Origin of the sequence: Nocardia brevicatena NBRC 12119, from assembly GCF_000308495.1 — a bacterium.
GTDB classification, from domain to species: Bacteria; Actinomycetota; Actinomycetes; order Mycobacteriales; family Mycobacteriaceae; genus Nocardia; species Nocardia brevicatena.
In genome coordinates this window covers 57,462-115,132 of the sequence record NZ_BAFU01000052.1, presented here as the reverse complement: position 1 = coordinate 115,132, position 57,671 = coordinate 57,462, and the positions used below count along the sequence as shown (strand labels likewise).

Annotated in this window: 45 protein-coding genes and 3 pseudogenes (2 of these 48 cut by a window edge); 26 read left to right on the top strand and 22 right to left on the bottom strand. The window is 67.2% G+C overall.

Annotated features, from left to right (window positions below; genetic code table 11):
- Positions 1 to 774, bottom strand: the 5' portion of a protein-coding gene (locus tag ON20_RS12010) for an acyl-CoA dehydrogenase family protein (RefSeq protein WP_040835280.1). Its footprint begins 372 nt before the window's first position; only the first 774 of its 1,146 coding nucleotides appear in the window; it begins with the start codon at positions 772 to 774; the stop codon falls past the left edge of the window.
- 218 nt (positions 775 to 992) lie between these two features.
- Between ON20_RS12010 and ON20_RS12005 the strand changes: the two genes are divergently transcribed.
- The 3 genes and pseudogenes from ON20_RS12005 to ON20_RS39870 form a co-directional block, all read left to right on the top strand.
- On the top strand, positions 993 to 2,423 hold the full coding sequence (locus tag ON20_RS12005) for an SDR family NAD(P)-dependent oxidoreductase (protein ID WP_040835278.1): 1,431 nt from the start codon (positions 993 to 995) through the stop codon (positions 2,421 to 2,423).
- 54 nt (positions 2,424 to 2,477) lie between these two features.
- Positions 2,478 to 2,858, top strand: coding sequence for a DUF2784 domain-containing protein (locus ON20_RS12000; RefSeq protein WP_040835277.1), 381 nt, complete (start codon positions 2,478 to 2,480; stop codon positions 2,856 to 2,858).
- A 238-nt stretch (positions 2,859 to 3,096) separates the two neighbouring features.
- Positions 3,097 to 3,712, top strand: a pseudogene (locus ON20_RS39870) (CoA transferase); the annotation flags it as partial.
- On the opposite strand, the gene ON20_RS39865 reads toward ON20_RS39870, so the two are convergent.
- From ON20_RS39865 to ON20_RS39855, 3 genes are all read right to left on the bottom strand, one after another.
- Entirely contained in the window at positions 3,697 to 4,368 is a 672-nt protein-coding gene (locus tag ON20_RS39865) for an EthD domain-containing protein (protein ID WP_281032864.1), read from the bottom strand. The pseudogene ON20_RS39870 and the gene ON20_RS39865 sit on opposite strands and share 16 nt — an antisense overlap.
- A gap of 108 nt (positions 4,369 to 4,476) precedes the next feature.
- Positions 4,477 to 4,809 carry a hypothetical protein gene (locus ON20_RS39860; RefSeq protein WP_040835275.1) on the bottom strand — a complete coding sequence of 111 codons (333 nt, stop codon included), beginning with the start codon at positions 4,807 to 4,809 and terminating at the stop codon, positions 4,477 to 4,479.
- A gap of 92 nt (positions 4,810 to 4,901) precedes the next feature.
- Positions 4,902 to 6,383, bottom strand: coding sequence for a flavin-containing monooxygenase (locus ON20_RS39855; protein ID WP_051162252.1), 1,482 nt, complete (start codon positions 6,381 to 6,383; stop codon positions 4,902 to 4,904).
- A 583-nt stretch (positions 6,384 to 6,966) separates the two neighbouring features.
- On the opposite strand from ON20_RS39855, the gene ON20_RS11975 reads away from it, so the two are divergent.
- The 3 genes and pseudogenes from ON20_RS11975 (at position 6,967) to ON20_RS40540 (ending at position 19,147) form a co-directional block, all read left to right on the top strand.
- Complete coding sequence (locus tag ON20_RS11975; RefSeq protein WP_051162249.1) at positions 6,967 to 16,137, top strand: non-ribosomal peptide synthetase; 9,171 nt, start codon at positions 6,967 to 6,969, stop codon at positions 16,135 to 16,137.
- A gap of 255 nt (positions 16,138 to 16,392) precedes the next feature.
- On the top strand, positions 16,393 to 17,949 hold the full coding sequence (locus ON20_RS11970; RefSeq protein WP_051162247.1) for an amino acid adenylation domain-containing protein: 1,557 nt from the start codon (positions 16,393 to 16,395) through the stop codon (positions 17,947 to 17,949).
- Positions 17,946 to 19,147: pseudogene (locus ON20_RS40540) on the top strand (thioesterase domain-containing protein). The gene ON20_RS11970 and the pseudogene ON20_RS40540 overlap by 4 nt, the downstream one beginning before the upstream one ends.
- 420 nt (positions 19,148 to 19,567) lie before the next feature.
- Here the strand turns inward: ON20_RS40540 and ON20_RS11960 are convergent.
- Positions 19,568 to 19,753: a hypothetical protein gene (locus ON20_RS11960; RefSeq protein WP_040835273.1), complete on the bottom strand. Its 186-nt coding sequence runs from the start codon at positions 19,751 to 19,753 to the stop codon at positions 19,568 to 19,570.
- A gap of 21 nt (positions 19,754 to 19,774) precedes the next feature.
- Positions 19,775 to 20,170 (bottom strand): Tn3 family transposase, encoded by a 396-nt coding sequence (locus ON20_RS11955; protein WP_157228809.1) that lies wholly within the window; start codon positions 20,168 to 20,170, stop codon positions 19,775 to 19,777.
- A 636-nt stretch (positions 20,171 to 20,806) separates the two neighbouring features.
- Here ON20_RS11955 and ON20_RS11950 point away from each other — a divergent pair.
- The 3 genes from ON20_RS11950 (at position 20,807) to ON20_RS11935 (ending at position 24,576) form a co-directional block, all read left to right on the top strand.
- Positions 20,807 to 21,334: an Rv0361 family membrane protein gene (locus ON20_RS11950; protein WP_218002502.1), complete on the top strand. Its 528-nt coding sequence runs from the start codon at positions 20,807 to 20,809 to the stop codon at positions 21,332 to 21,334.
- 498 nt (positions 21,335 to 21,832) lie between these two features.
- On the top strand, positions 21,833 to 22,498 hold the full coding sequence (locus ON20_RS11945) for a hypothetical protein (RefSeq protein WP_040835269.1): 666 nt from the start codon (positions 21,833 to 21,835) through the stop codon (positions 22,496 to 22,498).
- Positions 22,499 to 23,079: 581 nt separating this feature from the next.
- A complete protein-coding gene (locus ON20_RS11935; protein ID WP_040835265.1) occupies positions 23,080 to 24,576 on the top strand; it encodes an amidase in 1,497 nt (498 codons plus the stop codon).
- Between the two features lie 266 nt (positions 24,577 to 24,842).
- Here the strand turns inward: ON20_RS11935 and ON20_RS11930 are convergent, their stop codons facing one another.
- The 4 genes from ON20_RS11930 to ON20_RS11915 all read right to left on the bottom strand — a co-directional run bounded on the left by ON20_RS11930 (position 24,843) and on the right by ON20_RS11915 (position 29,255).
- The gene (locus tag ON20_RS11930; protein WP_040835264.1) at positions 24,843 to 25,355 is read right to left on the bottom strand and encodes a flavin reductase family protein; all 513 of its coding nucleotides are present in this window, start codon (positions 25,353 to 25,355) and stop codon (positions 24,843 to 24,845) included.
- Between the two features lie 38 nt (positions 25,356 to 25,393).
- Positions 25,394 to 26,608 carry an SfnB family sulfur acquisition oxidoreductase gene (locus ON20_RS11925; protein ID WP_040835263.1) on the bottom strand — a complete coding sequence of 405 codons (1,215 nt, stop codon included), beginning with the start codon at positions 26,606 to 26,608 and terminating at the stop codon, positions 25,394 to 25,396.
- Positions 26,605 to 27,723, bottom strand: a complete 1,119-nt coding sequence (gene sfnG / locus ON20_RS11920; RefSeq protein WP_040835262.1) for a dimethylsulfone monooxygenase SfnG — start codon at positions 27,721 to 27,723, stop codon at positions 26,605 to 26,607. Before sfnG ends, ON20_RS11925 begins: the two co-directional genes overlap by 4 nt.
- A 152-nt stretch (positions 27,724 to 27,875) precedes the next feature.
- Positions 27,876 to 29,255 (bottom strand): styrene monooxygenase/indole monooxygenase family protein, encoded by a 1,380-nt coding sequence (locus tag ON20_RS11915; protein ID WP_040835260.1) that lies wholly within the window; start codon positions 29,253 to 29,255, stop codon positions 27,876 to 27,878.
- A 149-nt stretch (positions 29,256 to 29,404) separates the two neighbouring features.
- Here ON20_RS11915 and ON20_RS11910 point away from each other — a divergent pair, with 149 nt between their 5' ends.
- Complete coding sequence (locus tag ON20_RS11910; RefSeq protein ID WP_040835258.1) at positions 29,405 to 29,896, top strand: free L-methionine (R)-S-oxide reductase MsrC; 492 nt, start codon at positions 29,405 to 29,407, stop codon at positions 29,894 to 29,896.
- A 162-nt stretch (positions 29,897 to 30,058) separates the two neighbouring features.
- On the opposite strand, the gene ON20_RS11905 is transcribed toward ON20_RS11910, so the two are convergent.
- Positions 30,059 to 31,312, bottom strand: a complete 1,254-nt coding sequence (locus ON20_RS11905; protein ID WP_051162243.1) for an acyl-CoA dehydrogenase family protein — start codon at positions 31,310 to 31,312, stop codon at positions 30,059 to 30,061.
- A 215-nt stretch (positions 31,313 to 31,527) separates the two neighbouring features.
- On the opposite strand from ON20_RS11905, the gene ON20_RS11900 reads away from it, so the two are divergent.
- The 6 genes from ON20_RS11900 (at position 31,528) to ON20_RS11875 (ending at position 37,349) form a co-directional block, all read left to right on the top strand.
- Complete coding sequence (locus ON20_RS11900; RefSeq protein WP_040835257.1) at positions 31,528 to 32,673, top strand: LLM class flavin-dependent oxidoreductase; 1,146 nt, start codon at positions 31,528 to 31,530, stop codon at positions 32,671 to 32,673.
- A 69-nt stretch (positions 32,674 to 32,742) separates the two neighbouring features.
- On the top strand, positions 32,743 to 33,600 hold the full coding sequence (locus tag ON20_RS11895) for an ABC transporter permease (protein WP_083864862.1): 858 nt from the start codon (positions 32,743 to 32,745) through the stop codon (positions 33,598 to 33,600).
- A gap of 145 nt (positions 33,601 to 33,745) precedes the next feature.
- The gene (locus ON20_RS11890; protein WP_040835254.1) at positions 33,746 to 34,570 is read left to right on the top strand and encodes an ABC transporter ATP-binding protein; all 825 of its coding nucleotides are present in this window, start codon (positions 33,746 to 33,748) and stop codon (positions 34,568 to 34,570) included.
- Entirely contained in the window at positions 34,567 to 35,406 is an 840-nt protein-coding gene (locus ON20_RS11885; RefSeq protein WP_051162241.1) for an ABC transporter permease, read from the top strand. The genes ON20_RS11890 and ON20_RS11885 overlap by 4 nt, the downstream gene beginning before the upstream one ends.
- A complete protein-coding gene (locus ON20_RS11880; RefSeq protein ID WP_051162239.1) occupies positions 35,385 to 36,206 on the top strand; it encodes an ABC transporter ATP-binding protein in 822 nt (273 codons plus the stop codon). The genes ON20_RS11885 and ON20_RS11880 overlap by 22 nt, the downstream gene beginning before the upstream one ends.
- 21 nt (positions 36,207 to 36,227) lie before the next feature.
- A complete protein-coding gene (locus ON20_RS11875) occupies positions 36,228 to 37,349 on the top strand; it encodes an ABC transporter substrate-binding protein (protein WP_245547185.1) in 1,122 nt (373 codons plus the stop codon).
- A 13-nt stretch (positions 37,350 to 37,362) separates the two neighbouring features.
- On the opposite strand, the gene ON20_RS11870 is transcribed toward ON20_RS11875, so the two are convergent.
- The 6 genes and pseudogenes from ON20_RS11870 to ON20_RS11845 all read right to left on the bottom strand — a co-directional run bounded on the left by ON20_RS11870 (position 37,363) and on the right by ON20_RS11845 (position 43,132).
- Entirely contained in the window at positions 37,363 to 37,698 is a 336-nt protein-coding gene (locus tag ON20_RS11870; protein WP_083864861.1) for a sterol carrier protein domain-containing protein, read from the bottom strand.
- Positions 37,699 to 37,755: 57 nt separating this feature from the next.
- Positions 37,756 to 38,982 (bottom strand): MFS transporter, encoded by a 1,227-nt coding sequence (locus tag ON20_RS11865; RefSeq protein WP_051162236.1) that lies wholly within the window; start codon positions 38,980 to 38,982, stop codon positions 37,756 to 37,758.
- Positions 38,979 to 40,298, bottom strand: a complete 1,320-nt coding sequence (locus ON20_RS11860; protein WP_040835252.1) for an LLM class flavin-dependent oxidoreductase — start codon at positions 40,296 to 40,298, stop codon at positions 38,979 to 38,981. The genes ON20_RS11865 and ON20_RS11860 overlap by 4 nt, the downstream gene beginning before the upstream one ends.
- Positions 40,299 to 40,326: 28 nt before the next feature.
- A complete protein-coding gene (locus ON20_RS11855; protein WP_040835251.1) occupies positions 40,327 to 41,211 on the bottom strand; it encodes an ABC transporter permease in 885 nt (294 codons plus the stop codon).
- Positions 41,204 to 42,040, bottom strand: coding sequence for an ABC transporter ATP-binding protein (locus ON20_RS11850; protein WP_040835250.1), 837 nt, complete (start codon positions 42,038 to 42,040; stop codon positions 41,204 to 41,206). The genes ON20_RS11855 and ON20_RS11850 overlap by 8 nt, the downstream gene beginning before the upstream one ends.
- Positions 42,037 to 43,132, bottom strand: a pseudogene (locus ON20_RS11845) (ABC transporter substrate-binding protein). The gene ON20_RS11850 and the pseudogene ON20_RS11845 overlap by 4 nt, the downstream one beginning before the upstream one ends.
- A 276-nt stretch (positions 43,133 to 43,408) precedes the next feature.
- Here ON20_RS11845 and ON20_RS34355 point away from each other — a divergent pair.
- Together ON20_RS34355 and ON20_RS11835 are read left to right on the top strand one after the other, a co-directional pair.
- A complete protein-coding gene (locus ON20_RS34355; protein ID WP_218002505.1) occupies positions 43,409 to 44,266 on the top strand; it encodes an alpha/beta fold hydrolase in 858 nt (285 codons plus the stop codon).
- 358 nt (positions 44,267 to 44,624) lie between these two features.
- The gene (locus ON20_RS11835) at positions 44,625 to 45,536 is read left to right on the top strand and encodes an AMP-binding protein (RefSeq protein ID WP_051162230.1); all 912 of its coding nucleotides are present in this window, start codon (positions 44,625 to 44,627) and stop codon (positions 45,534 to 45,536) included.
- 50 nt (positions 45,537 to 45,586) lie between these two features.
- Here ON20_RS11835 and ON20_RS38780 read toward each other — a convergent pair whose 3' ends face one another.
- The 3 genes from ON20_RS38780 to ON20_RS36315 all read right to left on the bottom strand — a co-directional run bounded on the left by ON20_RS38780 (position 45,587) and on the right by ON20_RS36315 (position 47,477).
- Positions 45,587 to 45,904 carry a PucR family transcriptional regulator gene (locus tag ON20_RS38780; protein WP_245547184.1) on the bottom strand — a complete coding sequence of 106 codons (318 nt, stop codon included), beginning with the start codon at positions 45,902 to 45,904 and terminating at the stop codon, positions 45,587 to 45,589.
- 216 nt (positions 45,905 to 46,120) lie between these two features.
- On the bottom strand, positions 46,121 to 46,870 hold the full coding sequence (locus tag ON20_RS38775) for an RsbRD N-terminal domain-containing protein (RefSeq protein WP_245547183.1): 750 nt from the start codon (positions 46,868 to 46,870) through the stop codon (positions 46,121 to 46,123).
- A complete protein-coding gene (locus ON20_RS36315) occupies positions 46,848 to 47,477 on the bottom strand; it encodes an NUDIX hydrolase (RefSeq protein WP_157228808.1) in 630 nt (209 codons plus the stop codon). The genes ON20_RS38775 and ON20_RS36315 overlap by 23 nt, the downstream gene beginning before the upstream one ends.
- Here ON20_RS36315 and ON20_RS11825 point away from each other — a divergent pair.
- From ON20_RS11825 to ON20_RS11800, 6 genes are read left to right on the top strand one after another with little or no spacing between them, the layout of a single operon-like run.
- On the top strand, positions 47,476 to 48,258 hold the full coding sequence (locus ON20_RS11825; RefSeq protein WP_051162288.1) for a GntR family transcriptional regulator: 783 nt from the start codon (positions 47,476 to 47,478) through the stop codon (positions 48,256 to 48,258). The genes ON20_RS36315 and ON20_RS11825 overlap by 2 nt on opposite strands.
- Positions 48,259 to 48,486 (top strand): 4Fe-4S dicluster domain-containing protein, encoded by a 228-nt coding sequence (locus tag ON20_RS11820; protein ID WP_040835249.1) that lies wholly within the window; start codon positions 48,259 to 48,261, stop codon positions 48,484 to 48,486.
- Positions 48,487 to 48,493: 7 nt separating this feature from the next.
- On the top strand, positions 48,494 to 49,870 hold the full coding sequence (locus ON20_RS11815; protein ID WP_040835248.1) for an ABC transporter substrate-binding protein: 1,377 nt from the start codon (positions 48,494 to 48,496) through the stop codon (positions 49,868 to 49,870).
- Positions 49,871 to 49,872: 2 nt separating this feature from the next.
- Positions 49,873 to 50,727 carry an ABC transporter permease gene (locus ON20_RS11810; protein ID WP_083864860.1) on the top strand — a complete coding sequence of 285 codons (855 nt, stop codon included), beginning with the start codon at positions 49,873 to 49,875 and terminating at the stop codon, positions 50,725 to 50,727.
- On the top strand, positions 50,724 to 51,473 hold the full coding sequence (locus ON20_RS11805; protein WP_040835247.1) for an ABC transporter ATP-binding protein: 750 nt from the start codon (positions 50,724 to 50,726) through the stop codon (positions 51,471 to 51,473). Before ON20_RS11810 ends, ON20_RS11805 begins: the two co-directional genes overlap by 4 nt.
- A gap of 11 nt (positions 51,474 to 51,484) precedes the next feature.
- A complete protein-coding gene (locus tag ON20_RS11800) occupies positions 51,485 to 54,166 on the top strand; it encodes a fumarate reductase/succinate dehydrogenase flavoprotein subunit (protein WP_040835337.1) in 2,682 nt (893 codons plus the stop codon).
- A gap of 69 nt (positions 54,167 to 54,235) precedes the next feature.
- On the opposite strand, the gene ON20_RS11795 is transcribed toward ON20_RS11800, so the two are convergent.
- Positions 54,236 to 54,574, bottom strand: a complete 339-nt coding sequence (locus ON20_RS11795; RefSeq protein ID WP_157228807.1) for a hypothetical protein — start codon at positions 54,572 to 54,574, stop codon at positions 54,236 to 54,238.
- A gap of 76 nt (positions 54,575 to 54,650) precedes the next feature.
- Between ON20_RS11795 and ON20_RS11790 the strand changes: the two genes are divergently transcribed.
- Both ON20_RS11790 and ON20_RS11785 read left to right on the top strand, forming a co-directional pair.
- The gene (locus ON20_RS11790) at positions 54,651 to 55,679 is read left to right on the top strand and encodes a sulfite exporter TauE/SafE family protein (protein ID WP_083864859.1); all 1,029 of its coding nucleotides are present in this window, start codon (positions 54,651 to 54,653) and stop codon (positions 55,677 to 55,679) included.
- A 555-nt stretch (positions 55,680 to 56,234) separates the two neighbouring features.
- Positions 56,235 to 57,191 (top strand): alpha/beta hydrolase, encoded by a 957-nt coding sequence (locus tag ON20_RS11785; RefSeq protein ID WP_157228806.1) that lies wholly within the window; start codon positions 56,235 to 56,237, stop codon positions 57,189 to 57,191.
- Positions 57,192 to 57,386: 195 nt separating this feature from the next.
- Here ON20_RS11785 and ON20_RS11780 read toward each other — a convergent pair whose 3' ends face one another.
- Positions 57,387 to 57,671, bottom strand: partial view of a methionine ABC transporter permease gene (locus ON20_RS11780; protein ID WP_438803406.1) — the final stretch only. The gene runs 420 nt beyond the window's last position; 285 of the gene's 705 nt are visible here — the last part of the coding sequence; its start codon lies beyond the right edge, outside the window; its stop codon occupies positions 57,387 to 57,389.

The window sequence follows — 57,671 nt, the reverse complement described above, 5'->3', positions numbered from 1 at the left end:
GGCCATCGCCACCGCCATGATCGCGGTGACCAGGCGTTCTTGGGCCAGCATCTGCATCATCTGGTAGAAGCCCTGCCCTTCGACGCCCCCGAGCAGGTTCGCCGCGGGAACCCGCAGACCGTCGAAGAACAACTCCGCTGTGTCCTGCCCCTTACCCCCGATCTTGGACAGGATTCGGCCGCGGGTGAAACCCGGCGTGTCGTCGCTCACCTCGGCGAACAGCAGCGAGACACCGGCCGCACCCTTCTCCGGGTCGGTTTTGGCGGCGATGACGATACCGTCGCAGAGCCGGCCGTTGGAGATGAAGATCTTCGAACCGGTGATCACGTACTCGTCGCCCTCGCGGACGGCGCGGGTCGTGATGTTCTGTAGATCCGAGCCGGTGCCGGGTTCGGTCATACCGATGGACAGCACCATCTCACCGCTCGCGGCCTTGGGCAGAACTCGCTGTTTGAGGTTTTCGGAGCCGAATTCGGCGAGGTAGGGGGCGATGATCGAATTGTGTACCGGGATGCCCAGGGCGCCGTCGCCCGCGCGAACCTGTTCCTCGATGATCGCGGCCTCATGGGCGAAGGTGCCGCCTCCTCCGCCGAACTGTTCCGGGACCGCAGGGCACAGCAGGCCGAGCTCGCCGGCCCGTCGGTACAGGTCACGGTCGGGATGGCCCTGCTCGACGAACTTCTCCTCGTGCGGGACGACTTCCTTGTCGAAGAATCCGCGGGCCATTGCTCGTACCGCTTCGACCTCGTCGTCACTCCATGCGGGGCGTGCCATATCCGTCCTCTTGCTCTGCCCGGCATACCTCTCGCCGGGTCGTTCGGCTTCGACTTTCCCCCACTATTGGCGTGAAGTCAACAAGCCGGATGGACCACTGCGGCAACGCGGCACCGGCAGGACCGCCCGGCCGCCGGACCGACCGGACGCCCGCGAGATCCGGTTTGACAGAATGGGCTCTTCGCCCGCCCAGCCCGAGAAGGACCTTTACACCCCCGATGACCGATAGCAGGATCGATCCGGATGCCCTCGCCGCCTGTCTCCGGGTACTCGAACAGGCCGGCCGGCTGGACAAAGACCATCCTGACTCGGTGGCGGTGCAGCGCGCGGTCGGCCGGATGTTCAAACACCTGAAAAACGCCCGCCGCACGGCTGCCCGGCAAGCCGTGGCCGCCGCCGATCGTGCCGTGGTCGCCGCCACCGCCACCGGATCTCCCAACCGGATCGACGACGAGACCGCGGGTATCCTCCTCAGGTCGACCGCGACCGGCGCCGGCGCGGGCACACTGCTGCGGGCACGCCCCTGCTACATCTGCAAGGAGAAGTACACCCGGGTCGACGCCTTCTACCACCAGCTGTGCCCGGACTGCGCCACCATGAGTCACGCCCGCCGGGACGCGCGCACCGATCTCACCGGACGCCGTGCCCTGCTCACCGGCGGGCGCGCGAAAATCGGCATGTACATAGCGCTGCGCCTGTTGCGCGACGGCGCACACACCACCATCACCACCCGCTTCCCCAACGACGCCATCCGCCGTTTCACCGCCCGGTCCGACAGCGCCGACTGGCTGCACCGCCTGCGGATCGTCGGTATCGACCTGCGGGATCCGTCGCAGGTCGTGGCCCTCGCCGATGACACCGCCGCCCAGGGACCGCTCGACATCCTGATCAACAATGCCGCGCAGACGGTGCGCCGCTCCCCCGGCGCCTACCACGCGCTGGTGGAGGCCGAATCGGCGCCGCTACCCGCGGGAACGCTGCCGGAGACGGTCGCCTTCGGCCAGACCACGCAGGCGCACCCCAGCGCGCTCGCCGCCTCGCTGGAACCTGTCCCGACCGGGGCCGAGGTGGCCGAATTGGCGCTGATCGCGGGCTCGGCGACCCCGGAGCGGATCACCCGCGGTGTGGCCATCGACGCGGGTGGTCTGGTCCCGGACCTGGCGCACACCAACAGCTGGGTACAGACGGTCGGCGAGGTCGACCCCACCGAGTTGCTGGAAGTGCAACTGTGCAATTCGGTCGCGCCGTTCATCCTGGTGTCGCGGCTGCGTCCGGCGCTGGCGGCGTCCTCGGCGCGACGCAAGTACGTGGTGAACGTATCCGCGATGGAAGGCCAGTTCGGCCGCGGATACAAGGGACCCGGCCATCCGCACACCAATATGGCCAAGGCGGCGCTGAACATGCTCACTCGCACCAGCGCCCGGGAAATGTTCGAAACCGACGGCATCCTCATGACCGCCGTGGACACCGGCTGGATCACCGATGAACGACCGCATTACACGAAGATGCGGCTGGCCGAGGAAGGTTTCCACGCCCCGCTGGACCTGGTCGACGGGGCGGCGCGGGTCTACGATCCGATCGTCCGCGGCGAACAGGGGGTGGACCTGTTCGGATGTTTCCTGAAGGATTACCGCCCCTCCCCCTGGTGACAGGGCGGCGGAAAACGCTGTTCCGCCGGAACCCGGGCGGCTTACCCTGAACATGTGTTGTACCGGTTCCTGGCCGATCTCATCGCCGTCGTCCACCTGATGTTCATCGGGTATGTGGTGGTCGGCGGTTTCCTCGCGTGGCGTCTGCCGCGCACCCTCTGGCTGCATATCGCGGCGGCCGCGTGGGGTTTCGGGACGATCGTGATCGGCTACGACTGCCCGCTCACCCATGCCGAGAACTGGGCGCGGGAGCGGGCCGGAGAGAAGGGCCTGCCGCCCGAGGGCTTCATCGACCACTATCTGACCGGCGTCATCTATCCGGAGAGCGCACTCGGTCTCGTCCGGTTCCTGGTCGCCGCCTGTGTCGTGGTGTCGTGGGCGGGGTATGTGTGGCGGACACGGCGCGGAACCGGCGCCGCGCACGCGACCGGCTGACCGGCGTCGACCGGCCGGCAAGCTGTAACCCGTTCACTCCCTCGGCATTGGCGTGACGGACACCTACCCCGTATGGGCCCGTCACGTCGCGATGTGTGCGCTGCGGACAGTAGCCTCGATACCGTGGACGCGGGCGCACGACTGGTACGTGAGTACGAGAACGGGATCGGCGTCGACGAATCGCCTGCGGTGTACTGGCCCGATCCGGGTTCACATCTCGCGGCCACACTGCCGGTCTATCGATCCGCCGGGACTACCGGAGATCACCTGGCAATTCGCCGATACCGGACAGGGCAAGCGATCGGCACTGCTGGACCTGCGCACCGACCGAGCCCGCTTCGACACCCTGTGGGATACCGCGGACGTGCTGGTCACCGGATACCGGCCGGGCGCACTCGAACATCTCGGCCTCGTCGACCGTCCCGGCCTGGTGCACGGGCGGGTGAGCGCATGGGGCGATACCGGACCGTGGGGCGGGCGTCGCGGTTTCGACAGTATCGTCCCGGCGGCGTCCGGGATCTCCGTGGTGGAGGGTCACCCCTCCCGCGCAGGCACTCGACCACGCCTCGGGGGTATCTATTGGCCGCCGGTGTCATCGATGCGCTCGCCGCCCGTATGGTCGACGGGATCGGCCGGGATGTGCGCGTATCACTGGCCCGCACGGCATCCTGGTTGCCGGCCGCGCCCGAGCGCACCCCGGCGCACCCCCTGCCGGCGCCGCCGGATTCGGATGTCACGGTCGCCCACGGTCGGATCCGCACCGCCGCGCCCGCACTGGCCGAATATCCCGACTACCTTTTCCCGCTCCCGACTACGGCCGCGACGAGCCCGCCTGGGTTCACAGCAGCCGATAGCGGCTGGTCGGGACGACATCGATATCGCGGTCCGCGCCGAACGCCGCCACGCTCCGCATCATTTTCCCGATCCGGCGACCGAGTTCCGCTTCGTCCCCGCCGCTGCCGTAGAAGGCGTGCGGGTCGGTGAGCGCTTCGATCGGGAACAGCTCCTCGACCACGGCGGCCACTTCCGGCGCGGTGGCGGTTACCGGGCCGATGACCCGGTTCTGTACATAGCCGAACGTGGCCTGAGTGGCGATCGCGATCTCGGTGTGCCGGTTCCGCCAGTAATCCAACCACTCCTCGTACGGCTGGCCGGCGGGGCGGCGCAGGAACGCGATATTGGCCAGACCCGGTGTCCGCTCGCGTACGCCCATGGTCGGCGGCGGCAGCGGTGCGAACGTCTCCACACGCCAGCCCTCGACCCGTTCCGTGACCGGCTCCAGGGCCGATGTCACCGCCGGTATATCCACTCCGGTCGGCGCGGTGAGCACCAGGACAGCCTGGATCGGGGTGTCGAGGGTGGTGAGACGCAGCATGGCGTCGGCCACATCGGCATCGGCGATATTGAGCTGGATGGAGGCGGCTCCGGCCGCGATCAGATGCTCGGTCGGACCGGGGGCGAACAGGTCCCCGATCCCCCAGAGCGCGAAGATCAATGTCTCCGATTCCACCGCACACCACCTTTTGAAACAGGTTCTACTTTCTGGGCGAGTGTACGGCGTGGCCGAGGACAGAGAACGATTTCCCGGTCACCCCACCCTCGGCGGCACGGTGGTTGCTCAGAGACCGGTGGCGATCTTGACCACGACCTGTTCAGGGGTGACCTCCTGCACGGTGAGGTTCATACCCTCCGCCTGCCGACTTTCCCCCGCCGGCACGGTGACCTCCCGCCCCGCCACGGTCAATGTCACCATATTCCCCTCCACGGCAGTGAGCTCGGCATCGACGCCGAGCACGCTGATCTTGGCGTTCACACCGCGATCGAAGGTGATCGTGCAGCCGCCGATATTGCATTCGCTCTTCGTACCGGGCCCGGTGGTACTACAGGCGACCGTGCCGAGCGATACGGAGCAGACGAGAACGGATACAGCGATCAGCTGCCGAACGAGCATGCGGCCAGTGTATGGAACCCGGGTGGCTCCGCCACCGGACTCGTCACGCTCTCCCCGGCGCGGAGTTCGGCGAGAGCAGCTCAGGAAGGTCCTCACGTCCGAACGCTCGCGTCCCGGACGTCCTCCGGGACGGGCCCGAACGATTCCCCCGGCGAATGCCGGAGCATCCGGGCGTATTCCCGGGCCGAGGCCGGCCAGGGGTTGGTGATCCGGCCACTGGAGTGCTTGTACCAACTGCTGCCGGTGGCGGCCCATACAGTGCGCCGCAGCGCACGATCCAACCACGATTGATGCGCGAGCATCGCGTCGGTATCGACTTCTATCGCGGCGGCACCGATTTCCTCACGCCATCGCAGACAGCGGATGATGTAGTCGATCTGGTACTCCTTCATGGTGGGATTGCTGCCCGCGGGGTTGAAGGTGTTCGGGCCGGCGATGAGGAACGCGTTGGGGTAGCCCCGGACGGCCACACCGAGAAACGCGCGGGCACCACGGCTCCACTGTTGATGCAGCGACACCCCGCCGCGGCTGTATACGGCGATCGGTACCAGGAACTCCGGTGCCCGGAAGCCGGTCGCGTAGACGAGCACGTCCGCCGGATGCCGGCGGACGTCGACGGTTTCGATTCCGTCGGCGTGCGGTCGCCGGATCCGCGCGGTGATCAAGTCGACATCGGGACGACGCAGGGTCCGGTAGTAATGGCTGTCGATCACGATGCGCTTACCGCCTATGGGATAGTCGGGGGTGAGGTGTGCGCGCAGTTCCGGATCCGGCACCTGCCACCGCAGATAGCCACGGGCGAACCATTCGACGGGACGCGCCGACCAGCCACGGTGCATCACCGGGGCCAGAACCGTGTCGGCACCGCGGTGGAGTAGTGCCCGATACAGGCGGTGCGCTCCCGGAGCCCCCAGCGCGACACGGCAGACCGGACCGAATTCCGAGCCGGGTTTGGGCAGCACCCAGTGCGGGGTGCGTTGGAATACCCGTACCCGGCGAGCGGCGCGGACGAGGGCGGGTAGAGCCTGGGCGGCACTGGACCCGGTGCCGATCACCGCGATATCCCGGCCGCGCAGATCGTGGTCGTGCTCCCAGCGAGCCGTGTGAAAGGCCGGGCCCGCGAAAGCGGATACCCACGGCAGTTGCGGAATGTAAGGGCGGTGCAGCTGCCCCACCGCGAATACCACCATCTCGGCCACGAGCCGCTGACCGGTAGCAGTGGTCAGTTCCCAGCGGCCACGGCCGTCGAGGTAGGCGGCCTCTGTGACGGCGGTGGCCGGTCGGATATATGGCCGCAGACCGTGCTCGTCGGCGACCCGCCACAGGTAGTCGAGAATCTCGGCCTGTCCCGGGTATCGGATGCGGCGGCTGCGATAGGGGGCGAAGGAGAACGAGTACAGGTGGGAGGGAACGTCGCAGTCACATCCGGGGTAGGTGTTGTCCCGCCAGACACCGCCGATATCGACCCCCTTCTCGAGGATCACGAAGTCATCGATACCCGCGCGCCTCAGGGCGACGCCCATCCCGATCCCACCGAACCCGGCTCCGACCACTGCCACCCGGTAATCCGACATCCCACTCACCACCTTTCATCCCGAACCGCCTATAGTCAACGATCAGCAATCGAAGAAATGACAGCGAAACAGAGGAAGAGCAGTTGGAAAGTGGTACAAAAAAACGATTTTCGTCCAACACTCCGAAGCTGCGTACCACGTCTGATACAAATGGCAACGATACAGCAAACGTAATGTTTCGGGCATCGGAACATCATGCGAAGACACGAAAACGCCTCACCCCACGCGCGAATCGCCATCCCCGGCCCGACCCATCCGGCCGACGCCGTGACCTATGCGCGAGGGGCCGACAGTCATAGCCATTACAGAAAAATTATGAGTTTCGTCTCATGAGGCACCGCACCTCGGGCGCACCCCGAATCGGGAACCACCCGAGATCCGTGGACGATGCCGTTCCACGTTCCCACCGACGACCACCACCGGCCCCACAACCCCCATGCGTTCGGGGCATAGCCGCCTGTCGGCCCGGCTCTGTTCGCTAAGGTCTCACCCACGTTCCCGATGTGGATCACGCGCGTTCCGGCACGCTCGGCGATCCGCACGAGAGCGGACCGTGATCGACCAGAGAGTGATACCGCACCGCATGGCCCCAACCCGTCGCTCCGTACGCCGCGTCCAGCACACCCGATCACGGCACCCACTGTTCGGCCAGCTGTTGACCGCTGCCGTGGACACGGCATTCGACGCGGTGGCAGTCCGATTCGATCCGACCGGAGACCCCACCGGCCGGCGGGAGCTCACCTACCGGGAGCTCGACGAAGAGTCCTCACGACTGGCGCGTCATCTCATCGGTCACGGCGTAGGCCCGGGGGATTTCGTCGCCGTGGCACTTCCCCGGTCGATGGAACTGGTCCTGGCGGTCTGGGCGGTGGCGAAAACGGGCGCGGCCTACGTACCGATCGACCCCACCTATCCGGCGGACCGGATCGCGCATATGATCACCGACTCGGGTGTAACGCTCGGTATCACGGTCACGACATATCACACCGTTCGGACCACCACCGGAGTCGAGTGGATCGAACTGGACGATCCCATCCAACATTGCCGGATCGCTATGCGCCCGGCACATCCGGTGTCCTACGCCGATCGTCTGCGCCCGGTGACGGCGCAGCACATCGCGTATGTCATCTTCACGTCCGGTTCGACCGGGCGCCCCAAAGGGGTGGCGGTCACCCATACCGGTCTGGCGGGGCTCGTCGAGTCCGAGATATCCCGCCGCGGGGTGACCCGGGAGTCCCGGATCGTCCAGCTGTGCTCACCCAGCTTCGACTTTTCGCTGATCGAGATGCTGCTCACGTTCTCCGCCGGAGCCACCCTGGTGGTACCGACCGTCTTCGGCGGCGCCGAACTCACCGAACTGCTGCACCGGCAGCGGATCACGCATCTGTTCATCACGCCGAGCGTGTTGGAATCGCTGGACCCGAGCTGCCCGAACGAGTTACGCACGATCGTCTGCGGCGGGGACCGGTTGGGTCCGGAACTGGTCGCGCGATGGACGCGGCCCGGATGCTCCGTCCACAATCTGTACGGGCCGACGGAGGCCACGATCATCGCCACCGGCACCGACGCGCTGACACCGGGCGACCCGGTTCATATCGGCACTGCCATCCCCGCCATGGGCACCTATATCCTCGACACCCACCTCCGACCGGTACCCGAGGGGGTGGTCGGCGAACTGTATCTGACCGGCCCCGCCCTCGCCCTCGGATACATCGGCCGACCGGCGCTGACAGCGGAACGTTTTATCGCCAACCCGTTCCGGACAGGCACCGCGGCCACCCGCATGTACCGCACCGGCGATCTGGTTCGCCGCACGCCGACAGGCGAGCTGGAATACCACGGCCGAGTCGACTTCCAGGTCAAGATCCGTGGTCTGCGTATCGAACTCGACGAAATCGACAACGCCCTTACCCACCACCCCGATATCGACTACGCTGCCACCCTGGGTGCCACCCTGCCCTCCGGCGCGCAGGCACTGGTGTCGTATGTGCTGCCCCGCGCCGCGACCGGTGGCGGGCGGGTACGCCCCGATACCGCCGAGCTCACCGACTTCCTGGCGAAGACCCTACCCGCGTACATGATCCCGGCCACGATCATGGTGCTCGACGAACTACCGCTCACCCCCGTCGGGAAACTGGACCGCACCGCCCTACCGAAACCGACGCTGGGCACCCGTCGGTTCCGCGCCCCGACGACATACGCCGAGCAGCTGGTGGCAGACACCTTCGCCGCACTGCTGCTGCCGTCGGATGACCGGCCGGTGGGCGCCGACGACGACTTCTTCGACCTCGGCGGCAACTCCCTGCTCGCCACGCAGGCCGTGGCCCGGATCGGTACCGCGCTGGGACGCCGGATTCCGGTGGCCTGGCTATTCGACGCGTCGACGGTGTCGAAACTCGCCGCTCGACTGGACGAGCAGAAGGACCGGTCGCCGGTGCCCGCCGCCGCGCCGCGGTCGATGCCGCGACCGGAGCGAATCCCACTGTCCTATGCCCAGCAGCGGATGTGGTTCCTCAATCGGTTCGACCCGGCGGCGGCGAACAACAATATTCCGCTCGCCGTGCGACTGAGCGGGCGACTGGATGTATCCGCGTTGCGTGCCGCAATCGCCGAACTCGTCGCGCGCCACGAGGTGTTGCGCACCAGCTACCCGGAACACGACGGTATCGGCAGCCAACATATCCACGACCCGTCCGAGCCGGATGCGCTCCCCGAACTGACGGTGCACACCGTCGCCGAGACGGAACTGGCCGAACAACTGGCGACCGTGGTGCTCCAGGGTTTCGATGTCACGGCCGCCCCGCCGATCCGGGTGTGCCTGCTGCGGACGAGCGATACCGAGCACGTACTGATCTGCGTGATCCACCATATCGCCGGTGACGGATCGTCCCTGGTCCCCTTGGCCCGCGACCTGATGACCGCCTATTCGTCCTGGCGCGCCGGCGTCGCTCCCGCGTGGGACCCGCCGGCCCTGCACTACGCCGACTACACCCTGTGGCAGCGTGAACTGCTCGGCGCCGAAGACGATCCCGACTCGCTGCTGGCCCATCAGCTCGAATTCTGGCGGGACCGCCTGGCCGATCTCCCGGAGACCCTGGACCTGCCCGCGGACCGCCCCCGCCCCTCCGTGTTCTCCGGACGCGGCGCCACCTACGAATTCCCCATCGACGTATCGCTGCACGCGGGGCTGCAACGCGTGGCGCAGCAGCATGATTCGACCCTGTTCATGGTGGTGCACGCGGCGTTCGCGCTTCTGTTGGCGCGCCTGTCGGGAACCTGCGATATCGCTGTCGGTACTGCGACGGCGGGTCGAGACCATGCCGCGCTCGGCGATCTGATCGGCATGTTCGTCAACACCCTTGCGGTGCGCACCGATATCGATCTCGACCTCAGCTTCGCCGAACTGCTGCATCAGGTGCGCGGCCATAATATCGAGGCACTCGCCAATGCCGACGTGCCGTTCGAACGCCTGGTGGAGCTGCTCGCCCCGACGCGGTCCAACGCGTACCATCCGCTGTTCCAGGTGGTGTTCAACTTCCACAATTTCGCCTACCCGACGCTGGAGCTGCCGGAGCTGACCGCCACCGCCCTAGAACCCGCGGTGCCGCTGGCGAAATTCGATCTGGAACTGACCGTGATCCCCCGCGAGCAGGACCGGGTCCCGCTCGGGATGTCGGCGGCGTTCACCTACGCCACCGATCTGTTCGACGAGGCCACCATCGCCGGATTCGCGCGCCGGCTCACCGCGGTCCTGACCGCCGTCACCGAATCGGTGGACCGCCCGGTGGGTGATATCGACCTGCTCGATCCCGCCGAGCGCGCCACCATCCTGCACGACTGGAACACCACGCGACACCCACTATCCCCGGGCCCGATACTCGACGCCTATCGGCGGGCGGTGGACCGGTATCCGGACGCTCCGGCCATCGCCGATTCCGGGACCGAGCTCGCCTACCGGGAGTTCGACACCCAGGTGAACCGACTGGCCCGGGTGCTGATCGATCGGGGTGTCGGCGCGGAGTCCCTGGTGGCGCTGACGGTACGCCGCTCGGTGGACCATCTCGTCGGTATGTACGCGGTCCTCACCGCGGGCGGCGCCTACCTGCCGGTGGACCCCGATCATCCGGCCGAGCGGATCGCCCATGTACTCGTTACCGCCCGTCCAATGTGCGTGATCGGCCGGGCCGACGATACTGTGCCGGTCCCCCCGGACATTCCGGTCCTCGACCTGAATACGGCTGTACCGGACCGTATCTCCGGCACGCCGCTGTGCCCCACCGAACTGCTGCGCCCTCTTCTGCCCGACCACCCGGCGTACGTGATCTTCACCTCTGGCTCGACCGGACGCCCCAAAGGCGTCCTGATCACGCACCGCGCGATCCACAACCACATCACCTGGATGCTGCAGCGCCATCCCATGGGCCCCGGGGACGTATACCTGCAGAAGTCGCCGACGGCGTTCGACATCTCGTTCTGGGGCAATCTCATGCCACTGGCGTCCGGGGCGAAACTCGTTGTCGCCGACCGGGACGGGCATCGCGACCCGGCCTATCTCGTCGCGGCCATGGCCGAGCACGGGGTCACCGCCACCGATTTCGTACCCGCGATGGCGGAGATGGTCGCGGCGCATATCGAGCCCGGATCGCTACCGAAGCTGCGAGATCTGTTCGTCGGTGGAGAAGCGCTGCCGCGGGATACCGTGCAAGCGATCCACACCGTCACCGACGCTCGCGTCCACAATATGTACGGACCCACCGAGACGACGGTCACGGTGACCACCTGGACCGCGGGCCCGGACGAGAACTCGACGGTAACGATCGGCCGTCCGGGCTGGAACACCCGGGTCTATGTGCTGGATTCGCGGCTGCGTTCGGTGCCTGCCGGAGTGCCGGGGGAACTGTACGTGGCCGGTGTGCAGTTGGCGCGCGGCTATGTGCAGCAGCCGGGAACGACGGCGCAGCGGTTTGTCGCCGACCCGTTCGGCACCGGCACCCGGCTGTACCGCACCGGCGATCTGGTCGTCTGGCGGGCGCCGGACGCGGGTCGGCCGGCCGTGCTGGATTATCTGGGCCGCACCGATTTTCAGGTGCAGATCCGCGGCCGGCGGATCGAACTCGGCGAGATCGAGAGCGTCCTGCGGGCGCAGCCGACGGTCGGGCAGGCGGTCGCGACGGTGCTGTCGTCGCCCGGGGGCGACCGGCTGGTGGCATATGTGGTTCCCCGCTCGGATGAGACCGTCGACCGGCGGCGGCTACAGACCGCTCTCGCCGGGGCGCTGCCCGACTACATGGTGCCGTCCGCGATGGTGGTATTGCCGGAACTCCCCGTGAACGCCAGTGGCAAAGTGGATCGCCGCGCCCTGCCGGAGCCGGTGTTCGAGACCGCGGAATACCGTCCGGCCCGCACCACCGCCGAGCGGTCCGTCGCCGATGTGTTCGCCGAACTGCTCGGCGTCGAACGGATCGGAATCGACGACGATTTCTTCGCTCTCGGCGGTAATTCGCTCCTCGCGACGCGGGCGGTGGCACGGCTGAACGAAGCGCTCGACACCCGGATCGGGGTGCGCGACCTGTTCGAGGCGCCTCGAGTGGCCGCGCTCGCCGCGCGGCTGCGTCCCGGCGCCGGAACCGTTCGGCCACCGCTGGTTCGGCTGCCTCGACCCGACCGCGTTCCGTTGTCGCTCGCCCAGCAACGAATGTGGGTGCTCAACCGGATGGATCCGGATTCGGCCGCCTACAATCTGCCGTTCGCCATCCGGCTGTCCGGTGTCCTCGATCCGACGGCACTGGAACATGCGGTCGGTGATGTGCTGGAGCGACACGAGGTATTGCGCACCCGGTTCCCCGCCGATGCCGACGGCCTGCCGTATCAGGAGACCCTGCCGGTGAGCACGGTGCTGCCGGGCGGACTCCCGGTCGAACCCGGCGGCACCGATGAGATCACCGACACCCTTGCCCGGGTGCTGTCCACCGGTTTCGACATCACCGCGGCGTCGCCGGTGCGACTGCGGCTCTTCGGCTCCGGCGAGGACCATCTACTGGTCATCGTGGTGCACCATATCTGTGCCGATGGGGCGTCGCTGGCCCCCCTGGCCCGCGACCTGGTGACCGCCTATACCGCCCGCTCCGGCGGCGGCGCACCGGAGTGGGCGCCGCTGCCGGTGCAATACACCGACTACACGCTCTGGCAGCACCGGGTCATCGGCGGCTACGACGACCCGGACTCCGTGGCCGCCCGGCAGCTGTCCTATTGGCGCGCGCACCTCGCCGGATACACCGGCCGGCTGGAGCTGCCGCTGGACCGTCCGTGTCCTTCGGCGCCGTCGGCCCGCGGTGGGTCGACCGCGCTCACCGTCCCGGCCCGGTTGCACGGGCGGCTGGGCGGGATCGCCCGCGATCACAACGCATCGTTGTTCATGGTGTTCCACGCGGCGCTGGCGGTGCTGCTGGGGCGGATTTCGGGCAGCGGAGATATCGTCATCGGCACGCCTGTCGCCGGTCGCGGCGAACGTGCCCTCGACGATCTGGTCGGAATGTTCGTCAACACCCTCGCCCCGCGCACCGAGATCGATCCGGGCTCCACCTTCCATACCCTGCTCGATCAGGTCCGCGCCGCCGACCTGTCGGCCCTCGCCCACGCCGATATCCCGTTCGAGCGAGTGGTGGAGGAGATCGCCCCGGACCGCTCGGGCACCCATCCGCTCGTCCAGGTGATGCTGTCGTTCCAGAACATCGAGCAGCCGACACTCGAACTGCCGGGACTGGCGGTGACCGCGGTGGACACCGGGACCGTGACGGCGAAATTCGATCTGCAGGTGATCGTGGAACCGCGCTCCACCGGCGACGGCTCCCCCGCCGAGGTCGAGGTGGTGTTCATCCACGCCACCGACCTATTCGACGACTCGACCGTCCGCGCGCTCGCGCGCCGGTTCGAACGGATCCTCTCCGCGGTGGCCGCCGACCCTGCGGCCGCGGTCGGCGATATCGATATCCTCGACTCCGACGAGGGTCGGCCGCTGCACACGGCCGCCATCTGCCACACGCCGTTACGACAGTTCGAACCGTCCGCGACCACCCTGCCCGAACTGGTCGGCGCCCAGGCTCGACTCCATCCGGAGGCCACAGCGGTCCGCTTCGGCACTGCCTCGGTGTCCTTCGACGCCCTGCAACGGCACGCGAACCGGATCGCGCGGGCACTCATCGCCACGGGCGCCGGGCCGGAATCCCTGGTCGCCGTGGCGGTACCGCGGACCGAGTTGCTCCCGATCGCGCTGCTCGGGGTGCTCACCGCCGGGGCCGCCTACCTCCCGATCGATCTCACCTATCCGGCCGAACGACTGGAATTCGTCCTCACCGACGCGAACCCGGTCTGTGTCCTCACCACCGCCGAGCACCGGTCGCAGCTACCGGATACCGGGGCGTCGGCGGTTCCGATCGACGAAATCCTTGCCGAGGATGCGGATTTCGACGACGAGCCGGTCACCGACGCCGATCGGACCGTTCCGCTGCGGCCGGACAACCTCGCCTACGTCATCTACACCTCCGGTTCCACGGGTGTGCCGAAAGGTGTCGGGGTGACTCATCGCAACGCGGCCGAACTGTTCGCGAACACCCGTCCGCTGTTCGGTTTCGACACCGCGGATGTGTGGACGCTGTTCCATTCCTTCGCTTTCGATTTCTCGGTGTGGGAACTGTGGGGCGCGCTCACCACCGGTGGCAGCGTCGTCGTGGTCGACCACGCCACCTCGCGGTCGCCGGAACTGTTCCACCAGTTGTTGGTGCGGGAGCGGGTGACGGTGCTGAACCAGACACCTTCGGCGTTCTACCAGCTTGCCGACGCCGACGCCGACCCGACGGCCGGGGATCTCGCGCTGCGGTATGTGATCTTCGGCGGTGAAGCGCTGGATCCGCGGAAACTGCGGCGCTGGTACGACCGCCGGACCGGCAGCTCGGCGCCACGATTGGTCAATATGTACGGCATCACCGAGACCACCGTGCACGTCTCGTTCCTGCCGCTGGACGAGACCGCGGCGGGCACCCCCGGCAGCCCGATCGGCGGGCCGCTGCCCGGCCTCGCCACCCCGGTACTGGACGCCCGGCTCCACCCGGCACCGTTCGGCGCCCCCGGGGAAATCCATGTCACCGGTCACCAGCTGTCCCGCGGCTATCTGGGCCGCCCCGGGCTCACCGCGACACGTTTCGTCGCGAACCCGTTCGGACCGTCCGGCTCCCGGATGTACCGCTCGGGCGATATCGCCCGGTTGGTACGCGGCGGCACCGCCGAACTCCCCGCCGCCGACGAGCCCGGCTGTATCGATATCGGACTCGCCTATCTCCGGCGCGGTGACCAGCAGGTTCAGCTGCGCGGTTTCCGCATCGAGCTCGGCGAGGTCGAGGCGGCACTGTTGCGCTGTCCCGGGGTGCGACAGGCCGTCGCCACGGTTCACTCCGCTACCACCGTCGGCGAGCGGCTCATCGCCTATGTCGTCCCCACCGCGGGCGCGGATCTCGATCCGGTGGACCTTCGGGTCCGGATATCGGACCGGCTCGCCGACTATATGGTGCCGGCGGTGGTCATGGTCATCGACGGACTGCCGTTGACTCCCAATGGCAAACTCGACCGTCGCGCACTGCCCGCCCCGCAGTTCCGGACACATGCCTACCGGGCGCCCGCCACCGCGGTCGAGCGGACCGTAACCGATATCTTCGCCGAGGTGCTCGGAGTCGACCGCTACGGTATGGACGACAATTTCTTCGAGCACGGCGGGAATTCGCTGGTGGCGGTGAAGTTGACTGCTCGGTTGTCGGAGGCGCTGGGAACGCGGATCCCGGTGATGCGGGTCTTCTCCGCCCCCACCCCCGCGGACCTGCTCGCCCATACGGATGGAGGATCGGTCGATACCGAGGCGGCCTTCGACCTGCTGCTCCCGCTGCGACCGGCCGGTTCGTCCGCGCCGCTGTTCTGTATTCATCCCGTCTCGGGGATCTCCTGGTCGTATGCGGGGCTGGCTGCGTATCTGCCGCCCGATCGCCCCCTCTACGGCCTCCAGACCCCGGCGTTGGCGGTGGACGCGGAACTGCCGGATTCCATCGAAACCTGGGCGACCCACTATCTCGAGCTGATCCGCTCGGTACAGCCGACGGGCCCCTACCATCTGCTCGCCTGGTCGTTCGGCGGCGTCATCGCCCACGAGATGGCGGTGCAGTTTCAGCGCGCCGGAGAACAGGTGGCGCTGATCGCGGTGATGGACGCCTATATGCACGATCCATCCGGGACGCTGACGAGCACGGTCGCCGGGAACGCCGCGCAGGTGCCGGTGGCGGAGCTGCTGGGCGGGCTGCTCGGGGAGCAGGCCGGTGACCTCGGCAACCTCGCGGATTTGGATTGGACCACGCTTCCCGGTCTGGTCGCCGAACTTCCCGAACCGTTCGCGTCGTTCGGCGCCGATCGGGTTGCCCGCATTCTCGACGCGGCGGCGCATTCGGTGCAGTTGCGCAGTATCTACCGGCCGGCGGTGTACCGCGGAGACGTCGTCTATTTCACCGCCGCCGTCGACGATCCGACCGGCTGTGTCGGCGCCTCGCTGTGGGCCGAGATCGTCGACGGTACCGTCCACAATGTCGCGGTCCCGACCACCCACTGGCGGATGACCTCGGCAAGCGGGCTTGCTCGGATCGCCGAGGTATTGACGGTCCGATGGGACACCGGGCTCGTCGATACCGGAACAGCAATAGCAGCAATAAATGGAGAATGATTTACATCACATAGCAGGCAGCTATTGACTGTATTGATGGTATGGAATTCCATTAATTAGCTTTATATTTGCGGCCTCGAACGAGGTGTACGCGCCGATCGCCCTCGCGAGCCCGCGCCCCGCATCCTGCCCTGATGGGACATCTGTTCGCTAATGTCCGATTCGCCCCCTCGGCCATGGCCATACGCGGGCGATATCGTCGCGTGTCCAGGGTCGATGCGGGCATCGAGCCACCCGAGAGTGATAGGGCACCGCATGACCGCTACCCGTCGTCCCGCACGCCGCGCCCCCCATTCTCGCTCCCGGCATCCGCTGCTCACCCAGTTGCTGGGAGCCGCGGTGGATACCGCACCCGACGCCGTGGCGGTCCGGTTCCCCGCCACCACAGAGCCCGTCCTCCGAAATGAACTCACCTACCGGGAACTCGACGAGGAATCGTCGCGGTTGGCGCGCCATCTCATCGCCCACGGCACGGGGCCCGGCGATTTCGTCGCGGTGGCCATCACCCGATCGGTGGAATCGGTTCTCGCCGTATGGGCCGTGGCGAAAACGGGCGCGACCTATGTCCCGATCGACCCCACCTATCCCGCGGACCGTATCGCGTTCATGGTCGCCGATTCCGGCGTCACGCTCGGTATCACCGTCTCCGCCCATCGCACCGCACTCGCGACCACCGGCACCGCATGGATCGAACTGGACGATCCCTCCCACCGGGACCGGATCGCCGCACGGCCCGCACACCCGGTGTGCTACCAGGACCGGCTCCGACCGCTGACCCCTGGCCATATCGCCTATGTGATCTTCACGTCCGGTTCGACCGGCCGCCCCAAAGAGGTGACGGTAACCCACGAAGGACTTGCCGGACTCGTCGAACACGAAGTCTCCCGGCACAAGGTGACCCGCGAATCCCGGGTCACCCACCTGTGCTCACCCAGCTTCGATGTCTCGGTGCTGGAAATGCTGCTCGCCTTCTCCGCCGGCGCCACGCTGGTGGTGGTGCCACCGGCCATTTTCGGCGGCGCCGAACTCACCGACCTGCTACACCGAGAACAGGTCACCCACCTGTGTGTCACGCCGAGCGTGCTGGAATCGCTGGACCCCACCGTCCCGAACGACCTGAAATCCGTTATCTGCGCGGGGGAACGGGTGGGTTCGGAGTTGGTGGCACGGTGGGCCCACGTGGATCGCTCCGTTCACAACCTGTACGGACCGACCGAGGCCACGATCATCGCCACCGGTAGCGACGCGCTCGTACCGGGCGACCAGGTTCATATCGGCACCGCCGTCCCTGCCATGGGCACCTATATCCTCGACGCCCACCTGCGACCCGTCCCCGACGGTGTCATCGGCGAGCTCTACCTCACCGGTCCCGCGCTCGCCCTCGGATACCTTCACCGCCCCGCGCTCACCGCAGAGCGTTTCCTCGCCAACCCCTTCCCCACCGACAAATCCGGCACCCGTATGTACCGCACCGGCGACCTCGTCCGCCGCACCCCCGCCGGCACCCTCGAGTACCACGACCGGGCCGACTCGCAGGTCAAGGTCCGCGGCCTCCGTATCGAACTCGACGAAATCGATAACACCCTCACCGCACACCCCGATATCGACTACGCGCTGACCCTCGGCACCACGCTGCCCACCGGCACCCCCAGGCACTCGTCTCCTACGTACTGCCCCGCCTGGAACACACCGGGCAGGGCGGCGACCACCGGCTACCGCCGTACACCCCGGGGTGGTCCGAAGGCAGGCGGGTGCAGCCGGATACCGCCGCACTCACGGACTTCCTGGCCGAAACCCTGCCCGCGTCCATGATCCCGACCACGATCATGGTCCTCGACGAGCTACCGCTCACCCCCGTCGGCAAACTGGACCGCGCGGCCCTTCCGGAACCGGTGTTGTGCACCCGACCGTTCCGGGCACCCGACACACCGCTCGCACGGCTGGTCGCCGACACGTTCGCGGTGGTGCTGTCGCCATCCGAGGGACCCACACTCCACCCGGTGGGCGCGGACGACAACTTCTTCGACCTCGGTGGCAACTCCCTGCTCGCCACCAGGGCCGCGGCCCGGATCGCCGACACCCTGGGGCGTCCGGTACCGGTGACACTGCTGTTCGACGCGCCCGTGGTCGCGGAACTGGCCGAACGGCTGACCGCACCCGCCCCGTCCCCGGCGGCCGGTCTGCTCGGACCCGCCGACGCAGTACGGGCCGAGACAGCGTTCGACATGCTGCTCCCATTACGCCCCACCGGATCGAGCACACCACTGTTCTGTATCCACCCCGTCTCCGGAGTGTCCTGGCCCTTCGCGGGTCTGTCCGCCCACCTGCCTTCGCACCATCCGATCTACGGGCTGCAAACGCCCGTACTCGCCGCGGACACGACACTGCCGGAAAGCATCGAGGAATGGGCGGCATGCTACGTGCGGCTGATCCGCGCGACGCAGCCCAGGGGCCGTACCGTGTGCTCGGCTGGTCGTTCGGCGGCGTCCTCGCCCACGAGATCGCGGTGCAGCTGCACAATGACGGGGAACGGATCGACCTCCTCGCGATCATGGACGGGCGAATGACGGTCGACGTACCCGGCGCGACCATCGGTGCCGTCTGGAAAGCGCAGGTACTCGACCTGCTCGGAGAACTCACCGGCACCGAGGTGGACTGGTCCGAACTCCCTCGTCTGGTGGCCGAACTCCCCGACCCGTTCGCCTCACTGGGCGCCGACCGGATCGTCCGCCTCCTGAACGCGGCGATACGTTCGATGGAACTCCGCGACGCCTACCGGCCCCCGACCTACCACGGCGACGTCGTCTACTTCACCCCTGCTCTCGACAACTCCATCGGCGTCAGCGCGGCACGCTGGGCGGAGATCGTCGACGGCACGGTCCACGAGCACGCGATACCGACCACGCACGACCGAATGGCGACTCCCGCCGGATTCGCCCGAATCGCCGACGTCCTGATGGCCGCATGGGAGGGCGGGGAAGCCCGCGGACGCCGCTCACGCTCCGCCTGAGCCGCACTGCGGGCCGGGACACGGCCTAACGATCAACGGCATCGTAAATCCTTCTCACACCAAGGGCATTCGAGTGGTCCTGCAGAAAGGCGGACACCTCCCGGACGCCCACACAGCGCGGATATGGACGGGCACTCGATGTATTCGAGCCGGCCGAGAAGGGGCAACACCCCCTGGTCAGGGCGCTTTCGGTGACGGCGCTCGGTGGCTTGCCCTCCTGTTCCACTATGAAATTCATCAGGGTTCGCGAATGTCGGCCATGAAAGTCACCCGGCCGGACGTGTGCGGAAACGAACCGCTTCCGGGACTCGGCGGCGACCTGATATGGGTTGTATCCCGGCTGTCTCCTCACGTTGTTGTACCAGTCGCACAACGACTCGTGGAATTTGCGCATACCGTTGATCTCGCCGCTCGACCTACTCATCGAGGTTTCCGGTCGCTGTGACCAGGTTGTCGGGCAGCAGCCGAAAAGGGTGGAGTCGACCTCGGGGCCAGGCCGCGGATGACATGGGTGATGTCCACGACGGTATGGAAGACCACCAGGTTGGCCGGTAGGACGTCGAACTCGATCAGCTTCCCCTCTCCGGGATCGTTGTCGACGAGCATGCCGTTATTGCCGAAGGACGGTCACTCGGTGAAACCGCGGTAGCGCTCGACCTTGTTGGCGGCGGTGGTGACATGGACACGCAGAGTCGGGTCGGCCGGGTAGCGTCCGGTGAGCCCGCTGCGGCCGGCCCCGCGGAACACCTTGGCGATGTGTTCCTTACGCGAGTTGGACTGCAGCCGCCGCCTCAAGGTGGTCGAGAGCAGGCCGTCCTCGCTGGTGGGGACGGCCACCTGCACGACATCGCGCCAGTGCCGCTCGATCGGCTTCCGGTCGATCACGTTGCGGCGGCGGCCGCCGAACAGCTCGTCGATGGGTGAGCGGATCAGGTGCCCGCCGGTGCGGAAGAAGGTCAGGTCGGTGAAGTCGCGGGTACAGGGCATCGGATCGAACCGGAACAGTATGGACAGAGTGAACACCAACGCGAACCGGCCTTGTGGTAGGCGATGCCGCCCACATCCCATACCGGATGGATATCTCGGCCGGCAAGGTGTCGATGGAGGTTTCCACCTGTGTGCGGTCGCGCACCATCGACAGCTCCGTGTCGAGATCCCGGCGATGTGCTCGGCCGCCTCCGTACGGCCGATGTTCACCCTGTCGGTGAAGATCGCCATACAGTATCGCCCGAGGATCGAAATCTTGGGACCCGAAATGTCATTTCAGCCAGAACGTGGTGCGCGCCATCGCGTCCGGCAACAACCGCGGCAGTATTCGCCGCGCGATGGTTGCGGCCGGCTTCTCCGCCGCAGCGGAGTAGAGAATACATTCGACCGCTTCCCTTACCGCCATGAAAACTTGGGGCGAGCAATGGTGTTCCCGCTGCTGAATCGCCTGTTACGGTGACGGCACCGAAAGATCGCCCGTGGTCCGTTCTGCAGTAGGTCGAGCACCGGATTCGCCTGCTGTCCCCTTGCCGTTCACCCGACAGCACACCGTCGGGTGTCGGTACACGGACACCCGAGACAGGACTTGCCTCAATGGTTCATCCCCAACCGCCCAACCCCCAGAACCCGCAGTATCAACCCGGAGCGTGGCAGCCCGGACCGTATGGTGGTGTGCCGCAACAGCCTCCGCAATACGGTATGCAGCCACCCGGGTACGGGCCGCAGCCCTATCCGCCGCAGGGTGGATACCCGCAACGTCCGGGCGGTGGCGGGAACAAGGTACTGTTCGCGATCCTGGGTGTGGTGGCCGTGCTCGTGGTCGTCGCCGGGGTCAGCGTCTTCTTCCTGTTCTCCGACGGTGGGCCCGTGGGCACCTCACAGGACGATCCGCGTGGGGTGGCGCAAGCCTTCGTGAACGGCGGCGGGAACCAGGAAGACCTGCTGTGTCGGGCGGATCGAGGCCAGATCGAGGACGCCGAACAGTCCCTCGGCACACAGCCGACCGACATTCCGGATATGGACATGAACGTGAAGTCCACGCTGAAAAGCGTCGACGTTCCCGACGGCAGCGACTCGGGAACGTTCACCGTCGAGGTGTCGATGGACATCGCGGGTGAGAGCATGAACCATACGGTCACCTACGATCTCGTCAAAGAAGACGGCGAGTGGAAGGTGTGTGGCCTGCTCGACTTCCCCTGATCGGTTCCGTGATCGGGGCGGGGTTCTCGCCGCACCCTCGCCCCGGCGGCCCGGACAGCCGATCGGACGCTCGGGAGGCCACCGGCACCGCCGTGCGGGGTCCCGAGCGCCGTCTCGGTCACGGCTCGGAACGGATACCCGTCACTACGCCGGAACCAACCGTGGCCCTTGGATTCTCCGTGTTCGATGTGCGGCCATACCACACGAGCATCACCGCCTCCGACCGGGGACGCTCGCCTCTGAGAAAGGCCGTCCGCCAGGCTTGTCCGGCTTCGGCCCGTGCGCTGCATGCTCATTGCCTCCCGAACGGCCGGCATTTCCCACGGGTCTTCCCGGTGATCACGGAGCTGCGCCACCACGAGCGCCGATGCACGAGATTGCCATCCGTTCGCCGGCCGCGAAGCGAATCGGATTCACGCCGTAATATGATCGCGCAAAAGAAAAGAACGACTTCCTGTGACGACAGGAATGAACACCGACAGCGGGAGAGTGAATCATATGGCAGGCCGTTATTCTGTGGTGATCAAGAAGAAAGCGCTCAAACGGGTGGAAAAGCTGCTCGCCGAGGGGAAATCGGTCAATGCCGCCTGCACGGTTGTCGCCGAGCAGTTGGGCCAACCGTCGGTCGCCACATTGGCCGGCTGGGCCAAGGACGCCGGCCTGGCGGCCGGTACCCCCGCAGCGAAGCCGGCCGAGCCGTCCTCACGTCGTCGCCGCGCCTCCACGCACCGTAACGATGCGAGTGCGGCGGAAGCCGCCCGGTCCGATCCTCTGCCCGAGACCGAGACCGTTCCGGCGGAGGACACGGAAACCGACACCGCCGCACCGGCCGACGCCGTGACACCGGCCGACCCCGAGGCCTCGGTCGAGACCGAAGCTCCGGCGGAGCCCGCGGCGGATACCGCCGACGAGGCGCAAGAGGACAACGCGGGCGAAAAGGACGCACAGGACAGCGACCATTCCGAACACAACGGGGCGGCAAAGCTCAACGGTGAGTCCGGCACGCTGGTGCGCATCTCCAACTCGGAGCCGATGACACTGGATTCGCATATCACCATCGATGACCTGGTCGCCGAGATCCGCAATCTGCGGGCGGCCTTGAACGATGCGAACGAGGAGAACCGCGCCCTGCGCAATCTCGTCAGCGTCTATGTGAGCCGCTAGGATCCGGCCATTTCGGCGCCGAGACGGTTTCCGATGAACGTACGCCCATCAGGAATTCTGCGGCGCCGCCGAGTCCTCCGAGGCGCGTTCACCGAGTAAGCGGGCACCATATGAGCCGTGCGGACCGTATACCGCCCGGCTCATATGTTCCGTTTCGCGGCGTCATACCGGTCGGCGCGAGCCGGTTGTCCGCCTGTCACATATGAAGCGTGTCCGCCGCCGTCCATTTGCTGTTATGCAATTCACCGATCACGATGCCGCGCCCTGCTCTGAGGCAGGGCTCCCGGTCATCGGTGCCCGGCGGGATGTGGGTCGCGTGACCCGTCGCGAACCTCCGGTCACCCGGCCCACGCGGCAGCGCGGCGGCGCCGAGCGACTCCACACCTTCGACCCGGAATATTCACCGACACATCCCGCCACCGCCGAAAGAGCCGGTTATATCACTCGATGATTTTGGATGTTCACCGGCCCGACAGCCGGGCGATCTGTCGTCGACCGTTTCCATTCGCGACTTCCACAACGATTATCCAGTGGGGTGGACCGGCGTGGGCCCGACCAGCGGGCTCGGTATAAGGAGTGTGATGAGGTACGACGAGTACCGAACGTGCGATGCGGTAGGACTGGCCCGGCTGGTGGGCCGCGGCGAGGTGCGTCCCATCGAGTTGCTCGACGTGGCGCTGGCGCGATATCGGCAGGTCGAGCCGGTCATCAACGCGATAACATTGCTCCTCGAAGACGAGGCCTGGGCCACGGCCGCCCAACCGGCCGGTGGGCCGTTCTCCGGTATTCCGTTCCTGATCAAGGACCTCATGCAGGACTACGCGGGTTACCCCACCTCCGCCGGTACCGCACCGCTGCGGTCCGTTCCGGCCCCGCGGCACAGTCTGGTGGTACAGCGTTGGCTCGATGCCGGCCTGGTGATCTTCGGAAAGACCACCGCCTCCGAATTCGGCAGCAAGGGAGTCACCGAAACCCGCACCTTCGGCGCGACCCGCAATCCGTGGGATCCGCACCGTAGTCCGGGCGGGTCATCCGGGGGGTCGGCCGCCGCGGTGGCCGCGGGTGTCGTTCCGATGGCCGGCGCCGGCGACGGGGGCGGCTCGATCCGTATACCGGCGGCCTGTACCGGCCTGTTCGGCCTGAAAGCCGGCCGCGGCCTGATCCCGAACGGTCCGGCGACCGGCGAAGCCATCTACGGGGCCGCCACCGAAGGCGTACTGTCCCGCAGTGTCCGCGACAGTGCCGTCATGCTGGATGTGCTCAGCGTGCCCGATCCCGGCGCCCCGTATATCGCGGCCCGCTCCGACCAACCCTATGCCGATGCCGTGGGCACGCCCCCGCCGCGGCTGCGCATCGGATTCACCGCCGAGTCTCCCCTGGGCACCCCGGTTCACCGTGAGGCCGTGGCCGCTGCCGAGGACGCGGCCCGGCTCCTGGAGTCCCTCGACCACGATATCGAGCCCGCGGCCCCCGTCTTCGACGGTGCGCAACTGGCGCAGGATTTCATGACGGTGTGGACCGCGCAATTGGCCGCCTCGGTCGACGACGCCTGCCGCACCACCCGCGCACGCCCCGGTGATTTCGATATCGATACCCAGATCATGGCCGCGGTCGGTCGCGCCGTCAGGGCACCCGCGCTGGTGCGCGCCCACGAACGCTGGAACGACTACACCCGCGCTCTGGCCGAATTCCACGGCACCTACGACCTACTCCTCACCCCCACCCTGGCGGAGCCTCCGCTGCCCATCGGCCGCGACCACACGCCCACCCCGGTGGCAGCCCTGCTGTCGCCGCTGTTACGGGCGGGTGCGGGACGATTCGTATCACGCACCGGGTTCTACCACGATCAGGTATTCGCCAACCTCAGCGCGGTCCCGTTCACCCAACTGGCCAATGTCACCGGCCGGCCCGCGATGAGTGTGCCCACCTACCGCACCGCTGACGGCCTGCCCCTGGGCACCCAGTTCGTGGCGCCGCCCGGCGGAGAATACCTGCTGTTACAACTCGCGGGCCAGATCGAACAGGCCCGCCCGTGGGCGCACCACCAACCACCACTGGACGGTATCGACCTGTCGTAGCCCCCTCGACCGCCGGGCCCGCCCCCGGCTCCGATGGGTCGGGACCGCGAGCACGCGGCCATTGTCGCCCGCAGCCGCCGGTGCCGGAGCAGGAGCGCCGGTGCGGCCCCGGCAACCCCCCGACCCCAGGCGGGTACCGGGCTCAGGCGGAGGCCGGAAAGCGTCGGTGACTCGGTGCGGCCCTCACCCGAGAAAGCAGGGGCCTGTACACCCGGACATAGATCGCGATCAGTGGCGTGATGCCCGACCCGCTGTACGCCCGTCGGTCAATTCCGGACGGGTTCCTCGGCGAGCAGACGGCGGAAGCGGCTGCCGTGAAAAACCAGGGGCTCCACCTCGGCCGAGGTCGCCAGACGGTCGATACGCAGAAGCGCCACCTTGTGGTCGCCGGCAGGCACCTGCGTTTCGACCGTGCCCTCGAACCATGCCGAGGCCCCGTCGATGAAGACCGCCCCCCGGCGCCCGCGGTGGATCTCCACGCCCCGGAAACGGTCGATACCGCGGGTACCGAACGCCCGCGCGGCGTCCTGCTGGCCCGTGCCGAGCAGACTCAGGCCGAGACGCCCGGCCGTGGCGAGCCGGATCCAGGTCTCCGAACTGTTCTGCACGCAGAACGAGACCAACGGCGGATCCAGCGATACAGGGACGAAGGTGCTCACGACCAGCCCGTGCCGCACCCCCTCGACCTCCGCGCAGACGGCTACCACCCCGCTGGGAAAGTGAGCGAAGGCGCGCCGCAGTCCGGCACCATCGGTGGGAACGTCGTTCAGATCGGCCATGATTCGTTGATCCTCTTCTCGTCCCGGTGCTTCGCCGATCAGATGACGCCGTGCAGCGGCGGCGGGGTGCCGTGCAGCAGGGATCGGCCGATGTGCTGGTATTTCCAGCGCACCGGATCGTGCAGGGTATGGGTGCGGGCATTGCGCCAGAAGTGGTGCAGGTTGAGCTCGGCCGCGGCGCTGCGAGTGCCGCTCACCTCGAACAGGGCGCTCGATACCTCGGTGGCGGCGCGATCGGCGAGCACCTTCGCCGTCGCCACCGCGATCGAGGCGTCGCTCACCTGCGCGGGCCGGTGCCGGGCGCTGTCAACGGCCGCTCCGGCCCGTTCCAGTGCGGCTTCGGCGGCGGTGACAGTGACCGCGAGCTCGCCGAACCGCTGAACGACCAGTGGGTCGTCGATCGCACGCTCGACACCCGCCTCGAACCAGGGGCGGCTGCGCTCCCGGACGAAGTCGGCGGCCGCGGTGAGCGCGCCGCGAGCGATGCCGGTATCAATGGCGGTGTGCAGCAGCTGCGCGAACGCGCCGTAAGCGGTCGGGGCGTCCACTGCGGCGCTGCGGTGCACCAGCTGATCGCGGTCGACCCCCACGCGGTCGAAGGTGACGGTTCCGCTGCCTGTGGTGCGCTGCCCGATACCGTTCCAGTCATCGATGATCTCGATCCCCGCGGTATCGGCCGGAAGGTAGGCGATGTACTGGCCGGGCGGCAGACCGGAGCGGCCGTCCGGGTCGTCGAGGCGGGTGAGCACCGCCAGCAGGTCCGCGAACAGCGAGCCAGTGCAGTAGTACTTGACCCCGTCGACACGGAACCGCCGCCCGTCGTCCACGGGGCGGATGGTGGTGGCGATCTCGGCGACGGTGGCACCGCCACGCTCTGATTGCGCGTTGGCGATCCGAGCGCCCTCGAGGACCTGACCCAGGTATCGGCGCTGTTGCGCTTCGGAACCGGCCAGTCTCAGCAGGTTCACATAGACGAAGTGGCTGTGCGGGATCTGGGCGATATTCGGGTCCGCGACCGCCAGCAGTCGCACCACCTCGGCCAGATCACTCGATGCCAGGTCCGCTCCACCGAGCGCGGCGGGCACGGTGGCGGCCAGCAGACCGCTGGCCGCCAAGCGGTCCACCTCCGCGAACGGCAGCTTCCGGTCGCGGTCGCGGCGGGCGGCGCCGGGCGCGAACTCCGCCGCCAACCGAGCGGCGACGGCACGGGCCTGCTCGGCCGAGGTGATGCGCTCGGCCCCGACGGCGGTCATTCGCCCGCGACCGCGACGGGTGTGCGCGCGGCCTCCAACTCTCGCACCAACGGCAGCACCTTGGCGCCGAAGTATTCGATTTCCTCCTGGAAATGCAGGAAACCACCCAGCACGAGGTCCACGCCCAGATCGCGGTAGGCGACGATCCGTTCGGCCACCTGTTCCGGGGTGCCGATCAGTTTGGTGCGGAAACCGTCATTGTACTGGACCAGATCCTCGAAGGTGGAGTCGGCCCACATACCCTTGCCGTCCCGGGCGGAGGCGCCGGCCTGCCGGACGGCGTCGCGGAAGCCTTCGACGGCAGGTTTGTTCGCCTTCTCGATGATCTCGCGGAGAGTGTCACGGGCTTCCTTTTCGCTGTCGCGGGCGATGATGAAACCGTTCAAACCGAATTTGACCTCACGCCCGGACTGCCTGGCGACGGCGCGCAGGTCGTCGAGCTGTTCGGTGACGCCGTCGAAGTCCTTGCCGTTGGAGAAGTACCAGTCGGCGTAACGACCGCCGTTGCGGCGCGCTGCCGTGGAGTTACCGCCCTGGAACAGTTCGGGGTTCGGCCGCTCGGGAGTGTTGAGCGGTTTGGGTTTGAGGGTGAAGTCGCGGATGCGGTAGAAGTCGCCGCCGTAGTTCACATTGTCCTCGGTCCAGATCTTGCGGATGACCTCGAGGAACTCCGCGCTGCGCCGGTAGCGTTCATCGTGTTCCAGCCAGGGTTCGCCAAGGGCGGTGAATTCCCCGGCGAACCAACCGGATACCACGTTGATGGCGAACCGTCCGCCCGACAGGTGATCGGCGGTGGCGCCGAATTTGGCGAGGACCGCGGGATGCCACAGGCCCGGGTGGACGGCGGCGATCACCTTGAGCCGTTCGGTGGCGCCGAGCAGTGCGAGGCTGAACGAGGTGGATTCGTGCTGGTATTCCGCACCGTAGGAAGCGGTGTAGCGCACCTGGGACAGCGCATAGTCGAAACCGTTGCGTTCGGCGGTCTGCGCCAGTTTCTTGTTGTAGTCGAAGTCCCAGCTCGTCCGCTGTTCGATATCACTGGTGACCAGACCGCCGCTGACATTGGGTACCCAGTAGGCGAACTGGACCTGATCGGTGATCTTCTCGGTGGTCATCCCTGCTCCCGCTGCCTGCCGTGGACTCCTCGAATGGGCGCCGGGCGTGGCAACAAACGCCCGACGCCCATTCAGTTCACCAGCGCCGTGAACGTCGGACGAGGGTTTGAATCTGTCCGATCCGATTGCCCCAGGCGTGGGCCGGCCCCAGGTCAGGACACGGTTGCGGCCGATGCCGTATAGGTCGACCGGTCGAACCGGCCCGCCGGCCGGAACTTCTCCAACAGGACACCCGCGTCTTCTCCGGTGATCTCGGTGAGGTAGGCCTGCGCGTCCTCGGTCGAGTTCACACCCAGGAAGGGCTGGGGCCGGTGCAGTAGGCCGACGAGCGCGCTCGCGAACCGGGGATCGACCGCGGCGGCGGCGAAGAACTGATTGCCGATCTCACCGAATTCGGGATCGCTCAAAAACAGGCGGGTGACCTTCGCGGCGGCATCCGAACGCACCGCCAGAAACGATTCGTACTGGGCGGTGATCCACGCAGCGTCGAACGGACCCTCGTGCGCCTTGACCGCCTCGACCAACCGCTGCGCCTGGATCAGCCCGCTCTGCGCACCCTGACCGGCGATCGGATCGTAAGCCACGGAGGTGTCGCCCAGCGACGCCACCGTATGGCCGCCGGGGGTGGTGCCGACGCCGGCGCGCACCACGGGCCGCACGGCGCCCTTCAGCCAGGAGTGCGGATCGGACTCGATCACCTTGGTCGCGAGTACCTCGGGCAGGTCCCAGTCGAGGTAGTCGCGGTACAGCTCTTGCACGATTCGGTGCGCCGAATGGGCGGAATCGGCGGCGGCGAACCGCTTCTCCCAATCGCTACCCGGCCGCGCCCAGCCGAGAAATGCCCAGCTCGGACCCACATCCTTGTGCAGGTACGGCCCCCACCACGCCTCACCCTGTTCGGCCAGGATGGAGAATCCGCTGCGTCCCCCGCCTGCCGGGCTGCGGTGCGCGAAAACCGATTCGTCGTAGCCCAGGCCGGTGACGGTCACCGTCAACAGGCTGCGCTGGGGCACGTCGTAGACGGTGCGGGTGGTGTCGATCGGGAACAACTCGGACAGACCGCCGCGTCCGGTCGCGACCAGGGTCAGGTCGTTGGCGGCGGCGATGGCGTCCAGTTTCTCCGGGGTGACATCGTCGACGACGAAGGTGCCGCCGCGTTCGACGAAGGCATCGAGCCGCTCCCCGGCCTTCAACCGGGTGTCCACGGCCAGGCCGACGTATCCGTCGAATTCGCCGTCGAAGGCGATGAGTTCGTCGCCACCACCGGCGATCCGGACGGTCAATCCGCTGTGCAGCGGTGCCCGGTCACGGTAGGTGGGCAGGCCCAGTGCCTCCTCGGCGTCCTGTGCCTCACCGAAGACCAGGGCGGTGCCGGTGGCGGGAACATCGTTGCGCAGGGCGTCCCGGTCCAGATTGCTGTATACGGTGACGTCGAATCCTGCGTCGAGCAGGCCGAGCGCGGCGGTGGCGCCGGCCTGGCCCGCGCCGATGATCGCGGCCTTACGAGTAGTGGGAGTGTGCTGAGATGTCATGGCACCATCGTTGTGCCGCCGAGCGCGCCGCCCGAGAGTTGCGATCACCGAGAAATCAATAGCGAAAAACCCAGGACGACAGGCTTTTCCGAAAGAGCGAATACCGGCGGACGTATCGGCGCGCCGGCCCGCCGTTCTACGATCCCGTCGTGTCGTTCCGTATCGAACCGCTCACCGGGGACCGCGCCGGACAGTACCGGCAACTCGCCGACCAGGCCACCGCGCTGGTCGCCGGCGAATCCGACCGTATCGCCAATGCCGCCAATCTGGCCGCCCTGGTGTTTCACTCGCTGTCGGAGGTGAACTGGGTCGGCTTCTATCTCTTCGATGGCAACGAGCTCGTCGTCGGTCCCTTCCAGGGAAAACCGGCATGCGTCCGTATCGCGCTCGGCAAAGGTGTCTGCGGGATCGCCGCCGCCACCCGCCGAACCCAGATTGTCCCGGATGTGCACACGTTCCCGGGGCATATCGCCTGTGATGCCGACTCGCGTTCCGAGATCGTGGTGCCGCTGGTCCACGGCGACGAACTCGTCGGCGTCTTCGATCTCGACAGCCCTCGAGCCGCGCGATTCGACGAAACCGACCGTCGCGGTCTGGAGAGAATCAGCGAGATCTTCGTTCATTCCCTCTCCCCGCCCTGAACCGCCCCGCCGGCCGAGGGCCGCCCGATGAGCCCCGAAATTCGGAAGCCGGCGCCGGCGAGAAGCCGGTCGACGCCCGGCGCGCATGTACAGGGCGAACGTTCCCGCCGGATTCACCGGTTTCGTCCGGACCAACCGGGTCGACACGATCGAACCGCTGCTTCATCGAGCTGCCGGCCCGGCCGAACCGGCCACGGTATATCGGTCCGCCGCCGTGTTGCGCTCGCCCGCGCTCCACGCGAACGGCAGGTCCGCACCGTTGAGCAGGTGGTCGCCGATCGCCCGAGCCTTCTGAATCGCCGGATTGTGCACCGAGATGGTTCGGGCGTTGCGCCAGTGCCGGTCCAATCGCAGCCGTTCCGACGTGATGGACGCCCCACCCACCTCGAACAGCTCACTCGTGGCCGGAAGGACCGTGTCGATCACCGCGAGCTGCGCCCGGGCCGCCGACAGTTCCACTTCCACCAGAGCCTTCTCGTCCTTCGCACCGGCGGCCAGGACGTCGTCGAGTAGTTCGGCCACGGCCAGAACGGTGGCACGGGCACTGAACGCGGCCGCCGACAATCTGCCGATGACCTGCTGCACCAATGGATCGTGCCGCGGCAGGTCGGCGGCGGAATGAGTGTAGCCGCGGGTGCGTTGCCCCACCCACTCGCGGACATCGCGTTCGGCCCGCTGGGCGATACCGGCGAGCACGGCCAGCTGGACCAACTGCAGGTAGGCCGTGGAATAGGTCGGGCCGGCGGCACCGTAGCCGGGGCCGAGGATCTGCTCGTCGCGCACCGCGACATCGATGAACTCGGTGGTGCCGCTGGCGGTGAGGCGCTGCCCGAAACCGTCCCAGTCGTCGTGCTGACGCACCCCGTCGGCGTTCGCGTCGACCAGCAGCCCGACCCGTTCACCGTCCCGGTCGGCCGCCACCAAAATATGGTCGGCGTACAGCGAACCGGTGCTGTAGTACTTGACGCCGTTGAGCAGCCACCCGTCCCCCTCGGGGGACAGTCGGGTCCGGTATCGGTCCACCGCGCCCACTCCGGGTTCGGTGATGGCGTTCCCGACCAGCGTCCCCTCGGCGACAACGCGTAGCCACCGCTCCCGGTGCGGGCCCTCCTCGGCGAGCAACTGGTCTTCCACGAATGCCCAGTGCACCCGCAGCGCCTGCGGCAGATTGGACTCGGCGGCGGCCAGTTCGATCAGCTGCCGGAACAGCTGTCGCACACCGGCCCCGAAACCACCGTATTCAACGGGTACGCGCAGCGCGCCGAAACGCGCCTCGCGCAGCCATCCCACCTCCTCGTAGGCGAGCCTGCGGTCGGTTTCCCGCGCGACCGCGCCGGCGGCGATGCGTTCGTAGATCGGGGTGAAGATCTCGTCGAGTCCGGCATCGGAGACCGAACGTGCAGTGGTGGAAGTCATCCCCCCACGATGGCCGGAGACCATCCCGACCTCACCGGTTACGCGCACCGCGATCGAAATACCCGCCGGTGGCCGTCGATCGCCGATAAGAATCGGCTCGATTCGAACCGGTGACCGGGAACACCTGCGACACCACAATCAGGGGTCGGCCAGGCTCGGAGCCGGCCCACGGACATATCCCCCGGCATGTATGTGCCCTTGAAGGAGATCTGAGGATGAGCCTGTCGTTCCACTGGTTTCTGCCCACCTACGGTGACTCGCGCGGTCTGATCGCCGGTGGCCACGGAACCGCCATGTCCGGCGACCGGCCCGCGTCGCTGCGCTACCTGAACCAGATCGCGGGCGCCGCGGAGGAAAACGGCTTCGAGGCCGTCCTCACGCCGACCGGGGCGTGGTGCGAGGACGCCTGGCTCACCACCGCCATGCTGGTGGAGACCACCGAAACCCTGAAGTTCCTGGTCGCCTTCCGGCCGGGACTGGTGAGCCCGACGCTGGCCGCGCAAATGGCCGGCACCTTCCAACGCCATTCCCGTGGCCGGCTGTTACTCAATGTGGTGACCGGCGGCGAACCCCACGAACAGCGCGCTTACGGCGATTTCCTGGACAAGGAGCAGCGCTACGAACGCTGCGGCGAATTCCTGCACATCGTGCGCGAGCTGTGGCGCTCGCACGAACCGTTCACCTTCGAAGGCAAACACCTCTACGTGCGCGACGCGCTGTTGAACAACCATCCCGATCCGGTGCCGCCGCTCTTCTTCGGCGGCTCGTCCGCCCCGGCCGGGCCGGTCGCCGCGCAATACGCCGACACCTACCTCACCTGGGGTGAACCACTTTTCGCGGTCAGCAAGAAACTCGAGTGGATCCGCCGCCTCGCCGTCGACAACGGCCGGCAGTTGAGCTACGGCCTGCGTATCCACGTGATCACCCGCGACACCTCCGAAGCGGCCTGGGCCGAGGCCGACCGACTGCTCGAGGGTATCGATCCCGCCGATGTGCAACGGGTCCAGGCGAATCTGGCCCGTAGCGAATCCGAAGGCCAGCGGCGCATGGTGGAACTGCACGGCGGCAGCACCGACCGGCTGGAGATCGCCCCCAACCTGTGGGCGGGCGTGGGGTTGGTGCGCGGCGGCGCGGGCACCGCGCTCGTCGGCTCGCACGAAGAGGTGGCCGAACGCCTCATCGAATACTCGCGCCTGGGGATCACGCATTTCATCCTGTCCGGCTACCCGCATGTCGAGGAGGCCTACTGGTTCGGGGAGGGCGTACTGCCGATCCTCGAGCGGCGTGGGCTGTGGCGTTCCGCCGTGCGCCGGTCCACCCGACCTGCCGCCACCCCGTTCGCGACGGCGTCCACCAGCTGAGCACGTGGGATCACCGACAATGACCGACCTTTCGGCGGGTGCTCCGCCCTCGGCACCGGTTCGCCTTCCATGAGCACGGCAACCGCGACAAGGGCCGCCGCTCCGGCGCCGCCGGTTCCCACGGTCCCACGACGTTGGCGGCGGCGCGCGACCGCCGCGCCGTGGGCCGTGCTCGGCTTCGCCCTGTTCCTGACGGCCTGGTACCTGTGTGTCGATGTTCTGTCGCTGCCGCGGTTCCACGCCCTGCCCGGGCCGATCGAGGTGTTTCGCGAATGGGTGAGCACCGATCCCGTGTACGGGACGTCCCTGTTCACCGCCTCGTACTACGAACACATCTGGGCGAGCGTGCGCCGGGTCACCCTCGCGTTCACCGCCGCTCTCGCGACGGGCATTCCGCTCGGCCTGCTGCTGGGATGGTCGATACGCTTTCGCCAGTACGTGTTCCCCGTATTCGAGGTGATCCGGCCGATTCCGATCCTGGCGTGGGTTCCCCTGGCTATCCTCATGTTCCACAGCCAGGAGAGCTCGGTCGTCTTCCTCACCTGTCTGGCCGCCTTCTACGCCGTCACGCTCAACACGTTACTGGGCGTGCGGTCGATCGATCCCGACCTGGTCCGCGCCGCGCGCTGTCTGGGGGCGCGGCCGGTGGACGTGCTGTGGACCGTGGTCGTACCCGGTGCGCTGCCCTATATCTTCACCGGCCTGCAGATCGCGATGGGTGTCGCCTGGTTCTCGCTGGTGGCGGGCGAGATGATCGCCGGCGAGTTCGGGCTCGGCTACCTGATCAACGCCTCCTACACCACCACCCGGTACCCGACGATCGTGATCGCGATGATCACACTCGGGCTGGTCGGATTCGCGTCCAGCGCGTTGATCCGGCTCGTCGGCAACCGCCTGATGGCCTATCGCACGCGAGGCCGGGCATGAACGCTCGGCGCCGGCGGCCGCGACGCGAGCGCCACCCCGCAGACGTCCGTTCGTGGCCCGGAAGCCCCGACCCGAGCGGTCGACACCGGAAGCGGCAGCGCGGCGTCACCACGCGGGCGCCCTTTCATTCCTCGGAAGGCACAGCATGAGTGGGCATCTGGTTCTCGACGATGTCGGCAAGGTCTACCGCACTTCGCGGGCGCCGGTAACCGCGGTGCAGGGATGCAGTCTCGAGATCGCCCCGGGCGAACTGCATGTGATCGTCGGGCCGTCGGGCTGCGGTAAGAGCACCCTGCTCGGCGCGGTGGCGGGTTTCACCGAGATCACGTCCGGCCGGATCGAACTCGACGGCGAACTGTTGTGTGGTCCGGGACGTCCCTCCGCGGCGATCGGCTCGGACCGCGTGGTGGTCTTCCAGGACAGCACACTGTTCCCCTGGTTCACGGTCGCCGAGAACGTCGTCTACGGGCTCACCGTCGGACGCCGGACCGGACGCCGCGCGGCGCTCGACCGGGCGCGGGCCCTGCTCGACCAGGTGGGGCTGGGCGAACTGGCCGACCGGTATCCGGGCGAACTGTCCAGCGGTAGCCGGCGGCGGGTGGAAATCCTGCGCGCGCTCGTTCTCGAACCCGCGGTGCTCCTACTCGACGAACCGTTCCGCGGAATGGACGCGGTCTCACGAGCCGGGATGCATGAGGCGCTGCTGGAGATGTACGACCGCGCGGGCGTGACCGTCCTGTTCATCACCCACGATATCGAGGAGGCGGTCTACCTCGGCAGTCACGTGACGGTGATGACCACCCGTCCCGGCCGGGTGAAGACCACCATCGAGATCGGCCTCGACCGCCCCCGGGATCACACCGTGGTGACGTCCCCCGAGTTCCGCCGCCTGGTCGGCGAGGTATCCGACGCGGTCCGTGACGAGGCCCGACTCGCCTTCGAGGCGGGGGAACGGGAGATGGCCGGATGAGTATCGGGATCACCGGGAATTCCGACATCAGAACCCTCACCGCCGGTGCGGCCGCCCTGCGGCGGGGCGCGGTCGGGCTCGTGGTCGCGGTTCTGGTCTGGGAGGTGGCGACCCGCCTCGACGACTGGACCGGTCTGCCGGTCCCGATGGTATGGCGGCTGCCGCCACCGAGTGCCGTGGTGGCCGATTTCGCCGAACTCGCCGCCGCCGCGGGCTACTGGAACAGCTGGTCGCTGTCCTTCCAGCGGGTATTGGCCGGTTTCGCGGCCGCGCTCGTGGTCGGCGGCGTGCTCGGACTGCTCATGGCGACGCGACCCCGGTTTCGGCAGGTGGTCTTCCCGGTGTTCGAGGCGCTGCGGCCCATTCCGCCGCTGGCCTGGGTGCCGCTCGCGATCATCTTCTGGCCGACCTCGGAACTGTCCATCACCTTCGTCACTTTTCTCGGCGCCCTGTTCCCGATCGTGCTCAATACGGTCGGCGGCGCGGAGGCGATCGATCGGCGGCATGTGTTGGCCGCCCGCTCGATGGGCGCCGGGCGCTGGTTCCTGTTCCGCGGGGTACTGCTGCCGGCCATCCTTCCGTCACTGGTGACCGGGGCGACGGTCGGGATGGGGATCACCTGGGAAGTGGTGGTCGCGGCGGAGCTTATCTCCGGCGGCGGCGACAGCTCCGGTGACGGTGGCCTGGGCTTCCTCGTATGGAACGCCTATCAGGGCAACAACCTGCCCCGGGTGATCGTGGCGATGGTGAGCCTCGGTATCGCCGGCTATGTTTCGAGCGCGGTGGTGCGACTGCTCGGCAAACGACTGACTCCATGGCAGCAGGTGACACCATGACCGGAAACGGGGCGGGCGCGGTGCGTTTCGAGCACGTGACCTTCGAGGTCGATGCCGGGCCGGACTCGGTGCCGGTCGTCGCGGACTGCTCGTTCGATGTCGCGGCCGGTGAGATCATTGCGCTGCTCGGGCCGTCGGGATGCGGCAAGTCCACTCTCGGCTATCTGCTCGCCGGATACGAGCGGCCCACGGCCGGCCGAATCGTCGTCGACGGACGGCCGGTGCGCGGCCCGTCCGCCGAGCGTCTGCTGCTGTTCCAGGAGAACGCGCTGATGCCGTGGCTGACCACCTTCGGCAATGTCATGTTCGGGCCACGCGCCCGCGGCACGGACGGCCCCGAGGCCCGGAAAACCGCCACCGATCTGCTCGCTCGAATGGGATTGGCCGACTTCCGCGACCGCTACCCCGGCGAACTGTCCGGTGGGATGCGCCGGCGGGCCGAGCTGGCACGGGCACTCGTCAACGAACCCGCGGTCCTGGTGCTCGACGAACCATTCCGCGGTCTGGACGCCATGACACGGGAACTGATGCAGGAGTATACCGCGCAACTACTCGCCGAACACCGACGCACCGCGCTGTTCATCACCACCGATATCGACGAGGCCCTGCTGCTCGCCGACCGACTACTGGTGCTGGCCCACCGCCCGGGCCGGGTACGCGCCGAGTTCCGGATCGCGCTGCCCCGACCGCGGCAGCGCACCGATCTGCTCGGTGACAACGACGTTCAACACGTCAAAGAGCGTGTGCTGCACCTGTTGTCGGCACCCGACGAACCGGCGGAGATATCGGCCGGTCGATGAGCCTCCCCACGGAAGGTAGAAGTGATTCGATTCGGTTCCACGATCGTCGCCCTGGCGGCGGCCCTGGCCCTGACCACCTCGGCGTGCGCGGCCGTCGGCGATCTCGGCGGTAACGACCTGGGCTCGGAAGGGGACCCCGTCCATCTCACGGTCGGATACCAGCCGTATTACACCGAGGCATGGACCGGCGTGGTGATGCGCGGCAAGGAGTTCTGGAAGAAGTACCTGCCGGAAGGCTCCACGGTGGCCTTCGAGATCGGGCTACAGGGCTCGATCGTGGTCAGCCAGATGCTCGCCGGGAAACAACAGATCGGGTACGCGGGCGATATGCCCTCGATCGTGGGAACCAGTAAACGCGCGACCCGCGACCTGCGAATCGTCTCCACCCTCGGCCTGTCCCAGGATCAGTGCGGCGTCTTCCTGGTCCGGCCCGACGCCCCCGATTTCGCCACCCAGCAGGAGGCCGTCGGATGGTTCGGCGGTAAAACCATCGCCACCCCGCAGGGCAGCTGCACCGACCGGATCGCCCAGTCGAGCTTTCAGCGGCTGGGTGTCGAACCGGGCTCTTATCTGAACCAGAGCCTGGATGTGATCACTTCGAATTTCGAGAGCGGCAAGATCGACGGCGCGATCGTCTGGGAGCCCACAGCGTCCAAACTGGTCAACGCCGGCCTCGCCAAGCGGGTCGCCAGCGGTGCCTTCGCCGATCAGCTCGACGGCGGGTTCATGCTGATGGACAAGGAATTCCTCGATACCCGACCGGAGGTGGCCCGGGGCTGGCTGCAAGCCGAACTGGACGCCCAGCGCTTCCTCGCCGACCCGGCGAACGCCGATGAGGTCGTCCGACTGGCCCAGGAGCAGACCGAAGGCTTCTCCGACAAGGACCTGCGCGATTCCCTCTACCGCAGCTGGGCCCCCGCCCAGGGCGGCAGCCCCGACAATATCCGGCTGCGGCTGCCGTTCGCCCCCACCGGGGACAGCGCGGAGCTCGTTGATACCGCGGTCGAGTTCCTGTACCGGATCAAGTCGATCCCGGCCGCCGAACTCCCCGAGGGCGCGGTCCGGCCGGAGCTCGCGACGAAGGTACTCGAGGAGGCCGGTATCGATCCGGCCGAGGGAGTGGGGACCGTGCGCGCCGAATGAGCGGGGCGACACACTACGGCCGATGTACACGCAACGCCGGTCGGAAATACGTACCGCTGAACGGGTGACCGTCCATCGCGACCCCGGACCGGTACTCAGTGGCGCGACCCGCGAGGACCGGATGCCGCCAGGGGATGCCGCCGAGATAGCAAGCGGCGAGCGCGGACATATCGATGCCGAGGTCGGCGGGCGCGTTCACTCTGGTGACCCCGTCGTCCGCGATCCGGTACGTCCCGGTATCGGCCGGCAGGATCGGATCGGTGATGGCGACGACCACCGACGGGTCTTGCCGGTAGGTGCGTCGCGCCGGGCGGCCGACACTCCGAGCACCCGGCTCCGGTTCGGTCAGCCCGTCACCGGGCTATGGCAAGGCCGCGAGGCCGCCCCGCCGGACACCTCCATACGGTCACGGGCCGGAATTCACGACCGCACCGGATGCCGAAGCGTCGGAGCGGTGCGGCGGCCACGGCACGAACCGCGGGATATACCGGTACATCACCGCACTGCCGGTCGCGGAGATACAGCCCAATGCGGCCACCGCGAAACCGAGCGGCACGACCGTCGCCGCCACGCCGACGGTCAAGGGTCCCAGGAACATACCGGCGTCATGGGCGAGCCGCCAGGCGGCGAGGAACTCCGCGCGAGTGGCCGGCGGCGCCACATCGGCCCCGAGCGTCATGATGACCCCGTTACCGCAGCCGTTGCCGATCCCCATGATTACCGCCACCACACCGATCGACCACAGGTCGTGACCGAACGGCAGCGCGAAATACGAGACCGCGATGATGAGCAGCGACGGCACCGCGATGGCCCGACGGCCGTAGCGGTCCATCAGCTGCCCGGCCGGATAGGAGAAGGCCAGATCGAACGCGGCACCGACGCCGAAGACAACCGATGTGGAGGCCACGTCGAGCCCGATATGGTCGGCCCATAGGGGCAGTGTCGCCTCGCGGGAGGCACGTGCGGCGCCCATCAACAGCGCGCCGGTACCCAGGGTTGTCAGCAGCCTCTGGTGCCGGCCCACGATGGCGCCGAGTGACGCCCCGCCCGGTGCCGCCTCCGCCGCGCGGGGCGGGTCCGGCACCCGGGCCATCAGATAGCCGGAAACGACGACCGCGACCAGCTGAACGGCGAAACCCCCACGCGTACCCACGCCGAGGATCACCAGCGCGCCCAGGAACGGGCCGATGAGGAAACCGAGCCGCCACATCAGCGCGAAGGTCGCCATGGCCCTCGCCCGCATCGGCACGGGCACGACCTCCGCAAGATAGCTCTGCCTGGCCAATCCCCACACCGCGTTGGACAGCCCGGTCAGCACCGCGCCGGCCGCGAGCACCAGCGGGGTCCATGCCACCAGTGACAAACCCACGCCCAGCGCCCCCAGCGTGCTTCCGGTGATAATGGCGCGGCGTTCCCCGAACCGGGCCACGACCCGCCCCGCCGGAAGATCGCCGAGAACGGCGCCGAGCCCGACAAGGGCGACGATCGCCCCCGCGCCACCGACCGAAGCACCAAGGTCACGCGCGATGAGTGCAATCACCGGCGCCCCGGCACCCTGCCCGATACCGAAAACGGCCGAGGGAACGAAAACCGTGGGAATCAGAGGCTTCAGTGTGGCGGCGGCAGCCCTCATGCGCTCGCTTCGCGGGCGGTAGGGGCGTACCTGTTCACCGGGTGGTCGAGACCGTAGTGGCCACGCAGCGTCGAGGCGGTGTACTCGGTGCGGAACAGACCGCGTGCCCGCAGGGTCGGCACCACCTGGTCGACGAAATCCTCGAGGACGCCGGGCAGATATGGCGGCATCACGTTGAAGCCGTCCGCCGCCCCGGCCTCGAACCAGGCCTGCAGATCGTCGGCTATCTGTTCCGGGGTGCCCGCGATGGTGCGGTGACCGCGGCCGCCGCCGAGCTTCGCGATCAGCTGCCGCACGGTCAGCGACTCCCCGGCAGCCAGATCCTTCACCAGCTGGTAGCGGTTCTTGTTGCCCTGAATCTGTTCGATCGGGGGCAACGGCGGCAGTGGGACGTCCAGGGCGTGTGCGGTGAGGTCGATCCCGAGCATCTGCGATAGCTGCCGCAGCGAGTACTCCGGCGAGATCAGATCGGTGAATCCCTGTTCCAGATCCCGGGCCGCCTCCTCGGTGGCGGCGATATACGGGACGATCCCGGGCAGGATCTTCACCTCGTCCGGATTGCGGCCGAACTTGACCGCGCGGGCCTTCACATCACGGTAGAACGCCTGGCCGTCGGCTATCGAACGTTGTGCGGTGAAGATCGCCTCGGCGTAGCGGGCCGCGAAATCCTTCCCGCTCTCCGATGATCCGGCCTGCACCAACAGCGGCCGACCCTGCGCCGACCGCGGCGTGTTCAGCGGACCGCGGACCTTGAAGCGGGCGCCGTCGTGGTCGATGGTGTGGACTTTGTCCGGATCGGCGAACCGCCCTGTCCGGGCGTCGAGAACGAGTGCGTCGTCCTCCCAGCTGTCCCACAGTGCCGTCGCCACATCGACGAATTCGGCGGCACGGATATAACGTCCGGCGTGGTCGGGGATCGTGTCGAACCCGTAGTTGGCGGCCTCGTCGACACCGCCGGAGGTGACAATGTTCCAGCCGGCGCGGCCACCGCTGATGTGGTCGAGCGAGGCGAACTTCCGGGCCAGCGTGTAGGGATCGTTGTACCCGGTGGACGCGGTCGCGATGAGCCCGATCCGCTCGGTGACCACGGCCATCGCCGACAGCAGGGTGATCGGCTCGAACACGGCCTGGGTATTGTGTGCGATCCGGGGGCCGACGGCGAGTCCGTCGGCGAAGAACACCGAATCCAGTTTTCCGCGTTCGGCGATCCGCGCCAGCTCCTGGAAGTGGGTCACCTCCCGGATGCGGCGCGCGTCGGTGCGTGGATGACGCCACGCGGCCTCATGGTGTCCGACGCCCATGAGGAAGGCGTTCAGATGGAATTGTCAAGACATCCGTTCCCGTTCAGTGTGTCGGACGCCAGCGTGACAGCCGGCGCTCCAGGGTGACGATGAGAGCATTGAAGACCAGGCCGACCAGCGCGATGGTGATGATGCCCGCGTACATGTTCGGAATCTGGAAGTTCAACTGGGAGGCCGTGATCAGATAGCCGAGCCCGGCCTTGGCACCCACCATTTCCGCGGCGATCAGTACGAGGATGGACGAAGCGGCGGCCATGCGCAGACCGGTGAAGATGGTCGGCACCGCGGCGGGCAGCACCACCTTCCGGAACAACCCGGACGGTGAGATACCGAGAGACCGCGCGGATTTGACGAGCAGCGGATCGACGGTGCGCACTCCGGTGATGGTGTTCAACAGAATGGGGAACGCGCACGCGTAGACCACCAGCGCCACCTTGGACGTCTCACCAATACCGAGAATCAGCACGAACACCGGCAGCAGCGCCAGGGCCGCGGTATTGCGGAAGAGTTCAAGGATGGGATTCAGGAATTCCGCGACCGGCCGATACCAGGCGATCGCGACGCCCAGCGGAATCGCGACCGCGACCGCGACGGCGAATCCGGCGAGGGCCCGCGACAGGCTGGTCGATACGTGCTCCCAGAGTTGCCCGTTTCCGGCCAGGTTGAAGAAGGCGTCGACGACCTCGCTGAAGGGTGGCAGAAAGACCTTGTCCACCAGTCCGGCGCGTGGGGCCGCCTCCCAGACGGCAAGGAACGCGAGAACCGCGATCGCCGATTTGAAAACCCGCCAACCCAGGCCACCCGCACGCCGGCCGGCAGCGCGGAACAGTACCGAACCGGATGCCGACGGCGCGGCCTCGAGGGGCGCGGAGCTCGTCTCGGAGATGGGCAGAGCACCCGCGGTCGGGGTGACTACGGCGCTAGACATGCTGTGCCTCTTCGCTTGTCGTGATCTCGGCAAACTCCTGCGAGCGCGCCCGTTCCACCTCGTCGTGCAGCAGCGACCAGATCCGATGGCGCAGGGCGCGGAATCCGGCGGCAGAACGGACATCGTCGACATCGCGGTCGATGTCGATATCGACGATGTGCTTGATCCGGCCGGGCCGCGACGTGAGCACCGCGACCCGTTGTCCGAGGTAGATCGCTTCATCGATACCGTGGGTGATGAACAGGATGGTCTTACCGGTGGCCTCCCATATGCGCAGCAACTCGTCCTGCAGCGATTCCCTGGTCTGCGCGTCCAGCGCGGCGAACGGCTCGTCCATCAACAGCACCTCGGGGTCGAACGCGAGGCTGCGCGCGATGGCGACCCGCTGTTTCATACCGCCGGACAGTTCGTGCGGATGCCGGTCGCCGAACCCTTGCAGGCCGACCAACTCGAGGTGATGCTCGGCCAGTTCCCGGCGCTCGGCAGCCGGGAGACCCTTGACCTCCAGTCCGAATTCGATGTTCTTGCGTGCCGTGCGCCACGGCAGCAGCGCGTATTGCTGGAAGACGATGCCGCGGTCCAGCCCGGGACCGGTGAGCGGCTCACCGTCCAACAGAATGCGACCGGAGGTCGGCGTGCTCAACCCGCCCAGCAGGTCGAGCAGGGTCGATTTCCCGCAGCCACTAGGGCCCACGAGGACCAGGAACTCACCGGGGGCCACGTCGATGGTGATATCGCGGATGGCGGTGAAATCTTTTTTCTGTCCCCGGATCGGGAACTGCTTGGTCACCTGCTCCAGGCGGAGTTTCGGTGTGGTGTTCGTACTCATTTTCCGCCCGCCAATGGTTGTCCGTCGGGTCCGCTGTTCTCGGTGTAGGTACCGTTGGCGTACGGGTTGTATTCATTGGTGTACAGGTCCTTCGCCACCAATTTCCCTTCCTCCAGCTCACCGTTGCGCACGAGCCAATCGATCCAGGTCTGCAGTTCGCGCTCGGCGACCACCGCGCCCGGCACGGGGATACCGGAACTGCGCCAGTATTCGATTTTCTTGGTGTCCTCGTTGCGATTGCGTTTCTGGATGATCTCCCGGAATTTGGCGACCACCTGCTCACGCGGGGTCACCTGCGTCCACCGGATGGCACGGGCGGTGCCCTGCACGAAATCCCGCACGGCCTCCGGGTTCTTTCGCGATGAAGTCGTCGCGCATCACATACGTTCCGTAGCCGAACGCGCCGAACAGATCCCGGTCGGTGAACAGCGGCCGGATTCCGCCGCGTTCGAGCGCCTTCTCCCGATGAATCGCGCCCAGGGTCGCGACATCGATCTGCCCCTCGCGCAACGCCTGCTCGGTGTTCATCGGCGGCACCACGGTCAACTGGACCGTTTTGATCTCGTCCGGGGTCAGTCCCTGTTGCGCGAGCCATTCGCGGACCAGGAATTCGTGGTGCGCGCCGAGCGTGTTCATGCCGACTTTCTTGCCGATCAGGTCGCGCGCCGTTCGGATCGGGCTGTTCTCCAGTACGTAATAGCCGTGGTACTCGCCCTGGTCGGCACCGTAGGAGCTGAGCAGCGAGAGGATCGGCGCACCGGCGGCATTGAGCTTCACGACCGCACCGTTGAAGGCGGACCCGAAATCGATATCACCGGTGGCGGTTGCCTGGATGTCCTGCGGGCCGCTCGCGGTGTCGCCGACCCACTCGAGTTTCACGTGCCGGTAGTAGCCGAGTTCCTCGGCGAGCTCGTGGAACTCCACATCGCCGGTCCAACCCTGGTATCGCAGGATGGTCCTACCGTCCGCGGTTTTGGCCGTTTCCCCGGCCCCGCAGCCGGTCAGGCACAGCATGAGCGCGGCCATCGCCGCGGCGAGCACCAACAGCGGTGGTCGCCGTCTCGTCTCTGCGGGTCTCGATTGTCGGATCATGGCTCGTCCTTGCGATCTGGGTCGTGGGACTTGTCATGGTGGCATCGGGCGGCAAACGGTTGAATGGTTTACATCGGCCCGAGTAGAACTCCTCGGCAACGGCCGCCCGACTTCTCGAGATTCCCGTCGATCAGTGTTACCTCTTGGCCCGGTAGGTTTACAATCATCGGCGCGGACATTGTCGGCACTGCTTAAAAGGATTGCAGCAGCAGGGATTCCATCTTGTCCCACAATATTTCCGATAACGGTATCGTCGGCGGCATGGAATAGTTACGCATCGAGGCCAACGGCCTTACCTTCTCCGCACTTGCCTGGGGTGAGCCGGACGCCCGACGGCACTGTTGGTGCACGGCTATCCGGACAACGCCCACACCTGGCGTCACCTCGGCCCGGAGCCGGCTACCGCGCCGTAGCCCCTTCACCCGCGGTTATGCACCGACGGACCTCGCCCCGAACGATTCCTATCTCATCACCGACCAGGCCGCGCTGCACTCGGCCCTCGGCGGCGACGGCAACTCCGTTCTGATCGGCCATGATTGGGGAGCGGTCGCGACATGGGCGATCACCGATCGCGAACCGAACCGCTTCCGCAGCTATGTATGTCTCGCGGTCCCGCCGCCCGCGGCGATCCTCCGGCCGTTCACGAGAGTGAAGACCATCCCCATCGGCCTGCGTCAGGCCTTTATGAGCTGGTACTTCGTCTTCAATCAACTGCTCGGTTCCGGGCGCGGCCAAGACCGGGTGATTCCCAAGCTCTGGCGCGACTGGTCTCCGGGCTATGACGGACGAGAAGATATCGAGCACGTATTCCGCGCGCCGGCGGAACCGGGCAGGCGCCGCGCCGCGTTGCGCTACTACCGCAACAATCTCCGAGGCGGTGTGAAGTCCACCTTCGGCATTGCTCCGAAAGCGCCGGCTCTCCACCTGCACGGCGCCCAGGACGGCCGTATGCAGGCCGCGCTCCAGGAAGCGTTCCCCGAGACGCTGCCGGCCGGATCACGAGACGAACGTCTCGAGGGAGTCGGCCACTTCATACAGCTCGAGGACCCGGCGCGGGTCAATGCCCTGATCATGGAATGGATCGGCGCGCCCCGCCGAGGGGCAGGCTCTACCTCTACGCGATCAGCAACGTGAACTCGGGAAGGATCGACGACGTAGCCGTATCGGTCTAATCTGTTACCTACGGCCGAGGGCGGCCCGTCGAAATTGATCTCGGTTTCGGTCCGATGGCTATGGAGATCTCGGTCCTACGGGGCGGGCAAGAATGCCCGATCGAGATGGCGACACCACTCGGGCTCGAGTTGTACAGGCCTGTAGTGGTGGGACGAAGATGAATTCCCACAGATCAGGAGCATAAATCCAGGCAGTCCCGATTCTGTTTCTTGGCGATAAAGCCCAGGCCGGATTTGGTTGCTATGAGACAGTGCCAAACCGTGGGGCGGTTCCTACCGTGGTCTTCAGTCTTATACTGAACCTTTCCCGAGGACTTCGTATGCTTCTTTCGGCCCTTCCGGATCGTCGCGCCGCTGCCGCGCCGCAGGCATCGGCTGTTGCCGATGGCAGCATCGACCTGAGCAACAGCGAATTTCTGGCTGCGGTTCGGCGGGCTGCCACGTCCTTGCGAGCAGCGGGCGTCTCGGCCGGCGACGTGGTGGCAGTCGCACTTCCCGACACCGCCACACTCGTGGTATCAATGTTCGCCGCCTGGCGGCTGGGCGCCACCGTCACCCTGGTCGACCCCTTGGCGACCGCCGCGGATATCGGATTTCAGCAGTTCGATGCGGGTGCGAAGGTTCTCATCGCCGCGCAGCCATTGGTGCGTGCCCCGTCGGCCCAGGCCGTCATACCCGCCGACGAGCTCACTGTGGCGGGTACCGACATCATCGCGACACAACCGAGCGATAACGCACCAGCGCTGATCACCCACACCGGCAAAGGCGAGAGCATGCTGCTCGACCACGGTAACCTCGACGCCTTGTCCCGATTCGTGGTCGAGGTCTTCGCGCTGACCGATACCGACCACAATCTGGTGGCCATGTCGTCGTCTCGGATCAACGGCATCGTGGTGGGCATCTTATCTCCGCTGCTTGCGGGTGGCGGCGTTACCATGGCCGGCCCGAACAGCCCGCGGATGGTCTTCGACCAGATCCAGCACGGTCGTGCCACCTACTTCTCTGCGGAGCCTGCCATGTACACGGCGCTGTCCGCCCTGCCCGGCCGAGCGCGACCGGAGATCTCGTCGGTTCGGTTCGCCATCTGCTGCGAGACCCGGGCCGGCGACGAACTGCGAACCACGTTCGAACACCGCTATGGGATACCGATCATCAACGGCTACGGGCTGAAGGAGGTTTATGAGCGGGCGCATTCGGCCTGTTCCTCGGCACTCGCACCACGCGCATCGTAGACCATGGCGCCGGAAACGCGACCGCCTCCGGCACTGCTACATCTGCGCCCTCACGTGGTATCGGGCTGCAGGATTGTCGATCCATACCAGTAACAGATGAGCAGTGCGAGTTCGACGTCGAGTCCGTCTTCGGAGATGTCCCTACCGCGCTGGGATACCGCCCGTTCGATCCGATACTTCACCGTGTTGAAATGCAGGTCGAGTTCCGCGGCTGCCGCTTTGTAGCCGGCTCGGTTGAGTGGGAACACCCGCAGTGTCTCGCGTAATCGCGCATTGTTGTCATTGTCGACGGCCAGGTCTCCGAGCACCTCGCCGACCCATTGTCTGGCCTCCGCGAGTTCGTTGCCGAGTAAGGCCGCCCCCGACACACCCGGATCATCGGCTGCGACACCACTCGGCTCGGTGCCTCCTCGGGCCAACACGACAGAGCGCGCACGCTGGGCGAGCTGATGTGATCGGCGAAAGCCCGACACTCCGGAGGCCATCGTGCCGATCGTGACCTGTGGTGCATCAGGGCACCCGGCGGCGAAACCACGAACCCCGGCAACGGCCTGGGGCTGCGCCGACCGAAACGGCAACCACGCTCAGACGCACGATCGATCGTCGGCGACGACCAGTGGGCTCATGCCGGTCCCCGCCGCGTGAGCCGATTCGCGGACGAATCGTTGTAGCCTGACCAGCTCGTCACCGCGGGCGCGAACGTCCGGATACCAGACGACCGGCGCCAGGTGATACCAGTGCAGTGGGTAGCGGATCGATGCGGTGGCTTCGTCGACGTCGACGGTCCGCTCTCCTTCCAACACTTCGTGGACGCGAACCGCGCGCATGCTGTGGCCGGCCTCCGGCCACAGCTCGCGCTCGTGTTGATATATCGCGATAACTTGTTGGACGGCTTGATCCAGGTAGGCGAACAGTCTGGTGGTGATCGCTTCCGCGACGGTGATCCGATCCGCCGGGGCGATATCGACGGTCTCCAGTTCCGCGAAGAACAGCTCGGTCATCCGCCACTGGCCAACATGGTAAGCACGGGTCAAGGCAGTGACAGGAGTATCGCGCTGAGCCAAGCGCCTGGTGTACTCGATGGCTGCGGTAGGAAGTCGGATCCGCGCCGCCGGGATGTCGTGCCGAAGGGCATGCAGCAGTGTGTCTACGTTTCCACTCACGCTGGCACCGAGTAATTCGATGGCAGGACTGTTGGCACGCAACTCGGGTATATCGTTCTCGGGTCCGCGATAGATACCCGCGCTGATATCCACCGCCCGCTCGTTCATGCGGGTGGCGATCCTCGCAACCCACTGGCCCACTTCGGCATCATCGCGACGAAAAGCCGTCACGATCGAAATAGTAGTTACTTGCGGTCACCGCCGCGGCACAACGCACAGTTGATATCGTTCTCCGGCGACGAATCCCCGACGAACTCGAGGGACGGACCACAGTACCGAGCCATGAATCCGTGATAAAGGCCGCTGATCGTCGAGACATGCGAAACACGATCATTTCGATGATCTGGGAAGAAATACCCGTGATGTGATCTACGTATTTTACGCCGCGCCCGTCAACGGAGCGGAGACAACACCATCCGGCCGGCGGACGACAAGTGGTGCATAATGCGGCCGAACGCCGCTCTTCCGGCGCGATCGTCATCCCGACCTCTTCGGCCGCTTCGCGGATCGCGGTATCGATCATCGACCCGTCGGCCTGCGGATGGCCGCTCGGCGCTGCAAACCTCCGAGACGCAGCCGTAGTTCCTTCATGCGCTCGTATTCGAATCGGCGTGATTCGAACCGCCGGCACGGCGCCCGAGATGGCGTAATACCGGAAACCGGAGGAATCTCCCCAGGTCATACCACGGCACGGCCGGCGCAATGGTATCCATCGGCTCGCGAGCACTGCGGACGAGGCGAGAAACAGCCCCGCCGCCTCGTTATCGTCGGTGTTCATGCAGGTCAGAGACCAGAACACGGAGCAAGCGGCCGAGGCCGCGCCCGTCCGGCTGCTACGCGCCGACCAGGCGCGGCGCATCGCCGATATCGTGCGCCACCAGATCCACGCGGGAACGTTCGGACAGACCCTCCCGAGTGAACAGGAACTGGCGGACGAGCACCAGGTCTCCCGCAACACCATCCGAGACGCGCTGGCCCTGTTGAAGGACGAAGGGCTCATCGCCCGGGCGCCACGCATCGGTACGCGGGTGGCGTCGCGGAAATACGACCACGGCCTCGACGCCCTGCTCGGCCTGCAGGAGACATTCGACGGGCACGGCACCGTCCGCAACGAGGTGCGGGCGGCCATGCGGATCAGCGCCCCGCCCGCGGTCGCGCGCCGTCTCGGTCTCGAACCGGGTGAACACGTGGTCTACGTGGAGCGGTTGCGGTTCCTGGACGAACAGCCGCTGAGTCTGGACCTCACCTACCTCTCCCCCGAGATCGGCACCCGCGTGCTCGACCACGATCTGGCCGACACCGACATCTTCGTTCTGCTGGAGCGGCTGAGCGGGCAGTCACTCGGCTCGGCCGACCTGGCGGTGGAGGCGGTGCCCGCCGACCGACACACCGCCGCCACCCTCGACGTCCCGCCGGCGTCGGCGCTGTTGATGCTCGAACGGCTCACCCGGCTCGACGACGGCACCCCGGTGGACCTCGAGTACATCCATATGCGCGGTGACCGAATCACCTTGCGCGGCAATCTTGTTCGATCTATTCCCGAATGGAAGGTGCTGTAGATGGCTCTCGCCGACCAGCGCGCCGATATCCCGGTCACCATCGACGAATCACTGTGCATCGAGGGCTGCACCCTGTGCGTGGAGATCTGTCCCCTCGACTCGCTCGCCATCAACCCCGATAACGGCAAGGCCTATATGCACGTCGACGAGTGCTGGTACTGCGGGCCGTGCGCCGCACGCTGCCCGACCGGGGCCGTCACCGTCAATATGCCGTATCTCCTGAGGTAGACCCAGCATGCGTACACGACGTTTCCTTATCCTCGCCGCCGCCCTCGCGCTCACCCTCACCGGGTGCGCGCTGGAGGGGGCGGCGTCCGGCGACACCGTGCGGGTGGTCGTCGGATACCAGTCCAAGACCATCAATACCGTCACCGCCGGCACTCTGCTGCGGGCGCAGGGGTACCTGGAACGCCGGCTGCACGAGATCACCGACGGCGGCGGCGCGCGGTATCAGGTGGAGTGGCAGGACTACGACACGGGTGCGCCGATCACGGCGCAGATGGTGGCGGAGAAGATCGATATCGGATCGATGGGCGACTATCCGCTGCTCATCAACGGTTCCCGCACCCAGGTCAACGAACGGTCGCGCACCGAATTCGTGTCGGTGACCGGGTACAACCCCAAGGGCGCGCTCAATATGGTCGTGGTGCCGCCGAACTCACCGGCGAACAACCTGGCGGACCTGCGCGGGAAGAAGGTGTCGGCGAGCGTCGGATCCGCCGGTCACGGCACGCTGGTGCAGGCGCTGACCCGTGCCGGGATCGACCCGAACACGGGTGTGGAGGTGCTCAACCAACAGCCCCAGGTGGGTGCCTCGGCGCTGGAGTCCGGCCAGGTGGCCGCGTTATCGCAGTTCGTGGCCTGGCCGGGACTGCTGGTGTTCCAGGACAAGGCGAAACTGCTGTACGACGGCGCGGAACTGAACGTGCCCACCTTCCACGGGGTGGTCGCCCGCACCGACTACAGCGAACAGCATCCGGAGGTATTGGACGCGTTCCTGCAGGCGCAGCTGGACGCCACCGAATTCCTCCGACAGGACCCCCTCGAGGCCGCCCGGATCGTGGCCGAGGGCTCGGGTCTGCCCCAGGAAGTGGTGTATCTCTACAACGGTCCCGGCGGCACCTCCTTCGACACCACGTTGAAGCCGAGCCTCATCGCGGCGTTCACCGACGATGTGCGATATCTGAAGACGATCGGTGAATTCGCCGACCTGGACATCGACGCGTTCGTCGACGACACGGCCATTCGGAAGGCATTCGCCGAGCGCGGCAGCGACTACGAGGCCGCGCTGGCCGACCCGACGAACCGCACCGCCGGCTCCGGCAACGAGCTCTGGCTTGCCGAACAGGCCACCACCCAACCGGCCGATAACCCGAACGCCCTGCTGCGGGCCGTGAAAACCGCACGCACCAAGGGGGAAACGGTCCGCGAGGCCTATGTTCTGGACGCCGAGCTGGGTACCCGCTGGTTCGCCGACAAGGCCGTCTGGTTGCGCGACGGCGACCTCTTCTTTCCCTTCACCACGGACGCCGCCGCCGAGCGCTATCGGCAGACCCACCCGACGGCCGTTCCGGTGAGCTACGACCAGGCCATCACGGAGGTCCGATCATGAGTATGACGGTCACCGCCGTCCCGGCCGATATCGTCGCAGTCACCGACACCACCGAGCACACCGACAAACGGCCCGGTTCGCCCTGGCCGGCCCGGGTCGCGCGGATCGGCTCGGTCCTGGCGGCGCTGCTGCTGTGGCAGCTGTTCACCGCGGCCGGCATCCGGCTCTGGCTGCGGTTCGACACCCTGCCGACGGTCACCGAGATCTTCTCGGCCCTGTGGCGCCAACTCGGCACCGACGTCTACTACCTGGACCTCGCCCAGTCGCTGATCCGTATCCTCAGCGGTTTCGGTCTGGCCACGGTCGTCGGGGTCGGCACCGGGATCGCGCTGGGCCGCTCCCGCTGGTTCTCCACTCTGTTCGGCCCGTTGGCCGAACTGGCCCGGCCGGTACCCGCCATCGCGGTGGTGCCGATCGCGATTCTGCTGTTCCCCGACGACGAAGCCGGCATCGTCTTCATCACCTTCCTGGCCGCCTACTTCCCCATCATGGTCAGCACCCGGCACGCCGTACGGGCCCTGCCCACGCTGTGGGAGGATTCCGTACGCACCCTCGGCGGCAACCGGTGGGACGTGCTGGCGCGGGTGGTGTTCCCCGGTGCGCTGCCGGGCGTATTCGGGGGCCTGTCGGTCGGTATCGGGGTGGCGTGGATCTGCGTCATCTCCGCCGAGATGATCTCCGGCCGCCTCGGCGTGGGCTACCGCACCTGGCAGGCGTACACGATCGTCGACTACCCCGGGGTCTTCGTCGGCATCATCACGATCGGTGTGTTGGGGTTCGCCACCTCGGCCGCCGTCGAACTCATGGGCCGCCGCGTCACACGCTGGCTGCCCCGTGGAGAGGAGAACGCGCGATGACCAGCGCCCTCGACTCCGTCACGACGGCCGGACTGCGGCTGCGACTGGACAATGTCTTCCTGTCCTATACCGACACACCGGTGATCGCCGGCCTCGGCTTCGAGGTGCGCCCCGGCGAGATCCTGGTACTGACCGGACCGTCCGGGTGCGGTAAATCCACCGTCCTGCGGGCGCTGGCCGGGCTGCTGCGCCCGGATTCGGGCCGGGTACTCGCCGATGACGAACCGGTGACCACCACCTCCCGCGACCGCGCGGTCGTCTTCCAGGACAACGCCCTGCTCCCCTGGCGCACTGTCCGTTCGAATATCGAACTGGCCCTGAAACTCCGTGGCGAACCCGAGGAGGGCCGCCGCGCGGTCGCCGACCGATGGATCGAGGAGGTCGGTCTCACCGGGTTCGGCGACTATCTGCCCAAGAGCCTGTCCGGCGGGATGCGCCAGCGCGTGCAGTTGGCGCGGGGGCTGGCCGGGGCGCCGCGCGCGGTGATGATGGACGAACCGTTCGGCGCCCTGGACACTCAGACCCGCGCCACCATGCAGCGGCTGCTCATCGACACGTGGCGCACCCATCCGACCACGGTCGTCTTCGTCACCCACGATGTCGACGAGGCGCTGCTGCTCGGCGACCGGGTCGCCGTGCTCGACCGCGCCGGCCAACCGCTGCGGGCGCTCGTCGACGTACCGAATCCGCGTACGGCCGACGAACGCCGCGCTGAACGCGCCGAGATCCTGGCGGCCCTGTCATGACCGCGCCCACCATCCGCATCCCCGATCTCGCCCGCACCGTCCGGCTGGACTGCGATGTGCTGGTGATCGGCGGCGGCACCGCCGGCACCATGGCCGCACTCACCGCCGCCGAACACGGCGCGAACGTTCTGCTGTTGGAGAAGGCGCACGTCCGACACTCCGGGGCCCTGGCGATGGGCATGGACGGGGTGAACAACGCCGTCATCCCCGGTAAGGCCGAACCGGAGGACTACGTCGCCGAGATCACCCGCGCCAACGACGGCATCGTCGACCAGCGCACCGTGCACCGGACCGCCACCCGCGGGTTCGCCATGGTGCAGCGACTCGAGCGCTACGGGGTGAAATTCGAGAAGGACGCCTACGGCGACTACGCGGTGCGCCGGGTGCACCGGTCGGGGTCGTATGTGTTGCCGATGCCCGAGGGCAAGGACGTCAAGAAGGTCCTGTATCGGGTACTGCGGCAGCGGAAGATGCGGGAACGCATCCGGATCGAGAACCGGCTCATGCCGGTGCGTGTCCTCACCTCCGGCGGCCGGGCCGTCGGGGCCGCCGCCCTGCACACCCGCACCGGTGAGTTCTACGCGGTGGGCGCGAAGACCGTGATCCTGGCGACCGGGCCCTGCGGTCGCCTGGGCCTGCCTGCCTCGGGCTACCTGTACGGCACCTACGAGAACCCGACCAATGCCGGCGACGGCTATTCCATGGCCTATCACGCCGGGGCCGAACTCAGCGGCATCGAATGCTTCCAGATCAATCCGCTGATCAAGGACTACAACGGCCCGGCCTGCGCCTATGTCGCCAACCCGTTCGGCGGCTACCAGGTGAACGCCCGGGGCGAACGGTTCGTCGACTCCGACTACTGGTCGGGACAGATGATGGCGGAGGTGAAACGCGAGATCGAGTCCGCGCGCGGCCCGATCTACCTGAAGGTGTCGCACCTGCCGGAGGAGACCCTCTCCACGCTGGAGGGGATCCTGCACACCACCGAACGCCCCACCCGCGGCACCTTCCACGCCAACCGCGGGCACGACTACCGCACCCACGATATCGAGATGCACATCTCCGAAATCGGTTTGTGCAGTGGGCATTCCGCATCAGGTGTGTGGGTGGACGAGAACGCCCGCACCACCGTGCCCGGGTTGTACGCCGCCGGCGACCTGGCCTGTGTCCCGCACAACTACATGATCGGCGCGTTCGTCTTCGGCGAGCTCGCCGGCACGCACGCCGCGGGCACACTGGCCGATATCACGACCCCCGCCGACCTACCGGCCGACCAACTCGAAGCCGCGCACGAACTCGTGTACCGCCCACTGCGCCACCCGGACGGTCCGCCACAGCCCCAGGTCGAGTACAAACTGCGCCGTTTCGTGAACGACTACGTGGCGCCGCCGAAAACGGCCACCAAGCTCTCGATCGCGGTGGAGACATTCGAGCGAATGCGCGCCGAGATCGCCGAGATGGGCGCCCGCACCCCGCACGAGCTGATGCGGGCGGTGGAGGTGTCGTTCATCCGCGACTGCGCGGAGATGGCGGCACGCAGTTCCCTGACCCGCACCGAATCCCGCTGGGGTCTGTATCACGACCGTGCCGACCTGCCCGAACGCGACGACCGGACGTGGCGGTATCACCTGAACCTACGCAAGAGCGCGGACGGGTCGATGGAGTTCCTCAAGCGTCCGGTGGCGCCGTATCTGGTACCGGTGCCCGGATTGGACGAGCTGCCGGCGGTGGCCGAGCCCGAGATCATCCCGCAGCCCGAACTCGTCGACCATCGTCCGCCGGCGGCTGCCGACTCGCGTGTCGCGCGGTCGGCGGGGGAACCGCCCACCCCGCCGTCGCCGCAGATCCTCGCCCTCCTGGCCCTGGATTCACCGACCGCGCAGGATATCGAGGGCTACCTCGCCGACGACGAGGCCGTCGTCCGGGCCGCGGCGGTCGCGGCACTCACCGAACACACTCCGGGCGGTTTCGCGCCGCTGCTCGTCGGCGCCCTCGACGATGCGGCGTCCTCGGTTCGGCGGGCCGCGGCGGCGGCGCTGCGCGAACTCGTGGAGGTACTGCCCTCGGCCGAGGGCCTCGCGGACCGGCTCTCTTCCCCCGACCCGGTCGTCCGGGCCACCGTCCTGGACCTGCTCCGTGCCCTGCGGGCGGGAACCGCGGCACAGTACGTCACCGCATCGGCGGATCCCGACCACCGGGTGCGGATCGAAGCGATCCGGGCGCTGGTCTCGTTGGACCAGTACACCGCGATCGCCGCCGCGGCCGACGACCCCGATCGGGAGGTTCGCATCGCCGTCGTCCAAGGTCTGGCCGCCATCGGCACCGGCGGCGCCGATGTGGTCCGCACTCTCGCCGGCGATCCCGACCCACTCGTCCGCGCCGCCGCGTTCACCGCCTTCGCCGACCTCGGAGCAACACCCGACGATGTCACCGAAATCCACACCGCATTGCGCGATACGGCCTGGCAGGTTCGGGTGGGTGCCGCCCGTGGCCTGGCCGCGGCCGACCCCGACACCGCCTTCCCGGCCCTGTCCGAGGCGCTTACCGACCCTCACCTGGATGTGCGCAAGGCGGCGGTCCTGACACTGGCCGACCGGCCCGAGCACCCGGCCGCCCGCGCCGCACTGGAACGAGCCGTCGACGATCCGGACGCCGATGTCCGCGCCTACGCCCGCCGAGCGCTGGCCACTTGATACCGGCGGCACCGGGTACCGGTCGCGGCGGGTCGTGACGCGCGCCGGTGACCGGTACCCGGTGCCGGGTCAGGACGCCAGGCTCCTCAGCAGCTCGACGGTGCGGTTCTGTTCGTCCTCGCCAACGGCATATCCCTGGCGACCGGATCCCTCCCCGATCCGGGGCAACGCGCCGACACACTGATCGGTGTCGCCGCCGAAGGGCTCCTGCGCCACTCTCCACACGAGTGACCTCACCGCTTCTGTGGAGCAGCCTCCCGCCGCGATCGGATTCCACCTTCCCGGCCAGACCGGAAATGCCAGGGCGTCGGACGGAATACCGCCGTCATCGACGGTATCGAAATCGGCGATGCCGGTTCGCTGCGCGGTCCGCGCCTCCCGCGACCGCTCGAGGAGGGTTCTGTTCACGGTGATCGCAACCCGTGTCACGGACGCTGTCGCCACATAGGTTCAGGGCCTCTATTGAGGTTTGGGGAGCACCAGCATGGCCAAATTGATCATCTTCATCTTCGTCGGTCTCGGCGCGCAGCTCGTCGACGGCACGCTCGGGATGGCGTTCGGTGTCACCGCCACGACCCTGCTGGTGCTCACCGGCACCGGGGCGGCGCATGCGAGTGCCGCGGTGCACTTCGCGGAGGTCTTCACCACACTCGTCTCCGGCGCGTCGCACTGGCGGTTCGGCAACGTCGACTGGAGGGTCGTGCTGCGGCTCGGCGTTCCGGGCGGTATCGGCGCCTTCCTCGGCGCCACCGTACTGTCGCGGATCTCGACCGAGGCGGCGGCGCCGGTCACCGCCGGCATCCTGTTGGCGATCGGCGTGTTCCTGGTCTATCGGTTCTCGGCCCGGCCCCCGGCCTTCACCACGTCCCGCCAGTCTCCCCACACCGCCACATTCTTGACGCCGCTCGGCCTGTTCGGCGGATTCATCGACGCCAGCGGTGGCGGCGGCTGGGGACCGGTCACCACCAGCACACTGCTCACCACGGCGAAGACCACTCCGCGGACGGTGATCGGGTCGGTGAGCGCGTCGGAGTTCATCGTCTCCGCGGCGGCGAGTGTCGGCTTCCTGCTCGGGCTGGGGTCGGACTTCTTCGACAACCTGCTGATCATCGCCGGCCTGGCCATCGGCGGCGTGCTCGCCGCGCCGCTCGCGGCCTGGTTGGTGAGCCGGGTGGCGCCGGCGGTGCTGGGCACCGGGGTCGGCGGTCTGCTCGTCCTGACGAACGCGCGCGCCCTGTTCAAATTCTTCGGTATCGAGGGTGCGCCGCGCACCGTGTCCTACGTGGTGATCGTCGCGGCCGCGATCGGACTCACCGCGTACGCCTGGCTGCGGACACGGCGAGAGGCGGCGCATGCGGAAGCGGACGGTACCGCGACCGCGGATACCGAAACCGCAGACACGGATGTCGAACTCGAGTCCATCGTCGAGCGGATCGACTCGAATTCCGCCGAGACCGTCGACTCCGTGGAATCCGGTGGCGTGCCCGACGCCGCGGGGGCACCGGCCCGATAAGACCGGAGAACAAGGCCCAGGGTGAATGTGGTGCCCGGGCCGACCGGGTAGTCCGGTCGGCCCGGGCACCGTGGTATCACCGGGCAGCGAGCTCTGGTGCGTCGCAAGGTTGCCCGCAACGAAATATCCGAGAAGGGATATCACGAACGCGTGACCCGGTCCGGTGACGACCGTCGACGGTGAACACCGTTCGCTCGTCACGACATCGACACAGGGGCGAGTGGAACCGGATCGGCCGAAAACCAACCGGGAAGTCGGATCGGCCATTTCCACAACACGCCGACACCAACTCCAGCAGGATGGCGTACGAACCGGCGCCGGAAGTAGGAATTTCCCTCATACCACGCCCGAAAGGGTAGCCGGCACGGTAAAAGTCCGAGCTGTGGCCGAGGGAGAACTCGACACCCACGAGGGCCGGTTCGTGGAAGTGAAGCGCAGGGAGTACCGAGAGAAAGAACCATGCACAACAACAGATCTGGGCGGAGACGATGGATCGCGACACGCATCGCGCGAGTGTCGGTGGTGATATGCACTGCCGCCGCGGCCGCGGTTACCATGTTCGAAACGGCGCCCGCAGCAGCGGCGGCACCCACATGCACCGATCAACGGGTCGCGGTCACCGTGCCGACCCGCGCGGAACTCGCCGGCTCGCTCTGCATACCCGCGGGCGGGGCAAAAACCGTCCAGCTACTGGTCGCAGGCGGTACCTACAACCACTCCTACTGGATGTGGCCGGGCCGTTCCTATGCCGCTGTGGCCAATAGCGCCGGATTCGCCACCTTCGCGGTAGACCGCCTCAATACCGGAGCATCGTCGTATATTGATCCCACCACGGCGAATTTCACCGCGAACGCGGAAGGCCTGCACCAAACGATCAACTGGCTGCGGACCCGGCACGGGTTCACCACGGTGGTGCTGGTCGGTCATTCGATCGGCTCCTACACCGCACTGCGGCACACCGACATGTATCCACGTGATGCCGATGCGGTGATCTTGTCCGGGATCTCCAGCTGGGTTCAATCGGAAGCGATCAACGCAACTTTTGGCGGTAAATCGGCCCTCCCGGCTCCGCTGTCGGGAGTCGAGACCCTGCGGCACCGCTCGCCGGGTGACCTGGTAATCCAGGCCGAGCTGCGAACGAGAATGTTTCACGCTCCGGACACCGACGAGTCGATCGTCGCCGCGGACAACTCGTCGATGGACTCCTTCCCGGTGGGCGAAATGGTCGACGCACTCGCGGACTTCACAGCGCCCACGAAGGCGACACACAAGGTCGCCGTACCGGTGCTGCTGGCCATCGGCAGCGCGGAGGCCTTGTTTCATTGCGCTCCGGGTGTGCCGTGCCAGGATGCCGCCGCGTGGGTGGCGAACGAACGACCCCTGTTCCCGCACGCACCGGTACTCGAGGGCTATGTCCTTCCGAACGCGGGCCACTGCATCAACCTGGCGAACAACGCGAACGCATGGTTCACCGCCGCACAGAAGTGGGTCGAGGCGAACACCGACAGCTGACCACCCGAGAGTCCACCGGTCGGGCTGTGTGCGTGTTGAGGTGCGACCGCTGGAATCGACATCGGGCCAGTCGCCGAAGCAGGCGAGGCGGGCACCACCTGAGCCATCGGGACCCGATGTGGTCCGCCTCGCCGCGAAGCCGGCGCCTCAGCGTCGCCCATGGCGAGGGGACCCGGCGGGACCACGGGCGCGGTCTCAGCGGCGCAACACTTTCCGCGCGATCCGGTTGCCCAGGAACTGGATCGCCTGCACACCGGCGATGATCAGCAGTGTGGCCACCAGCGTGACCTCCCAGTCGAAGCGCTGGTACCCGTAGACGAGGGCGAAATCGCCCAGGCCTCCGCCGCCCACCGTGCCCGCCATGGCGGACATGTCGACGATCGCGATGACCACGAAGGTGTAGCCGAGCACCAGCGGTCCCAGGGCTTCCGGGATCAGGACCGTGAGGATGACGCGCAGCAGCCCCGCACCCATCGCGCG

Bases quoted from the DNA above. Each gene is read 5' to 3' on its own strand.
- ON20_RS11785 (WP_157228806.1), top strand. From the start codon at position 56,235: ATGTTCGAAACGGCGCCCGCAGCAGCGGCGGCACCCACATGCACCGAT.
- ON20_RS39860 (WP_040835275.1), bottom strand. From the start codon at position 4,809: ATGCTCGTTCGGCAGCTGATCGCTGTATCCGTTCTCGTCTGCTCCGTA.
- ON20_RS36315 (WP_157228808.1), bottom strand. From the start codon at position 47,477: ATGAACACCGACGATAACGAGGCGGCGGGGCTGTTTCTCGCCTCGTCC.
- ON20_RS39855 (WP_051162252.1), bottom strand. From the start codon at position 6,383: ATGTCGGATTACCGGGTGGCAGTGGTCGGAGCCGGGTTCGGTGGGATC.
- ON20_RS11850 (WP_040835250.1), bottom strand. From the start codon at position 42,040: ATGAGTACGAACACCACACCGAAACTCCGCCTGGAGCAGGTGACCAAG.
- ON20_RS11925 (WP_040835263.1), bottom strand. From the start codon at position 26,608: ATGACCGCCGTCGGGGCCGAGCGCATCACCTCGGCCGAGCAGGCCCGT.
- ON20_RS11820 (WP_040835249.1), top strand. From the start codon at position 48,259: ATGGCTCTCGCCGACCAGCGCGCCGATATCCCGGTCACCATCGACGAA.
- ON20_RS12005 (WP_040835278.1), top strand. From the start codon at position 993: ATGACCGATAGCAGGATCGATCCGGATGCCCTCGCCGCCTGTCTCCGG.
- ON20_RS11810 (WP_083864860.1), top strand. From the start codon at position 49,873: ATGACGGTCACCGCCGTCCCGGCCGATATCGTCGCAGTCACCGACACC.
- ON20_RS11805 (WP_040835247.1), top strand. From the start codon at position 50,724: ATGACCAGCGCCCTCGACTCCGTCACGACGGCCGGACTGCGGCTGCGA.
- ON20_RS11900 (WP_040835257.1), top strand. From the start codon at position 31,528: ATGAGCCTGTCGTTCCACTGGTTTCTGCCCACCTACGGTGACTCGCGC.
- ON20_RS11945 (WP_040835269.1), top strand. From the start codon at position 21,833: ATGGCAGGCCGTTATTCTGTGGTGATCAAGAAGAAAGCGCTCAAACGG.
- ON20_RS11885 (WP_051162241.1), top strand. From the start codon at position 34,567: ATGAGTATCGGGATCACCGGGAATTCCGACATCAGAACCCTCACCGCC.
- ON20_RS11835 (WP_051162230.1), top strand. From the start codon at position 44,625: ATGCTTCTTTCGGCCCTTCCGGATCGTCGCGCCGCTGCCGCGCCGCAG.
- ON20_RS11970 (WP_051162247.1), top strand. From the start codon at position 16,393: ATGACCGCTACCCGTCGTCCCGCACGCCGCGCCCCCCATTCTCGCTCC.
- ON20_RS11890 (WP_040835254.1), top strand. From the start codon at position 33,746: ATGAGTGGGCATCTGGTTCTCGACGATGTCGGCAAGGTCTACCGCACT.
- ON20_RS11855 (WP_040835251.1), bottom strand. From the start codon at position 41,211: ATGTCTAGCGCCGTAGTCACCCCGACCGCGGGTGCTCTGCCCATCTCC.
- ON20_RS11975 (WP_051162249.1), top strand. From the start codon at position 6,967: ATGGCCCCAACCCGTCGCTCCGTACGCCGCGTCCAGCACACCCGATCA.
- ON20_RS11865 (WP_051162236.1), bottom strand. From the start codon at position 38,982: ATGAGGGCTGCCGCCGCCACACTGAAGCCTCTGATTCCCACGGTTTTC.
- ON20_RS11825 (WP_051162288.1), top strand. From the start codon at position 47,476: ATGCAGGTCAGAGACCAGAACACGGAGCAAGCGGCCGAGGCCGCGCCC.
- ON20_RS11880 (WP_051162239.1), top strand. From the start codon at position 35,385: ATGGCAGCAGGTGACACCATGACCGGAAACGGGGCGGGCGCGGTGCGT.
- ON20_RS11930 (WP_040835264.1), bottom strand. From the start codon at position 25,355: ATGGCCGATCTGAACGACGTTCCCACCGATGGTGCCGGACTGCGGCGC.
- ON20_RS11935 (WP_040835265.1), top strand. From the start codon at position 23,080: ATGAGGTACGACGAGTACCGAACGTGCGATGCGGTAGGACTGGCCCGG.
- ON20_RS11790 (WP_083864859.1), top strand. From the start codon at position 54,651: ATGGCCAAATTGATCATCTTCATCTTCGTCGGTCTCGGCGCGCAGCTC.
- ON20_RS11895 (WP_083864862.1), top strand. From the start codon at position 32,743: ATGAGCACGGCAACCGCGACAAGGGCCGCCGCTCCGGCGCCGCCGGTT.
- ON20_RS11905 (WP_051162243.1), bottom strand. From the start codon at position 31,312: ATGACTTCCACCACTGCACGTTCGGTCTCCGATGCCGGACTCGACGAG.
- ON20_RS11815 (WP_040835248.1), top strand. From the start codon at position 48,494: ATGCGTACACGACGTTTCCTTATCCTCGCCGCCGCCCTCGCGCTCACC.
- sfnG (WP_040835262.1), bottom strand. From the start codon at position 27,723: ATGACCACCGAGAAGATCACCGATCAGGTCCAGTTCGCCTACTGGGTA.
- ON20_RS11960 (WP_040835273.1), bottom strand. From the start codon at position 19,753: ATGCTCGTCGACAACGATCCCGGAGAGGGGAAGCTGATCGAGTTCGAC.
- ON20_RS11915 (WP_040835260.1), bottom strand. From the start codon at position 29,255: ATGACATCTCAGCACACTCCCACTACTCGTAAGGCCGCGATCATCGGC.